At 65.1% G+C, this 57,671-nt stretch carries 45 protein-coding genes (1 of these 45 running past the window's edge); 20 read left to right on the plus strand and 25 right to left on the minus strand.

Annotated elements, in window-relative coordinates; all coding sequences use genetic code 11:
* Positions 1-20 carry the 3' portion of a M81 family metallopeptidase gene (locus tag ACE3UG_RS04745; RefSeq protein ID WP_374620330.1) on the plus strand. Its footprint begins 1,483 nt before the window's first position, so 20 of the gene's 1,503 nt are visible here — the last part of the coding sequence; its start codon lies beyond the left edge, outside the window; its stop codon occupies positions 18-20.
* 107 nt (positions 21-127) lie between these two features.
* On the opposite strand, the gene ACE3UG_RS04750 is transcribed toward ACE3UG_RS04745, so the two are convergent.
* Entirely contained in the window at positions 128-1,438 is a 1,311-nt protein-coding gene (locus ACE3UG_RS04750; RefSeq protein ID WP_374620332.1) for an MFS transporter, read from the minus strand.
* Positions 1,435-2,625 carry a M20 aminoacylase family protein gene (locus ACE3UG_RS04755; RefSeq protein WP_374620334.1) on the minus strand — a complete coding sequence of 397 codons (1,191 nt, stop codon included), beginning with the start codon at positions 2,623-2,625 and terminating at the stop codon, positions 1,435-1,437. The genes ACE3UG_RS04750 and ACE3UG_RS04755 overlap by 4 nt, the downstream gene beginning before the upstream one ends.
* 264 nt (positions 2,626-2,889) lie before the next feature.
* Between ACE3UG_RS04755 and ACE3UG_RS04760 the strand changes: the two genes are divergently transcribed.
* The 3 genes from ACE3UG_RS04760 to ACE3UG_RS04770 all read left to right on the plus strand — a co-directional run bounded on the left by ACE3UG_RS04760 (position 2,890) and on the right by ACE3UG_RS04770 (position 6,039).
* Entirely contained in the window at positions 2,890-3,810 is a 921-nt protein-coding gene (locus ACE3UG_RS04760; protein WP_374620336.1) for a LysR family transcriptional regulator, read from the plus strand.
* Positions 3,811-3,884: 74 nt separating this feature from the next.
* Complete coding sequence (locus ACE3UG_RS04765) at positions 3,885-5,312, plus strand: TAXI family TRAP transporter solute-binding subunit (RefSeq protein ID WP_374620339.1); 1,428 nt, start codon at positions 3,885-3,887, stop codon at positions 5,310-5,312.
* A 133-nt stretch (positions 5,313-5,445) separates the two neighbouring features.
* Positions 5,446-6,039 (plus strand): N-acetyltransferase family protein, encoded by a 594-nt coding sequence (locus ACE3UG_RS04770; protein ID WP_374620341.1) that lies wholly within the window; start codon positions 5,446-5,448, stop codon positions 6,037-6,039.
* 17 nt (positions 6,040-6,056) lie between these two features.
* On the opposite strand, the gene ACE3UG_RS04775 is transcribed toward ACE3UG_RS04770, so the two are convergent.
* The 10 genes from ACE3UG_RS04775 to ACE3UG_RS04820 form a co-directional block, all read right to left on the minus strand.
* Positions 6,057-6,806, minus strand: a complete 750-nt coding sequence (locus ACE3UG_RS04775; protein WP_374620343.1) for a glutathione S-transferase — start codon at positions 6,804-6,806, stop codon at positions 6,057-6,059.
* A 16-nt stretch (positions 6,807-6,822) separates the two neighbouring features.
* Positions 6,823-7,788 carry a diguanylate cyclase gene (locus tag ACE3UG_RS04780; protein ID WP_374620472.1) on the minus strand — a complete coding sequence of 322 codons (966 nt, stop codon included), beginning with the start codon at positions 7,786-7,788 and terminating at the stop codon, positions 6,823-6,825.
* A gap of 91 nt (positions 7,789-7,879) precedes the next feature.
* Positions 7,880-8,887, minus strand: a complete 1,008-nt coding sequence (locus tag ACE3UG_RS04785; RefSeq protein WP_374620345.1) for a chemotaxis response regulator protein-glutamate methylesterase — start codon at positions 8,885-8,887, stop codon at positions 7,880-7,882.
* On the minus strand, positions 8,884-11,310 hold the full coding sequence (locus ACE3UG_RS04790) for a hybrid sensor histidine kinase/response regulator (protein WP_374620347.1): 2,427 nt from the start codon (positions 11,308-11,310) through the stop codon (positions 8,884-8,886). The genes ACE3UG_RS04785 and ACE3UG_RS04790 overlap by 4 nt, the downstream gene beginning before the upstream one ends.
* Positions 11,307-11,966 carry a chemotaxis protein CheW gene (locus tag ACE3UG_RS04795; RefSeq protein WP_374620349.1) on the minus strand — a complete coding sequence of 220 codons (660 nt, stop codon included), beginning with the start codon at positions 11,964-11,966 and terminating at the stop codon, positions 11,307-11,309. Before ACE3UG_RS04795 ends, ACE3UG_RS04790 begins: the two co-directional genes overlap by 4 nt.
* Complete coding sequence (locus ACE3UG_RS04800) at positions 11,963-13,423, minus strand: CheR family methyltransferase (RefSeq protein ID WP_374620352.1); 1,461 nt, start codon at positions 13,421-13,423, stop codon at positions 11,963-11,965. Before ACE3UG_RS04800 ends, ACE3UG_RS04795 begins: the two co-directional genes overlap by 4 nt.
* Entirely contained in the window at positions 13,420-13,908 is a 489-nt protein-coding gene (locus ACE3UG_RS04805) for a chemotaxis protein CheW (protein WP_374620354.1), read from the minus strand. Before ACE3UG_RS04805 ends, ACE3UG_RS04800 begins: the two co-directional genes overlap by 4 nt.
* Positions 13,909-13,946: 38 nt before the next feature.
* Complete coding sequence (locus ACE3UG_RS04810) at positions 13,947-15,620, minus strand: methyl-accepting chemotaxis protein (RefSeq protein WP_374620357.1); 1,674 nt, start codon at positions 15,618-15,620, stop codon at positions 13,947-13,949.
* Between the two features lie 155 nt (positions 15,621-15,775).
* Positions 15,776-16,618, minus strand: a complete 843-nt coding sequence (locus tag ACE3UG_RS04815) for a 3-keto-5-aminohexanoate cleavage protein (protein WP_374620359.1) — start codon at positions 16,616-16,618, stop codon at positions 15,776-15,778.
* Positions 16,615-17,958, minus strand: a complete 1,344-nt coding sequence (locus tag ACE3UG_RS04820; protein WP_374620362.1) for an aspartate aminotransferase family protein — start codon at positions 17,956-17,958, stop codon at positions 16,615-16,617. The genes ACE3UG_RS04815 and ACE3UG_RS04820 overlap by 4 nt, the downstream gene beginning before the upstream one ends.
* Before the next feature lie 262 nt (positions 17,959-18,220).
* Between ACE3UG_RS04820 and ACE3UG_RS04825 the strand changes: the two genes are divergently transcribed.
* Entirely contained in the window at positions 18,221-19,153 is a 933-nt protein-coding gene (locus ACE3UG_RS04825; RefSeq protein WP_374620364.1) for a MurR/RpiR family transcriptional regulator, read from the plus strand.
* On the opposite strand, the gene ACE3UG_RS04830 is transcribed toward ACE3UG_RS04825, so the two are convergent.
* On the minus strand, positions 19,137-20,354 hold the full coding sequence (locus ACE3UG_RS04830; protein ID WP_374620367.1) for an MFS transporter: 1,218 nt from the start codon (positions 20,352-20,354) through the stop codon (positions 19,137-19,139). The two genes, ACE3UG_RS04825 and ACE3UG_RS04830, sit on opposite strands and share 17 nt — an antisense overlap.
* 130 nt (positions 20,355-20,484) lie before the next feature.
* Between ACE3UG_RS04830 and ACE3UG_RS04835 the strand changes: the two genes are divergently transcribed.
* Together ACE3UG_RS04835 and ACE3UG_RS04840 are read left to right on the plus strand one after the other, a co-directional pair.
* Entirely contained in the window at positions 20,485-21,849 is a 1,365-nt protein-coding gene (locus ACE3UG_RS04835; protein ID WP_374620369.1) for a PLP-dependent aminotransferase family protein, read from the plus strand.
* Positions 21,850-21,977: 128 nt separating this feature from the next.
* The gene (locus ACE3UG_RS04840; RefSeq protein WP_374620372.1) at positions 21,978-22,391 is read left to right on the plus strand and encodes a hypothetical protein; all 414 of its coding nucleotides are present in this window, start codon (positions 21,978-21,980) and stop codon (positions 22,389-22,391) included.
* A 116-nt stretch (positions 22,392-22,507) separates the two neighbouring features.
* On the opposite strand, the gene ACE3UG_RS04845 is transcribed toward ACE3UG_RS04840, so the two are convergent.
* Positions 22,508-23,743: an MFS transporter gene (locus ACE3UG_RS04845; RefSeq protein WP_374620374.1), complete on the minus strand. Its 1,236-nt coding sequence runs from the start codon at positions 23,741-23,743 to the stop codon at positions 22,508-22,510.
* Between the two features lie 409 nt (positions 23,744-24,152).
* On the opposite strand from ACE3UG_RS04845, the gene ACE3UG_RS04850 reads away from it, so the two are divergent.
* Together ACE3UG_RS04850 and ACE3UG_RS04855 are read left to right on the plus strand one after the other, a co-directional pair.
* Positions 24,153-25,766 carry an EAL domain-containing protein gene (locus ACE3UG_RS04850; protein WP_374620378.1) on the plus strand — a complete coding sequence of 538 codons (1,614 nt, stop codon included), beginning with the start codon at positions 24,153-24,155 and terminating at the stop codon, positions 25,764-25,766.
* Between the two features lie 622 nt (positions 25,767-26,388).
* Positions 26,389-27,240, plus strand: a complete 852-nt coding sequence (locus tag ACE3UG_RS04855) for a TOBE domain-containing protein (RefSeq protein ID WP_374620380.1) — start codon at positions 26,389-26,391, stop codon at positions 27,238-27,240.
* 27 nt (positions 27,241-27,267) lie between these two features.
* Here the strand turns inward: ACE3UG_RS04855 and ACE3UG_RS04860 are convergent, their stop codons facing one another.
* Positions 27,268-28,461, minus strand: a complete 1,194-nt coding sequence (locus ACE3UG_RS04860; protein ID WP_374620383.1) for an MFS transporter — start codon at positions 28,459-28,461, stop codon at positions 27,268-27,270.
* Between the two features lie 180 nt (positions 28,462-28,641).
* Between ACE3UG_RS04860 and ACE3UG_RS04865 the strand changes: the two genes are divergently transcribed.
* On the plus strand, positions 28,642-29,550 hold the full coding sequence (locus ACE3UG_RS04865; protein ID WP_374620385.1) for a LysR family transcriptional regulator: 909 nt from the start codon (positions 28,642-28,644) through the stop codon (positions 29,548-29,550).
* Between the two features lie 22 nt (positions 29,551-29,572).
* Here the strand turns inward: ACE3UG_RS04865 and ACE3UG_RS04870 are convergent, their stop codons facing one another.
* Positions 29,573-30,931: an MFS transporter gene (locus ACE3UG_RS04870; RefSeq protein WP_374620388.1), complete on the minus strand. Its 1,359-nt coding sequence runs from the start codon at positions 30,929-30,931 to the stop codon at positions 29,573-29,575.
* A gap of 231 nt (positions 30,932-31,162) precedes the next feature.
* Between ACE3UG_RS04870 and ACE3UG_RS04875 the strand changes: the two genes are divergently transcribed.
* Positions 31,163-32,056: a LysR family transcriptional regulator gene (locus ACE3UG_RS04875; protein WP_374620391.1), complete on the plus strand. Its 894-nt coding sequence runs from the start codon at positions 31,163-31,165 to the stop codon at positions 32,054-32,056.
* A 49-nt stretch (positions 32,057-32,105) separates the two neighbouring features.
* Positions 32,106-32,480, plus strand: a complete 375-nt coding sequence (locus ACE3UG_RS04880; protein WP_374620393.1) for a hypothetical protein — start codon at positions 32,106-32,108, stop codon at positions 32,478-32,480.
* Between the two features lie 25 nt (positions 32,481-32,505).
* Here the strand turns inward: ACE3UG_RS04880 and ACE3UG_RS04885 are convergent, their stop codons facing one another.
* A complete protein-coding gene (locus ACE3UG_RS04885) occupies positions 32,506-32,859 on the minus strand; it encodes a DUF2288 domain-containing protein (protein WP_374620397.1) in 354 nt (117 codons plus the stop codon).
* 190 nt (positions 32,860-33,049) lie between these two features.
* On the opposite strand from ACE3UG_RS04885, the gene ACE3UG_RS04890 reads away from it, so the two are divergent.
* Positions 33,050-33,472 carry a hypothetical protein gene (locus ACE3UG_RS04890; protein ID WP_374620400.1) on the plus strand — a complete coding sequence of 141 codons (423 nt, stop codon included), beginning with the start codon at positions 33,050-33,052 and terminating at the stop codon, positions 33,470-33,472.
* A gap of 429 nt (positions 33,473-33,901) precedes the next feature.
* On the opposite strand, the gene pepE is transcribed toward ACE3UG_RS04890, so the two are convergent.
* Positions 33,902-34,615, minus strand: a complete 714-nt coding sequence (gene pepE / locus ACE3UG_RS04895; protein ID WP_374620403.1) for a dipeptidase PepE — start codon at positions 34,613-34,615, stop codon at positions 33,902-33,904.
* 460 nt (positions 34,616-35,075) lie between these two features.
* Between pepE and ACE3UG_RS04900 the strand changes: the two genes are divergently transcribed.
* Both ACE3UG_RS04900 and ACE3UG_RS04905 read left to right on the plus strand, forming a co-directional pair.
* Positions 35,076-37,256, plus strand: coding sequence for a malate synthase G (locus ACE3UG_RS04900; RefSeq protein WP_374620405.1), 2,181 nt, complete (start codon positions 35,076-35,078; stop codon positions 37,254-37,256).
* A 97-nt stretch (positions 37,257-37,353) separates the two neighbouring features.
* On the plus strand, positions 37,354-38,631 hold the full coding sequence (locus ACE3UG_RS04905) for a DUF445 domain-containing protein (protein ID WP_374620408.1): 1,278 nt from the start codon (positions 37,354-37,356) through the stop codon (positions 38,629-38,631).
* Between the two features lie 99 nt (positions 38,632-38,730).
* On the opposite strand, the gene ACE3UG_RS04910 is transcribed toward ACE3UG_RS04905, so the two are convergent.
* Complete coding sequence (locus ACE3UG_RS04910; RefSeq protein ID WP_374620410.1) at positions 38,731-39,396, minus strand: chorismate mutase; 666 nt, start codon at positions 39,394-39,396, stop codon at positions 38,731-38,733.
* A 281-nt stretch (positions 39,397-39,677) separates the two neighbouring features.
* Between ACE3UG_RS04910 and ACE3UG_RS04915 the strand changes: the two genes are divergently transcribed.
* Positions 39,678-40,559 carry a LysR family transcriptional regulator gene (locus ACE3UG_RS04915; RefSeq protein WP_374620413.1) on the plus strand — a complete coding sequence of 294 codons (882 nt, stop codon included), beginning with the start codon at positions 39,678-39,680 and terminating at the stop codon, positions 40,557-40,559.
* A gap of 735 nt (positions 40,560-41,294) precedes the next feature.
* Positions 41,295-41,534 (plus strand): hypothetical protein, encoded by a 240-nt coding sequence (locus ACE3UG_RS04920; RefSeq protein ID WP_374620416.1) that lies wholly within the window; start codon positions 41,295-41,297, stop codon positions 41,532-41,534.
* A 96-nt stretch (positions 41,535-41,630) separates the two neighbouring features.
* On the opposite strand, the gene ACE3UG_RS04925 is transcribed toward ACE3UG_RS04920, so the two are convergent.
* Both ACE3UG_RS04925 and psrA read right to left on the minus strand, forming a co-directional pair.
* A complete protein-coding gene (locus ACE3UG_RS04925) occupies positions 41,631-42,938 on the minus strand; it encodes an MFS transporter (RefSeq protein WP_374620419.1) in 1,308 nt (435 codons plus the stop codon).
* Between the two features lie 226 nt (positions 42,939-43,164).
* The gene (psrA, locus tag ACE3UG_RS04930) at positions 43,165-44,262 is read right to left on the minus strand and encodes an iron-containing alcohol dehydrogenase PsrA (protein WP_374620422.1); all 1,098 of its coding nucleotides are present in this window, start codon (positions 44,260-44,262) and stop codon (positions 43,165-43,167) included.
* A gap of 149 nt (positions 44,263-44,411) precedes the next feature.
* Here psrA and ACE3UG_RS04935 point away from each other — a divergent pair, with 149 nt between their 5' ends.
* On the plus strand, positions 44,412-45,275 hold the full coding sequence (locus ACE3UG_RS04935) for a LysR substrate-binding domain-containing protein (RefSeq protein WP_374620424.1): 864 nt from the start codon (positions 44,412-44,414) through the stop codon (positions 45,273-45,275).
* Positions 45,276-45,332: 57 nt separating this feature from the next.
* On the opposite strand, the gene ACE3UG_RS04940 is transcribed toward ACE3UG_RS04935, so the two are convergent.
* Together ACE3UG_RS04940 and uvrA are read right to left on the minus strand one after the other, a co-directional pair.
* The gene (locus ACE3UG_RS04940; RefSeq protein ID WP_374620426.1) at positions 45,333-46,184 is read right to left on the minus strand and encodes an undecaprenyl-diphosphate phosphatase; all 852 of its coding nucleotides are present in this window, start codon (positions 46,182-46,184) and stop codon (positions 45,333-45,335) included.
* A gap of 592 nt (positions 46,185-46,776) precedes the next feature.
* Positions 46,777-52,713, minus strand: a complete 5,937-nt coding sequence (gene uvrA / locus ACE3UG_RS04945) for an excinuclease ABC subunit UvrA (RefSeq protein WP_374620430.1) — start codon at positions 52,711-52,713, stop codon at positions 46,777-46,779.
* A 357-nt stretch (positions 52,714-53,070) separates the two neighbouring features.
* Between uvrA and ACE3UG_RS04950 the strand changes: the two genes are divergently transcribed.
* Positions 53,071-54,723 carry an SH3 domain-containing protein gene (locus tag ACE3UG_RS04950; RefSeq protein WP_374620433.1) on the plus strand — a complete coding sequence of 551 codons (1,653 nt, stop codon included), beginning with the start codon at positions 53,071-53,073 and terminating at the stop codon, positions 54,721-54,723.
* A 206-nt stretch (positions 54,724-54,929) separates the two neighbouring features.
* Here ACE3UG_RS04950 and ACE3UG_RS04955 read toward each other — a convergent pair whose 3' ends face one another.
* Complete coding sequence (locus ACE3UG_RS04955; RefSeq protein WP_374620435.1) at positions 54,930-55,283, minus strand: RidA family protein; 354 nt, start codon at positions 55,281-55,283, stop codon at positions 54,930-54,932.
* A gap of 151 nt (positions 55,284-55,434) precedes the next feature.
* Entirely contained in the window at positions 55,435-56,001 is a 567-nt protein-coding gene (locus ACE3UG_RS04960) for a TetR/AcrR family transcriptional regulator (RefSeq protein WP_374620436.1), read from the minus strand.
* Between the two features lie 251 nt (positions 56,002-56,252).
* On the opposite strand from ACE3UG_RS04960, the gene ACE3UG_RS04965 reads away from it, so the two are divergent.
* Positions 56,253-57,545: an NAD(P)/FAD-dependent oxidoreductase gene (locus ACE3UG_RS04965; RefSeq protein WP_374620437.1), complete on the plus strand. Its 1,293-nt coding sequence runs from the start codon at positions 56,253-56,255 to the stop codon at positions 57,543-57,545.
* Positions 57,546-57,671 lie beyond the last annotated feature (126 nt).

The raw sequence follows: 57,671 nt of genomic DNA on the forward strand, positions 1-57,671 counted from the left end.
CAACGTTCCTGCATCCATAAGCACGAGGGCGAGGATAACGACGAGGGCGAAGAGACCAAAAGCGCAAGAGGGCGACGACGGAATACGTCATCGCCCTCTCGGGGTCTTGCGGAACGCCTGCGAGCGCTTACTCCTCGAGCACCTTGTTGCCGGTCTCTTCGAACATCGACACGGCGATGAGCGAGATGGCCACACAGACGATCATGTACCAGGCGGGCGCCATCTTGTTGCCGGTCACGCGAATGAGCCACGCCGCGACGAGCTGCGCCGTCCCGCCGAACACCGACACCGCAATCGCATATGCGCTCGACATATAGCCTGCCCGCAGATGCTTCGGGAAATTCTCGGGCATCAGCGCGTAAGCGGGGGCCGACCCCATCGTGTAGCAGAGCATCAGCACGATCAGCGCCGCGAGCACGACCGGCAGCGACGGGAAGTGCGTCATGATCCAGAACGCCGGATACAGCAGCACGATGAGCGCCACGCGGCCAGCGATGGTGAGTGGCTTGCGACGCCCCATCTTGTCCGACCACGCGCCGTAGATCGGGCACATCACGAGCGAGATCGTGCTGGCCGCCACCCCGGTGAGCATCGACATCTTCGGCGGCAGACCCAGGTACTGAATGCTGTACGTCGGCATGTAGTACATCATCACGTAGGTCGACACCGACATGCCCATGATCGAGAAGATCGTGAGGAACCAGTTGCGCACATAGACGCCACGCTTGGGATCGTCGCGACCGGTGACGACCTTCGCCTTCGGCGGCTCTTCCTGAATGTGGCGGCGCAGGTAGATCCCGACCGGAGCGATCAGCGTGCCCAGCAGGAACGGGATACGCCAGCCCCAGTTGTGCATGGTGTCGTCCGAGAGCAGGAAGCCGAGGCTCGCGGCGAGGCCCGAGCCGAGCAGCGCGGCTGCGCCCTGGCTCGCCAACTGCCAGCTCGCACGGAAGCCACGACGCTTCGCGCCGCCCATCTCCAACAGCGTGGCCGTCGCCGCACCGAACTCGCCGCCTTGCGCGAAGCCCTGCAGCAAACGTGCCGCGACGATCAGCAACGGCGCGGCCAAGCCGATCTGCGCATACGTCGGTGCGAGACCGATCGCCGCCGAACCCAGCGCCATCAAGCCGATGGTGAGGGTGAGCGCCGGCTTACGGCCGGCACGGTCGGCATACCGACCCAGCACGAAGCCGCCGAGCGGGCGCATCACGAAGCCCACCGCGAACACGGCAAACGCGAGCAGCGACGACGTGATCGGATCTTCCGCCGGGAAAAACTGCCGGCCGATGGTCAGCGCGAAATAGCTGTAGACCGTGAAATCGAAGAACTCCAGCAGGTTGCCGATGACAGCCGCGAAAACAATCTTGCGCTGTTGCGCAGCGGTCATTTGCGACGGCTGTGCGCCGTCAATCGAAAGCGATTGCGTTGCGATGCTCATGCGCGCTCCTTGGTAAGAAAGCGTTCGACCAAACGTGTCCAGAAGGCGGCGCCGATGGTCAGATTGTCGTCGTTGAAATCGTATTTGGCGTTGTGCAGCATCGGCTGGCCTTCACCGTTGCCCAATCGAATGAAGCAACCCGGCACCTTCTGCAGGTAGTACGCGAAGTCCTCGCTGCCCGCGATCGGCGGGAACGGCGAAATGACGTGTTCGGCCCCCACCAGCGCCTCGGCCACGCTGCGCGCGAATTCCGTTTCCGCCTCGGTGTTCACGAGCACCGGATACCCTCGGATGTACTCGATGTCGGCGCTCGCGCCGTACCCTTCGGTGTGCGAACTCACCAGCGCGCGAATGCGCGCCTCGAGCGTGGCGCGCACCGTCGCCGAGAACGAACGCACACTCAACTCCAGCACGGCCTCTTCGGGAATCACGTTCGGCGCGAAACCGGCGTGGAACACACCAACGGTGACCACTGCGGCTTCGGTCGGGTCGATGCTGCGAGCAACCACGGTTTGCAGCGCCATCACGAGACTGCTGCCGATCATCACCGGGTCGATGGCCAGATGCGGGCGCGCCGCATGACCGCCACGGCCGTGAATGCGAATCTTGACGGTGTCGCACGCGGCCATCAGCGGACCGGCACGGAAGCCGAACGTGCCCGTGGCCACCCCCGGGTGATTGTGCAAACCGAAAATCGCGTCGCACGGGAAACGCTCGAACAAGCCGTCGGCAATCATCTGCTCGGCGCCGCTGTTCGATCCGGCCTCTTCCGCCGGCTGGAAGATCAGATGGACGGTGCCGTCGAAATTGCGCGTCTTCGCGAGTTGCTGCGCGGCGCCGAGCAGCACGGTCGTGTGGCCGTCGTGACCGCAAGCGTGCATCTTGCCGTCGTGCACGCTGGCGTATGCCAGGCCGGTCTGCTCGCGAATCGGCAGTGCATCCATGTCGGCGCGCACGCCCACGCTCCGAGTGCTCGTGCCGAGCGTGAGCGAGGCCACCACGCCGTGACCGCCCACGTTGCGTGTGACCCGATATCCCCAATGCTCGAGCTTTTGCGCCACGTAGCGCGACGTATCGACTTCCTCGAAGGACAATTCGGGATGCTGGTGAATGTGGTGACGCATCTCGGCCAGCGGCTCGCGCGCATCCAGCAGATCGCTGACTTCGCAATAGCGAATCTCGCTCATCGGGGGCTCCTCTCGTTTTGAATTACGCGGAGTATTGCACCGACGAAAATTCCCACCCATGACGCAAACCACGTCAAACTGTTGCCTTTCAGTCAACAATTGACGGAACCCACGCGCCGCGAGAACATGGGTGCCGATCAGGCAAACCCACGCCGATTCGAAGCTTTGGCGACTTCCTCCGGCGCGTTCGGTGCGCCGACGCCGGCCATCGGACCCGCGTCGGGTCGGACGCCCCCTTCGTTCGAGCGCAACACTGAGACCCGCATGACAAACGCGTCGTGGATGGACGACATTGGCGAGCGTCCGCTCAAATATCTTGCCGAAATTGCTGCGACCGGCGGCGTGCGCATGGCGGCCGAAGCGCTCGGCGTGAATCCGTCCGTGGTCAGCCGGCAGATCGCGGCGCTCGAGCGGCGGCTGCGCTTCTCGCTGATCGAGCGGCGCGGACGCAACGTGAGCGTCACCGAGATCGGTCAGGTGCTCATCGACTACTACCGCGACGGCCAGCGCCGCCATCGCGACCTGTCGGCACGGCTGGAGGAATACCGGCATTTGAAGCGAGGCAGGGTGGCGATCGGCGTGGGCGAAGGCTTCATCGGCCGCCTCATTGCGCAGGCGTTGCAGCGCTTCTCGATGAGCTATCCGGACATCCTCGTCGAAATTCGCTCGGGCCCCACGCCCGTGGTGCTCTCGCTCGTGCGCGACGACATCGTGGACATCGGGCTGTGCGCCCGCTCGGCCGACGACCCGGCCATGCGCATTCATCCGTTTGCCGCGAAGGCACTGTGCGCCGTGGTCGCGCCCACGCACCGCTTCGCGAAGATGACGAGCGTGCCGCCGTCCGCGCTGGCGCACGAACGTCTCATCTTCATGACCGAGGCCCATGGCGTGCAGCAATTCGTGCACTCGGTGCTCGACACCGCGCGCCTGAACGTGACGCCCGCTTACCGCGTCGATCTGTTCAACACCGCACAGACACTCGCGGCGGCCGGCCTCGGTGTCGCCTTCATGTCGGCGATTACGGCGCGGCGCGGCATCGAACTCGGCGAGTTGGTGGCCGTGCCCATCGACCATCCGATTGCGACCGGTTTTTCCAGTCAGATGATGACACGCGTGGGACGGCGGCTGTCACCCGCCGCCGATCACCTCTGGAAGCAACTCGCACAGAGTCTCGCGCATCGCTGAGGAGACCGCGCAGCGAAATCGCTCGCTGCGGATGGCGTATGATCGGCCGGGTATTGGATACTCCTGCCCGCTCGATGCCGACCGACTCGAACCCGCCCGCCCACCGGCGACTCCGCGCGCGCTTCGTCGCGATTTCCTGGCGCGATCTCGCCGTGTCCTTCGGCCCGGTCGTCCTTGTCTCGATCGCGGCCATCTGGCTCGCCGTATGGCTCGTGCAACCGGCGCCGCCGCGCACCGTCACGCTCAGCGCCGGCCCCGAGGGCAGCTCGTTCTGGAACGCCGCGCAACGCTACAAGACGATCCTTGCGCGCGACGGCATCACCTTGAACGTGCTCACTTCCGAAGGCTCGCGCCAGAACGTGGAGCGGCTTGCCGACGCGCATCAGCAGGTCGATCTGGGGCTCGTGCAAGGTGGCGTATCGCAGGGCCTCGATGTCGATGGCCTCGTCTCGCTGGGCAGCATGTTCTATGCACCGATCTCCGTGTTCTATCGAGGTCCGCGTGTCACCAAGCTATCGGACCTCACGGGCAAGCGCATCGCCATCGGCCGCGAAGGCAGCGGCGCGCGCGCCCTCGCGCTCACGCTGCTCAAGGCGAATGGCATCGCGCCGGGTGGAGCGACCCGGCTCACGGCGTACGATGGACAGGACGCCGCCCAAGCGCTGATCGACGGCCGCGTCGACGCCGCCATGCTCACCGGCGACACCGCCACCGGCCCGACGATGGGCAAGTTGATCCGTACCCCCGGCGTGCGGCTGATGGACTTCGCGCAAGCCGATGCGTACACGCGCCGCTTCCCCTATTTGAATGTACTCACGCTGCCGCGCGGCGTTTTCGACCTCGGACGCAATCTCCCGTCGCAACCCGTCCATGTCATCAGCCCGACGGTCGAGCTCGTCGCGCGCGACAGTCTGCACCCGGCGCTGTCCGACCTCCTGATCGAAGCCGCGCGTGAGGTCCATGGCAAGGCCAACCTGCTGCAACGCGCCGGAACGTTCCCGTCGGCCCAGGTCCACGAATTCCCGATCTCCGACGACGCCGCCCGCTACTACCAGTCCGGCAAAGGCTTCCTCTACCGGCATCTGCCCTTCTGGATCGCGAGTCTCGCCGATCGCATCGTCGTGTTGCTCGTGCCGATCATCGTCGTGCTGATTCCGGCGTTCCGGCTGGTGCCGTCGCTGTATAGCTGGCGAGTGAAATCGCGCTTGTACCGCTGGTACGGTGCGCTCATCGCCCTGGAGCGTGAAGCGCTGGCCGACGACGCTCACACCGACTACCGCAACCTTCGCCATCGGCTCGATGCCATCGAAGCCGCCGTCAACCGTCTGAAGATCCCACTCGCCTATGCCGACCAGTTCTACGTGCTGCGCGAACACATCGGCTTCGTGCGCCAGCGGCTCGACGCCATGAACGCAGGGTCGTGGGATGTTGGCAGAGACACCGTCCGACCCACGGGCGACACGCCTCCCATGCCGGGCGGGCAGGGCGCGCGAGGTGCCTGAGCCGCTCAAAGGAAGGCTTATGCAATTCATAAGCAACACCAGCTTTTCTTATGAGCAATCGAGGCGCACACTGCTGACTGTCTTGAACCGGGAAGCCGGTCCCTCGTGAAACCCAACACATTGGCGCGTTCGTATGTCGTCGTTTCCCTCTGACTCCTGCGTGACCGGCGCGACACAGCGCGTTGGCGCAGAAGCGCCGCGTCGCGCGTGCACCGTGCGGCCTGTGCGCGGTGACGACCTGCCGGTCATCGCGTCCATTTACGCCCATCACGTCCGCACGGGCACGGCCTCGTTCGAGGAAGTGCCGCCGGATGAGACCGAGATGCGCGTGCGTTGCAATAAGGTGCTCGACGCCGGGCTGCCGTACCTCGTTGCCGAGCGCGACGGGCGGGTGCTCGGTTACGCGTACGCCACGCATTACCGGCCACGCTCGGCCTACCGCTTCACGCTTGAAGACTCCGTCTACATCGCCCCCGATGCGACGGGCCAGGGCGTGGGCCGCGCGCTGCTGCTCGCCCTCATCGCACGCTGCGAAGGCGGTCCGTGGCGGCAATTGATTGCGAACGTCGGCGACAGCGGCAACGCGGCATCACTGGCGCTGCATACGGCATGCGGCTTCGTCCAGACCGGCGTGCTCAAGTCCGTCGGCTTCAAATTCGGCCGCTGGATCGACACCGTGCTGATGCAACGTCCGCTCAACGCCGGCGACGCGACGCTGCCGGAGTGAGTGAGCCGGCTGCCGCGTCAAAACGGCGAGGCGCGATCCAGCGCCTTGTAGTGGCGAAAGATGCCGGTGGTATTGAACGGGATGCGGCGTGACGATTTCAGATACGACGCGACGCGCGGTGCGTGCGCGACAGCATCATGCACCGCGCGGCAGCGCGGGAATGCCTCGGCAAAGCCCGACATCGCACGCGGAAACGCGTAGTACAAACCGGCGACGACCTGAAACAGCGAGAGGTCGGCGTACGACATCGCCCCTTCGGAAAGCCAGCCACCCGCCTGCGGATTATTCGCCAGCACACGCTCGAAGTAGCCGAAGTATTTCGGCAAGCGGTACTCGATCAAATCCGCCGTACGCTTGCGCGCCTCCGCCCGTTGCTGACTGTAGTACAGCCGGCCCGCGATGGGATGGTGGCCGTCGTGCACCTCGGCAACCAGATCGGCAAGCGTGAGCTGCAACTGATTGACCCAGCGGCGCGCGCGCGGCGACTCGCCCACGAGCCCGAGCAGGGGACCGAGAAACGCCAGAATGTTCGCCGTCTGCCCAATCAGCTCGTCGCCCACGCGCAGGAAAGGCGGCGCAAAGGGCGGGGCCATGCCGGCAGGCGCGTCCATCGTCTGCATCAGGCCGTCGATGCCCTGGCCGGGCCCGTCGCCCTGTACGACCTCGACATACGGCGTGCCGGTCGCCTCGAAGGCGAGGCGGACAAATTCGCCGCGCCCTTGCAGGCCAGGCCAATAGAACAGCTCGAACGTCACGTCCGCCGCCATGTCTGCCTCCTCAGGCTCAGAAAGCGCCTTGCTGCATCTCTACACGGTTCTTTCCCTGTTGCTTGGCGCGATACAACGCCAGATCGGCCGACTCGATCAACGAGGTCGACGCCATGTGCGTTCGAGGCACCCACGCCGCGCCACCAAGGCTGATCGTGACGTGCTGGCCGTTGGCCGAGCCCACGTGCGGAATCGCCATCGCGTCGATCTGTGCACGCACCTTCTCCGCGATCGTCGCCGCACCGCTCGCCGACGTGTTGGGCAGCACCATCACGAACTCTTCGCCGCCGAAGCGCGCGGCGAGATCGGCCGGCCGCGCCGCAGCATCGGCAATCGTGCGGGCGACGCGGCGCAGCACATCGTCGCCCGCAATGTGGCCGTACGTATCGTTATAGATCTTGAAGTTGTCGACGTCGATCATCAGCAACGCCATCTCGCGCTGCTCGCGCAGCGCACGACGCCATTCCGCGCTGAAATACTCGTCGAAGTAACGACGGTTCGCCAGTCCGGTGAGACCATCGGAATGCGTGAGCCGCTGCAGCTCCAGATTCGTCTCCAGCAACTGCTGCTGGCTCTCACGCAACGCACGGTAGGCCTCGTCGCGCTGGAGCAGATTCATATACGAGCGCGAGTGATAGCGAATGCGCGCGACCAGCTCGATGGTATCGGGCAGCTTGACCAGATAGTCGTTCGCACCGGCAGCAAAGGCCTCGCGCTTGATCGTCGGCTCTTCCTTCGTCGAGAGCACGATGATCGGAATGTCGCGCGTGAGCGGACTGGCGCGATACTGCCGCACCAATGACAAGCCGTCAGTGCCAGGCATCACGAGATCCTGCAAAATGACGGTCGGGCGCGTCTGCTCCGCCACGCGCAACGCGTCTTCTGGATCCAGGCAGTAGTGGAAGTCGATATTCGGTTCACCCGCCAGGGCGCGGCGGATCGCCTCGCCAACCATCGCCTGATCGTCGACGAGCAACACCATCGCCGACGATTCGTTCAGGCTGCTCTCGGTGCCGGCCGGTTGCGCCGCCGGTTTGGGCAGGCGTGGGGTTGTCGTCATGATGTGCGTCCTGTCATACCGTTCCAAACATCGCCGCCAATTGGGGGGCGATGGCCGCCAGCGGCAGAATCTGCGACGCCGCACCGGCCTCGGCCGCCGCTTTGGGCATGCCGTACACCGCACTCGTCGCACGATCCTGCGCAATTGTGATGAAGCCCTGCGTGCGCATGGCGCCAAGTCCGGCCGCGCCGTCGCGCCCCATGCCGGTGAGCAGCACGCCTACGGCGCGTGCGCGCCAGTTCTCGGCCACGCTCTGCAGGAAAACGTCGACGGACGGACGATACACCGCCTCTTTCGGCTCGTCCGTCAACACGCAACGCCCGCTCGCGTCCACGCGCAGATGGCGATTGCCGCCCGCGAGCAGCACGACCCCCGCCGACGGCCGCTCGCCCGGTTGCGCCAGCCGCACGGTAAGCGGCGTCTGTTGATCGAGCCATTCCACCATGCCCGAAACGAACGCGTCATCCACGTGCTGTACCACGACCACGCCCGCACCGAAGTTCGCGGGCAAGCGCCCCAGCAGCGTGGCGAGCGCCGCCGGTCCGCCGGCAGACGCCCCGATGGCCACCAACGCGTCGGTCCTTGTGGCGGCAGGCGGTGCAGCGGCCATCTGTGGCACACCCGCATCGGCCTGCAGGGCCGCAATGGCGTCGATCTTCGCGAGCAGCGCCGACGCCGGGCGCGCCAGATCCGACGCCCCCAACACCGGCGTGTCGACCGCATCCACCGCGCCGGCACCCATCGCGTCGAACACCAGGCTCGCGTGATGGCCGACATCCGACGTCACGATGAGAATCGGGCAGGGCGTGCGCCGCATGATCTCGCGCGTGGCCGCCACCCCATCCATGACCGGCATGACGAGATCCATCAACACGAGGTCCGGGGGAACGGGGGCGCACATCGACACCGCCTGTGCGCCGTCGTGCGCGACCCATGCGACTTCGAACCCCGGGCGCTGCGCGAGCGTGCGGCGCAGCGCTTCGATAGCGATGATCGAATCGTTGACGAGCCCGATTCTCATGACCCCGACTCCCCGATGAGGTCCACCACGGCGCGCAGCAGCGCGTCGTCGTGGAAACTGCCTTTCGCGAGATAGTAATCCGCGCCCGCGTCGAGCCCGCGCTGGCGATCCTCCTCACGGTCCTTGTACGAAACGATCATGACCGGCAACGCAGCCGTATGGACGTCGCGCTTGATGAGCGTTACCAGTTCGATGCCGTCCATGCGCGGCATATCGACGTCGGTGATGACCATGTCGAACGTCTCGCTGCGCACGGCATTCCAGCCATCCATGCCGTCGACGGCAACGCTCACGTCGTAACCTCGCGCGGCAAGCAGTTTGCGTTCGAGCTCGCGCACGGTCAAGGAATCGTCGACGACGAGCACACGCTTGCGTGCGCGACCGCTCGCCTGCGCGGCGCGCATCGGCAAGCGGTCGAGCGATCCCAACGCCACCGCCTTGGCGATCGAGCGCACCAGATCGGCGGTGTCGATGATGAGTAGCGGCGAGCCGTCTTCCGTGAGTGCGCCCGCAGCAATGTTGGGCACCTTGCCGAGCCGCGCGTCGAGCGGCTGCACGACGAGCATGCGCTCGCCCAGAAATTTGTCGACCGCCAGCCCGTAACGCGCCTCGCCGTCACCGAACACGACCACCGGTTGGTCGCCCGAGACCCCCACGGGCTCACTGCCGCACAACACCTGCTGCGCGCTCACGAGTCCGATCTGCTTGCCGTCCAGCGTAAAGTGCGGACGCCCTTCGAGCGTGTCGATATGGGCTTGCGCGAGCGCCAGGGTACGAGACAGGTTCGCGAGCGGCAGCGCGTAAGGCTCGCCCGCGATCTCGACGAGCAAGCTGCGCACCACCGACAGCGTGAGCGGCAGTTGCAGGATGACCTTCGTGCCGCGCCCAGGCGCATGCTCGATGCGTATCGTGCCTCGCACCGACGCCACCATCGCCCGCACGGCGTCGAGCCCGACGCCGCGCCCGGAGACGTCCGTCACCGTATCGCGCAGCGTGAAACCGGGCAGCATCAGAAACTCGACCAGTTCGTTGTCGTCGAGCCGTTGTGCCGTGTCCGGTGTCACCAGCCCGCGTGCGACCACCGCCCGCCGCACACGTTCGAGATCGATGCCGGCGCCGTCGTCGGCCACGCTCACGAGCAGCAGACCCGCGCTGTGCCGCGCGCTGAGCGTGATGACACCCTCTGCCGGCTTGCCCGCCGCAGCCCGCGCGGCCGGGCCCTCCAAACCATGATCGACCGCATTGCGCAGCAAATGCCCGAGCGGCGCTTCGAGGTGATCGAGAATGTCGCGGTCGACCTGCGTATGCGCGCCGCGAATCTCCAGCCGCGCTGGCTTGCCAAGCGAGCGACCCAAATCCCGCACCATGCGTGCGAACCCGCCCAGCCGGTCGTCGAGCGGACGCATACGGCACGCGAGCGCTTCGTCGTACAACCGCTGCGAGAGTTGTGTCGAGCGCCGGTCGAACTGGTCCAGTTCGTGGATCTGCTCGGCGAGTAACTGAGCGCCCACGCCGAGAGCGCGCCGCAGATCGGCCAGCGCCGAGAGCAACACCTGCCGGTCTTCGTCGGAACGCTCCGCCGCCTGCGTGAGCGCCGAGCCTACCCGGTCGAGCGCGTCGTCTGCATCGTGTTGATGACGTTTGAGCCGCTGCAACGATTGGGCGAACGGCTGCGACCAGCGCGACGCCACCAACGCCTCACTGGATAACCGCAGCAACCGGTCAAGACTGTCGGCCGACACACGCAACGCACGCGAGGCGTGGTCCGAACCGTCGCCGCCGTCACGCATCTCGTGTCTGTCGATCGCGTCATGCGAAGGGAGCGTGGCGGGTGTGGCGGGTGTGGCGGGATTGGCGGGAGTGGCGGGATTGGCGGGATTGGCGGACGATTCGCGCGCCGCCGAAGGCACCGGCTCGGGCACGGCGGGCGCCTCCGGCGTCTCCATGCCATAGCTCGCATAGTCGAAAGCCGCGGGCGCGTCCGGCCCGGAGGCGTCCGGCGCGGCACCGCCTGTCAAGCTCGCGAGCTGTTCGGCGAACGAGGTGACGAAGGCGTCGATTTCGCCTTTGCCCGAGCCCTGCGCCCAGCCGGGGTCCCGGCCCGGCGGGTGCGCCAGGCGCATGAGCAGATCGACACCCTGCAGAAGACGGTCGATGATCGCCACGTCGAGCACGAGGGTGCCGCGCTGCGCCGCAACGAAGGCGTCTTCGAGCACGTGGGCGAGCGCGACGCCGGCATCGACGCCCACGATACGTGCCGCCCCCTTGAGCGAATGCGCGGCCCGCATGCACGCTTCAAGATGCGACGCGTCGGTCGGCGCACGCTCAAGCGCGAGCAACCCGTCGCCAAGCACTTGCGCCTGCGTTTCCGTTTCCATGCGAAACAGGTCGAGCAACGTGGCGCTCTGCAGATCGTCGCTCATGCGAGACTCCGGTCGAACGCCGCGCCGACGCGCAGCGGATCGAGCACACCGACGACATGCTCGCGCCAGTGGAACACGGCCACGGCGAAGCCGTCCGCCGCCCCCGCCCCCGTTGCCGTCGCGGGCACCGAGCCGAGCGCATGGCGTGCAGCCGTGACCGTGCCGTGAACTTCGGTCACGGGAAATGCGCTCAGATGGTGGCCGTGGCGCAGCGCCACGAGGCGCGATGTACTTGAGCGCAGCGTGCCCTGGGGGGCGGTCTGGACCGGCGAGGCCGCCTGAACGCCGAGCAACTCGCCCAACGACAGGCACGGCACCAGCGCGCCGCGCAGATTGATCAGTCCGAGCAACGCCCGCTGACGGTGGCCCGGCACCGAATGCCAGCCACGCATCGGCGCCACTTCCTCGATGGTGGACGCCGGTAACGCAAGCCATTCGTCGCCCAACCGGAAAAGCAGCAGCGACGTACCGCGCGCAGATTCCTCCGCGCCAGGCACTGCACGCCATGGCGTCGGATCGAGGGGGACGACCGGCAACCGATCGAGCAGCTCCGCCGCCTGCCGGCGCAACGTGCGGGCAGGCGCGTTCGCGCCGGATGCCGCGTTGCACTCACCGGACACCGGAACGGCCTCACGCGCGATTTCGCGATTTGTCATCGATGTCGGGTCCCGTGACGGTGGGCGTGGTCAGGCGATGCGTCAGACGTCGTCTCGGCCGTGCGCTCGGCACGCTCGAGCAACCGTCGTGCGCCTGCGGCGTCGCCGCGCGCGTCGAGTTGCGCCGCGCAATGCACGAGCGCTTCGTAATGTCCCGGATCGAGATACAGGGCGCGACGATAATGCACGAGCGCCCCCTGTGCGTCGCCTCGCGCGTCTTCGACGAGCCCGAGCAGATATTCCGCCTGCGCGTTGGCGCGATCGGCAGCAAGCACGCTGCGACACAATGCGACGGCACGTACAAAATCGCCCGCGTCGGCGGCGACCCGCGCCTGGTCGAGTTGCGCACCGACGCCAGCCACTGCGTCGTGACGCGGCGCGACAGGCAGCTTCGCCGAGGCGTCTGGCGTCGCACTTGCGCTTGCACTTGCACTCGCACTCGCACTCGCACTCGCACTCAGCGACGCAAACGTCCGCGCAGGCCCCGCATGCGCCACCTGCGCGCCGTGGGTGCGCCGCTGCGCAATGGCGCCGACGGAACTCACCGGCGTAGCGGTGCTGAACGAATCGAGCGTGCCCGCAACGCGCGACGCGCTGGCGGGCACCGGCGCCGTATCACGCACCGGCCCGGCTACGCGAAACGAGAAGGCCTGTATATGCCCGGTCGACGTCAGGCCATTGCTGGTCAGGGTGCCGCCTTCGGCCGGTCCGGCAAAAAGCGTCGCCCCCATGCGCATGAGACGTTCGAGCGCGGCAATCGCCCGGCGTTGCCCGTCGCGGTCGAAGTAGATCAGGACGTTGCGGAAGAATACAAAGTCGAACGTGCCCAACCGGTCGACGAGCGATGCATCGAACAGGTTGCCGGCATGCCAGCGCACCTGCGTGCTCACCGCCCCGATCACGCGGTAGTGATCGGCGTCTTCCCGGGTGAAATAGCGCTCGCGAAACAGCAGCGATTCGGGCGGGCCGCGAAACGAGTTGCGGCCATACCGCCCCGCTCGGGCGACCGCGAGCGCATGTTCGCTGATATCGAGCGCGTCAATGGTGAAATCGCCAGCGCCGAATCCCGCATCGAACATCGTCATGGCCATCGAGTAGGGCTCCTCACCGGTGGCACACGGCAGGCTCAACAGGCGCAATGGCGGCCGCTCGCGCACCGTGCCGCGTCGCGCAGCGCGTTCGTCGAGCGCCATTTGCGCCAGCGCCTTGAACGCCTCGCGATGCCGGAAGAACCAGGTCTCGGGCACCACGACCGCTTCGATCAGCGCCTGAAGTTCCTGCGGCGACTGCTGCAATCGTTGCCAGTAGAGTGAATACACGGGCGCGTCCTGCATCTCGGGGGCGAGCGTGGCAAGCCGCGCGCGCACGGCACGCTCGATGGCGTTCGCGCCGAGCGTTTCCGCGTCGAGGCCCATCGTGTCGCGCAGCAGTCGTTCTATGTCCTGCACATGGCTCATGACAACGCCTCCGGAGCCTCTGCCAGCGCGTCGCGGGCGGCGTCGAAGAGCAACGCACGCGCCTCGTCGGTGAGCAATTGGTCGACGCGCACCCACTGCACGAGTCCGTCGTCGGTGTCGAGCACCGGGCCGAGATAGCGCCCTTCGGGAAGGTCCACGCCGCTTGCCTGGAACGCCGAAACGTCGGCGCGCAGTGTGTCCGTCGCGCGCTCGACGAGTACCCCAAGAAGGCGCGCGCCGGGGCCAGGCGCCGGATAGTGCACGAGCACCAGACGCGTGGAACGGCGCTCGGGCGCACCCGCCCCGGTCGCCAGGCGCGTCAGATCGATGACGGGCACGGCTTCACCACGATAGCTGAACGCCCCCGCCACCCACGCCGGGGCGGCGGGCAGGCGCTTGAGCGCGAGCCACGGCAGCACCTCAGCCACGTGCGTGGCATCGATAACATAGTGATCGGTCGCGATGGCGAAACGCAGGAACAACATGGCGATGTCCGCGAATGACGAAGAATGCGTTCGTTACTTCACACCAGCCCCAAGGGCGGGAGCGCCGGAACCTTGAAGCGCGATACGCCGCTCTTGAGTCCGTTGGCAACGTGGTTGAGCTCCTCAATGGCCTGACTCGATTGTTGCAGCGACTCTGCCGTCTGCTGCGCCGCTTCCGAGAGTTGCACCAGCGCCTGATTGATCTGCTCGGCCCCCGTGGCCTGCGCCTGCATGCCCTCGTTGACGACCTGGAAGCGCGGCGACAGGGTCTGCACCTGCGCGATGATTTGCGCGAGCTGGTCGCCGACCTGACGCATCTCGTCCATGCCGCGCCGTACTTCCTCGGCGAACTTGTCCATGCCCATCACGCCAGCCGACACCGCCGACTGAATCTCCTTGATCATCTGTTCAATGTCGTAGGTCGCCACGGCCGTCTGATCCGCCAGACGCCGGATCTCGGTCGCCACCACGGCAAAGCCTCGCCCGTACTCACCCGCCTTCTCGGCTTCGATGGCCGCATTGAGCGAGAGCAGGTTCGTCTGGTCGGCCACCTTCGTGATGGTGGTGACGACCTGATTGATATTGCCCGCCTTCTCATTGAGGATGCCCAGCTTGCCATTGACCGAGCCCGCCGCGTCCACCACGTGCCGCATGGCGTCTTCCATGCGCGTGAGGCCGACGTGCCCAGTGCCCGCAAGCGTTGCCGCGTGTTCGGCCACGCCTGCGACTTCCGTCATGGTGCGCGCCAGATCGCGCGACGTGGCGAAAATTTCGCGCGAGGTCGCGCCGATTTCCGTAGTGGTCGCCGCCGTCTCCGAGGCCGTCGCCTGCTGCTGGCGCGACGTCGCGGCAATCTCGGTCACCGACGTCGTCACCTGCAGCGCAGACTTCTGCGCCTGTCCGACCAGGCCCGTGAGTTCGTCCGTCATTCGATTGAAGCCCGATTCCAGTGCTCCGAATTCGTCTCGGCGCGCCAGATCGAGCCGCTTGGTGAGATCGCCCGAACGCATGATCTCCAGAATTTGCATGATGCTCGCGAGCGGCACACTGATCGCCCGGAACAGCAGCCAGCCGCACAGCACGGCGCTCGCGAGCGCCACGGCCAGCGTAATGAGCAGCGTCGCCTTGGCGGCCATCACGGCCTGCCCGATGTTGTGCGAGGCCTCTTCGGCATAGGCCTTGTTCGCGTCGACCAAACGTTGCGTCGCCGCCCGCCCGCGCCCCCATTCGGGGTAAAGCTGGTCCGTGAGCATCGCGCGCGCAGCGGGCATCTGCCCGTCGGCAACCAGCTTGAGTACCTGATTGCTGACGCGCCCGTATTGCTGGCGCACGTCGCGCACTTCCTCGTACTGAATACGGTCGTGGGAACGGTTCACGGTCGTACCGTAGCTCTTGATCCACTCGTCGATCTTGGTATCGGCCGTACGAAGCGCATCGAGATCGACGGCGCGGGCCTTGTCGTTGTCGTCGACCGCCACGACCTGCTGGAGCAACTGATAGCTCTCGAACCACGCGCCGCGCAGCATCGTACTGTAGTAAAGGCCCGGTGTGGAATCGGCTTCCACGCTGTAGGCCTCCTGCGCGATGGCATTGAGCCGCGTGTAGGCGATACCGGCCATGAGGGCCATCAAGGCGAGGATCAGGCCAAAACTGGCCAGAATGCGATGTCGGATCGACCAGTGTTTCACGCGACGCTCCCGTTCGTGGTTCACGCCCGGCGCCTGGGGATGGGCGACGCGAGCTTGTTTGAGGTTACGCCGATTCTATTACAGCGGCCCGGCCGGGCAACGCCGGTCAGGCCGTGTATTTGGGTTTATTTCTGATTTGAAGTGGTCCGATCGGCGCGATCATCGCCCCGGACGCCCACTCAGCGGGTGAGTTCGCGCAAGGCGTCGGCCGTCATGGGTGCGAGCGCGAGCGGGGCGGCCGCCGCCGTAAGCGCGCCGAGTGACGCCGCGTTGTCTGGAGAAACGCTGCCATCGGGCAGGTGAAGATTGTTTTCGAAGCCGATCCGGGCGTGGCCGCCATGCAGCACGGCCGCCAATGCGCACTCGGCCTCGCGCGGGCCGAAGGCGCACATCGCCCACGGCGTGGCGCTCTGCGCGTCGCCCACCGCTTGCGCCCCGGCCTGCCAGGCCCAGAGGAACGGCAGCAGATCCGACGGCGACGACAATTGCCCCTTGCTATAGCGGCCCAGCACGAACAATACCCAGTGACGGCCCGGGCGGATCGCGCCGCTCGCGCGCAACCGCCAGTAGTGCGCCACGTCCTGCGCGTCGTAGAGGATGTACTGCGTAACGATGTTCGCCTGCCAGAGCCAGGCGAAGAACGCTTCGGCAGCCGGGGCGTGCGCAGCGGCAGGCAACACCTCGCGCAACGCCACCGAGATCGCCTCGGGATGCAAAGCCCGCACCGTCGCGATCTGCTGCGCCGGCGTATAGATGCCAACCGCTTCGGTCGTGACTTGCAGTACGAGTTCGCGGCCCACGGCTCGCTGCACCGCATCAATTCCGGCGGCGTAATCCGGTACTTCAAGACTGTGCGTGCCGTCCGCTTTGCGAACGTGCAGGTGGATCATCGCCGCGCCAGCGTCCAGGCACGCCTTGGCACACGCGCCGAGTTCCGACGGCGTCATGGGCAACGCGCGATGATCGGCGTGCGTGCGTCGTGCACCGTTGGGCGCGACGGCCAGGGCGAAGGTGCGCGTCATGCTGTGCGTCCGGCCCTGACGCCAGTGACGTCGGCCACGGCCAACGCGAGCCGCTCGACAATGCGATCGATGTCCGACGGCTGGCAGATGAACGGTGGCGCGATCAGCGCATGATCGCCATGTACGCCGTCGACCGTTCCGCCCATCGGATAGATCAGCAGGCCACGCGCCATGGCCGCCGCTTTCAGACGCGCGTGCGTCCTGTCGGCCGTCGGGAGCGTCTGCTTGGTCGCACGGTCGGCCACCAGTTCGACGCCAACGAAAAGCCCTCGGCCGCGCACGTCGCCCACGTTGGGGTGATCGGCGAAGACCTCGCGCAAACGCGCGCGCAATTGTTCGCCACGCGCCTTCACGTTTTCCAGCAGACGTTCTTCGGCTATCGTGCGCTGCACGGCCAGCGCCGCCGCGCAGGCCATGGCGTGCCCGACATACGTGTGACCATGCTGGAAGAAGCCCGAGCCGCCCACCACCGCATCGAAAATCCGGTCGGTGCACAGCATCGCCCCGATCGGCTGATAGCCTGCGCCCAGCCCCTTGGCGACGACCAGAATGTCGGGCACCACCCCCTCTTCCTCACAGGCGTACAGATAGCCCGTGCGGCCCATGCCCGACATCACCTCGTCGAGCAGCAACAGCACGCCGTACTTGTCGCACACGGCGCGCACCCGCTCAAAGTAGTCGCCCACCGGCGGCACCGCGCCGGCCGTCGCGCCGACCACGGTTTCCGCCACAAACGCGATCACCTTGTCGCTGCCGAGTTCGAGGATCTTCGCTTCGAGTTCGTCGGCCAGACGCTGGACGTAGGCGGCATCGGTCTCGCCCTCGAGACGCTCGCGATAAGCGAAGCACGGCGAGACGTGATGCGCCGGTACGAGCAACGGCAGGAACGGTTCGCGCCGCCAGGCGTTGCCGCCGATGGCCAGCGCACCAAGCGTGTTGCCGTGGTAGCTCTGGCGGCGCGCAATGAAGTACTCGCGCTGCGGCTGGCCGATCTCGACGAAGTATTGCCGCGCGAGCTTCAGCGCCGCCTCGACCCCCTCGGACCCCCCGCTCACGAAATACACATGATTCAGATCGCCGGGCGCACTCGCCGCCAACGTGTCGGCCAGATCCTCCGCGACTTCGGTCGTGAAGAACGACGTATGCGCGTATGCCAGTTGCGCGGCCTGTTGCTGCATCGCCTCGATCACGCGCGGGTGACCGTGCCCCAGACATGAAACGGCCGCGCCGCCGCAAGCGTCGAGATAGCGTTTGCCGCTGCTGTCGATGAGCTCGATGCCCTGACCGCCAACCGCAATAGGCAATGTCTGGCGTGGGTTGCGATGAAACACGTGGGTCATGCCGGAACCTCTGACGAAATGATGACGCGTCGCGCGATGGGCCTGCGGCGATCGTCGCGCGAGCAATGCCGCCCAGTGTAAGCGTGTCGCCTCCAATTTGCAACATGTGTTGCATTCATTTCTTCATCGCAACATTTCGCGCAATGCCCTTGTCCCATTTGATGTCGACGCGCAGACCCAAGGCCTTTGGGAAAGCCCGTGCGCGGCCGGGGCATTTCATGCAACAATCGTTACAATATTACGTCGCCGTGTTGCCATCCCCATGACAGAAGCCCTTGCGCTGCCGCAGACGCTCGAACAACTCAACACCTTGCTGCGCGAGCGTTATCCCCAGTTCAGCCCGCAATTTCAGGCGGGGGCGCGTTTCCTGCTCGACCATCCGCAACGCGTGCCCATCAGTTCCATGCGGGCGATTGCTGCCGAGGCGGGCGTGCAACCGGCCACTTTCGTGCGGCTAGCGCAGCATCTCGGCTTCGGTGGCTGGCATGGTCTGCGCGAGCTATTTCTGGAATCGATCCGGCTCGGCCCGCAGCCGTATGCGAGCCGCGCACGTCAGGTCATTCGCGAGGGCGACGCCGCCCGCATGGTCCCCGAGATGTTCCGGGTACAACACAACAACCTCGACCTGACCGAAGCAGGTGCGAACCTGTCGCTGGGCGCTGCCGTCGATTTGCTCGCCAATGCGGGCACCGTTCATGTCGCGGGCTTCCGGGCGTGCTTTCCGATCGCGTTCACGTTCCAGTATGTCTATCGGCTGTTCCGGCCGACGGTGCACCTGATTCGCGGCGAAGCCGGCACGCTGGAGATGGAGTTGCGAGCGCTCTCGGCACGCGATGTGGTCGTCGTCATCAGCTTTGCGCCGTATTCGAACGAAGCGCTGATCGTCGCGCGGGCGGCGCGGGCCGCGGGTGCCCGTGTGCTCGCGCTCACGGACTCGACCGTCTCGCCGCTCGCCCTCGACGCCGATGTGACGGTGCTGTTCTCGCACGAGAGTCCGTCGTTCTTCCCGTCGATCACCGCCGGCATTGCCGTTGTCGAAACGCTGGTGGAAATGCTGCTCGCGCGCAAGGGGCGCGGGGCGGTACGCGCGTTGGCACTGGCCGAAGACCAGTTGCACGGCACCGGCGCGTATGTCAGCCTGGGGGGAAGCGAGGCAAGCGAGGGAAGCGGCGCCCGCGTCAAACCGGACGCCTGAGCGAAGCGACCTCGCGGCGCAGCGTCAATGCAAGCGCGGCGCTGCCCGCGATCAACGCCGCAGCCAACAGGGCCAAGGCGACGGGCATGCCAAAGCGGTCGGCAAGCCAGCCAATCGTGACCACCGGCACCGAAAAGCCGAAGTACGCGAACAGAAAATACCCCGCCACCGCCCGCGCGCGCATGGCCGGCGCGACCGCCGCGTTGACCGCCGCCAACCCGCCCAGATAAGTGAAGCCGTAACATGCCGAACTGGCGATCGCCGCGCCGGCAAGCAATACGGGCAAGTTCGCGTAACTCACCCCCAATGCCAGCACGACGAAGCCGAGCGGCACGAGCACGAGTCCCGCGCGCACCGCCTGCACAGGCGCCATGCGTCGCGCAGCCGGTTGAAACAACAGCCCCGTCGAGATCACGAAAAACGTGGCAAATCCCGCCCACGCCGCGTGCCCACGCGCGGCCAGCGCCGCCGGCACCACCCCGATGACGACACCCACCGCGGCCCAAGCAAGCAGTATCGCCATGCCCAGCGGGCTGGTGCCAGGCGCAAGCACCGGCCAGCGCAACCACGATGCGCTCGGATGACGCTCCGGCGCGGGCAGCGCCGCCACCGCACAGGCCGCCACAAAAGCGAACGGTAGATACGCCCATAGACTTACGGGCGGCAGCGTCGTCGGCGCGGCCACGAGGCACACGCCGGTGAAGAGCGCGCCAGCGCCAAAGCCCAGCGACGTGGCCGCCGCGACAAGCGCGGCCCCGCGCGTGGCCGCGTCTTCGCGTGCGCCATATAACTCGGTCATGTACGCGGTGCCGCTACCCGCCACGAGTCCCGTCGCGAGGCCGTAACACGCTCTTGCGCCGCCAAGTGCAACGAGTGTCGGCCAGCGCAGCGTCAGCGCCGTGCCCGCCAGACCAAGCAGCAACGCGATGGCCAACGGCGCACGGCGCCCCACACGATCGGACAATCCCGCGAGGAGCAACAATGTCGGCACGAGTGCGCCGACGTAGCACGCGAAGGCGAGCGCCTGCGCCCCCGCGCCGCGCCCACTGGCTGCGGCATAGTGCGGCACCAGCGGCGCTTGCAGATTCACGGCGAACGTGACGACGAATAGCTGTAGCGCCAGCAGCGGAATCGCCCAGCGCGGCGTTGTCCGGGGCGAGTGACGATTGCCTGTGTCGATTGGGATCGAGGGATGAGACATGCAGTGAACCCGTAATGAAGCGACTGTGAATGACCGAGGAGGACGCGGTATGACGTCAAGTATTGCCAGCTCGTCAATCCAGTGCAATTATTGAATTGTCCTGATATCAATTACCGTCGTCGCTCCCCGCATGGCAGCCCCCGCCCGCTATCTCGAACACGTCGAACGTCTCGTCGAAGCCATTGCGTGCGGCGATCTCGCGTCGGGCGCCCGGCTGCCACCGCAGCGCGATTACGCCGACACGCACGGACTTGCGATCTCCACCGTCACACGGATCTACGCCGAACTCGCGCGTCGCGGCCTCGCCGTGGGCGAAGTGGGGCGCGGCACCTTCGTGCGCTCGCCTGCGGTGGGCGCGGCGGCGGCGTTCGCGCAATGGGCGCCCGCGCCGGGTGCGATCGGCGGCGTCGATCTCGCGTTCAACTATCCAGTCCTGCCCGAGCAGACCGACGCGCTGCGTCAAGCCCTGCGAGAGACGGCCGCCGCCGGCGATCTGAGTGCCTTGCTCGCCCACACGCCGCACGACGGGCATCCGTCCGATCGGCGAGCGGCCGCGCAATGGCTGTCCCGGCGCGACGGCAGCCTCGTCTCGCCCGATGCGATCGTCATCTGCGCCGGGGGCCAGCATGCGCTCGATGTTCTGCAGTTGGCGCTGTGTCGCGCGGGAGAGCCGGTGGCCGTCGAAGCCCTGACCTATCCCGGCTGGAAAGCGCTCGCGGCGTTGCGCGACATTCCACTCGTTGCCATGCCGATGGCACCCGACGGGCTCGATCCATCCGCACTCGATACGGCGTGTCGTGCGCTGGCAGGACGTTTGCGCGTCGTCTACACGATGCCCACGCTGCATAACCCGCTGGGCAGCGTGATGCCACTCGCACAGCGGCGCGCGCTAGTGGAGGTGGCGCGGCGTCACGATCTGCTGCTGGTTGACGACAGCGCCTACGGCTTTCTCGTCGCCGACGCCCCGCCCCCGCTTCGTCTGCTCGCGCCCGAGCGCACCGTCGAAGTGTGCAGTCTGTCCAAGCCGGGCGCGCCGGGCCTGCGCATCGCTTATTTGGTCGCACCGCCCGCCTTGCTGCCACGCGTGCATGCGGCAATGCGGGCGAGCGTCTGGAGCGCTGCGCCGTTGATGGCGCAATTGGCGTCGCGTTGGCTCGACGACGGCACGATCGATCGCTGGACGACGCGCAAGCGCGCGTTGGCGGCGAGACGTCAGGCCATCGCGCAGACCTGCTTCGCGGGCCTTGGCGCGACCGGGTATGCCGGGGCGTTTCACCAGTTGCTACCGGTGCCTGCGCCGATGCGCTGCGACGACGCCGTCGCGGCCCTGCAAAAGCGAGGAATTGCGGTGACGCCCGTCGACGCGTTCGCGGCCCCGGGGCAAACGGCGCCCGCCGCTATTCGCATCGCCCTGGGTACGCCACAGAGCGACGCCGTGCTTCAGGCCGCGCTCGAGCAGGTCGCCGATGTCGTGAAAGCGTTTGCGCGCCGATGACGCGCCAGATGACGCCGCTCCCGGTTTCTTTTATGATCGTCGTGCTCCCTGCGGCCGAATCGTCGAGGTAAGACCCGACGCGGCATCGCGCAGGATCCGTCTCCTGTCGACAATCTCAAGGACTCCGAATGTCGCACCTCCACCTGTCGCGCGTCCGCGCAATCGTGTTCGGCACCGCGCTCGTCGTCGGCGCAAGCGCGGCCGCACCGGCGTTTGCCGCCTCCAATCTCGCCTTCATGAGCGACTCACCGCTCGCCTATTTGCGCAAGGCCGACAACGATTCGCTCGCCAAAGCCGCTGGCGACGTTCTGTCCCACAAGCAGGACAACGAGACGGTCGACTGGTCCAACAAGGGCAGCCGCAACCCCGTGGCAATCAAGGCACAGCTCACGCCGACCAACACCCAGAAGGACGCCACCCATACCTGTCGCGACCTGATCGTGGTGCTCGGCGCGAAAGGGCAGGAAGTCACGCTCAAGCTGGCAGCCTGCAAGAAGGGCGAGAACGGCCTCAGGGAACTGCAAAAGCGCGCCACACCGTGATCGCGCGGTTGTATCGGTGACGAAAAAACGCCGGTCCCGAACTATCGGACCGGCGTTTTTTCATGGTGCCGCCGAAACGCAAGCGCCTGCGAATCGTGGCGAGCGCAAGCGCAAGCTCAGGCCACCGCCCGCTTCTTGTGTCCTTCGACGTCCGGCAACAGGATCGTCACGATACCGAGCAGCGGCAAATAAGCGCATATGTGGTAGACGAAGTCGATGCTCGTCGAGTCGGCCAGTTGCCCCAACACTGCCGCGCCGACGCCCCCCATCCCAAACGCAAAGCCAAAGAACAACCCGGACACGGTACCGACCTTGCCTGGAATCAGCTCTTGCGCATAGACAAGAATCGCCGAGAACGCCGAGGCGAGAATCAGCCCGATCACAACCGTCAGAATGCCGGTCCAGAAGAGATTCGCATACGGCAGCATCAGCGTGAAGGGCGCGGCACCGAGGATCGAACCCCAGATCACATATTTGCGGCCAATCTTGTCGCCCAGCGGACCGCCGATCATCGTGCCCGCCGCCACGGCGAACAGGAACACGAAGAGATGCACCTGCGCACTTTGCACCGAGACATGGAACTTGCTGATGAGATAGAACGTGAAATAGCTGCTGATACTTGCGAGATAGAAGTATTTCGAGAAGATCAGCACCAGCAAAATGCCGATGGCGAACATCACTTTGCCGCGCGAGAGATGAGCGGTCCCGCCCCGGCGAGCGGCCGGCTTGCCCTGGCTGGCGGCGCGCTGCCCCGCGTACCAGCGACTGACGTGGAACAGCACGAAGATCGCCACGAGCGCCGCCACCGAAAACCACGCCACACTGCCACGGCCGTGCGGGGCAATGATGAGCGCGGCGAGTAACGGGCCGAGCGACGAGCCAACGTTGCCGCCGACCTGGAAGAACGATTGCGCCATGCCGTGGCGTCCGCCCGACGCCATGCGCGCCACGCGCGACGACTCAGGATGGAACACGGACGAGCCCATGCCGACGAGCGCCGCGGCCACGAGCAGCATGCCGAAGTTCGGCGCGACGGCCAGCAGCAACAGGCCCGCCAACGTGAAGCCCATGCCGACCGGCAGCGAATACGGCTTCGGGTGCTTGTCGGTGTATAGGCCGACCACCGGCTGCAAGAGCGACGCAGTGACCTGATAGGTCAGCGTAATCAGACCGACCTGCGCGAAGCTCAAGGCAAAACTCGCCTTGAGCAACGGATAGATGGCCAGGATCAACGACTGAATCATGTCGTTGAGCAAATGGGAAAAGCTGATCGCGGACAGCACGCGGAACGCTGCGCCCCGCGCGGCCGGCGACGAAGCGCCGGGAAGAGACGTTGCTGGTTGGCTCGACATGGGTGGGAGGATTTACGCCAAAGGCTTCAGGAATTCACAACCTTCCGGCGACTTTCACGCAGATATGCATGAATGTTGGGATTTAACCTATTTTTCGCCAGAAATTTCATAAATGAAGTGTAGAGCATGCGTAAATCGCAGTTGCGCCAACTTTTGTCGCGATTCCGCCATTCCAGTCCACCGTTGTCTGCGTCGTGGAAGTCGACAGATCCGGCTTTGTGGACAGCCCCGAAACGGCCCTTCGGGCATTCCACCGCTGCCGCTCGTTCGCCGCGCGACGCCAAAAGCGTCTGCGGGTTTATCGGGCGTTGGACGCCGTCGGGGATTCGTGTAGAGTCGACTGACGAGTTGTGCCGTGCAACACAAAACATACGCAAGGGCCCACTCTTTCTATGGTTGGCAGCAGAACATGATTCAACACTCCAGAGTCGTGCAGTGGCTGGTGACCGGGCTTGTCGTGACGGCCACGCTCCTTGTCGTCCTGCTCCTGGGCTGGCTGCGCGTGCATCAGATGTCGCAGGCGTTTCTCGAACAAGAAGCGCAACGGCAGCGCGCATCGCTCGAACGCATTGTCAACACGGCCGAGGAAACCCTCAAGGGCGCCGCGCCCTGGGTCGGCCGTACATGCAGCGAGGTCAACAGCTCGCTTCAGGCCACCGGCACACTCAGCCCCTACTTCCGTTCCATCTGGCTCGTGTCCCACGGGAAGATGTACTGCTCGTCGGTGATTCGGTCGGACGAAGCGATCGACATGCCCCTGCCGGCCGAACTGGTGCCACTGCTCACCGGCTCGCGCGCGCTGTTTGTCGCCCGTACCCCTTACGTGCAGGGCGTTCCCGCGTTGGCACTGTATTTACCGACGTCGGCCACGGGGGGGGTACTGGGCTTCATCGACGGCGTATACCTCACCGAGTCGCTGCACAGCGTCAAGAACAGCCAGCTCGCCTGGACAGCGATGACCATCGGAAGGGTATCGCTGACCTCCGAAGGGCCGAGGCTCGAACCCGTCGGCATCGCGACCCGCGGGGCTCAGTTGACGCTCGAATCGGAACATTTCTCGACGTCGCTTGCCGGGAGTTCTGCGCTCACGCGTTCGTTGATCGCCGCTCAGGCACCGATCTTTCTGTCGTTCGGCGTGACGATCGCCCTTCTGCTGGGCATTCTGACGTTCCGTCATCTTGGGCCGGCGCAGTTCATGCGCAGGCAAATTGCCCTGGGCATCCGGCGCAATGAGTTCAAGGTCTACTATCAGCCCGTGATGGAGCTGGCGACGGGCCGCTGCGTCGGCGCCGAGGCATTGATGCGCTGGCACCACCCGGTCGCCGGCCTCGTGCGCCCGGACGCCTTCATTCCCATCGCGGAAGGCAACGGCCTGATTATCGAACTCACCCGTGCGTTGCTCAAACAGATTCGCAACGACGTCGCCCGAGGCGCCTTGCCGCAGGGCTTTCACGTGGCCATCAATCTCGCGGAACGGCACTTGCGTGACACCACCATCGTGCACGATATCGAGCGTTACTACGGTTCGTTGAACGATATGTATCCACTCATCGCCGAGATCACCGAGCGCTATGTCATCCGCGACACGGCGGCCGCGCGTCATGTCATGGCGGAACTTCAACGGCGTGGCATCGAAACGTCGCTGGACGACTTCGGCGCGGAGAACAACTCCATCGGCTACCTGAAGCGCTACGAGTTCAACTATCTGAAAATCGACAAGGAATTCCTGCCCGTCACCGAGGAAGACGAGGTCACGCGCAATATCTGCGATTCCATCATCCATCTGGCCGAGCGCATGGGGATGACGATTGTGGCAGAGGGGGTCGAGAGCGAGGCGCAGGCAAATTACCTGCGCAAGCGCGACGTCACCTATGCACAGGGGTATCTGTTCGCTCGCCCGATCGCGTTCGACGAGCTGGTGCAATTTGCGATCGCCCACCCGGGCACGGGGCTGAGCGAAGTCAAACCAACGTCTGCGACAGTCGCACCGATCACGCCTCTGACACCTCGCAAGGCAATCTGAGCGCGTCGATCATGGGGGGTGCCGAAAGCGCCCGGCCGGTAACGCATATCGGCCCGGCGTTCGGTGCAGTGGCGCGGCTTGCGCCGCCATTACATCAAAAGACCAATTGCGGCATATTGCTGCGCGGCGTGGGCGCAGTGGCCGCGCGCGTGCTGTCTCGCATTTCGGCGCGCAGCAACCACAATCGCTGCGCAACGAAACGTCTGAAGCGCATTTCACCCGCGGAGAAAGAGATTTGCATCTGATGTCGCTTGCCATTGGGCAGCATGCGAACCAGACGATAGTGTCGAGCCCCGTCAACCGTTTCCTTGATATTCCTGACGCGCATCATTTCACCCCCGTTTCTGTTGTGTCAGGTGAGTCGGCACTTCGGCAAACGTCGCGTTCCCGGTCGAGCCACACCAGCGCAGAATTTCAGCCTGACGCGATACTGACCGTCACTGGGGGGGCGTGCGGCGAAAATCAATGTAGAGGAGAAACGTCCCCCATTCGTCCCCCAAAGAACCGTCCGAAGCGCACTTCGTTGGTGTACCGCAACACTTCTTCGTTCGGCGTAGGCTTGCGTTAGCTCACCCGCCCTCTACAATGCGGCCACACGCTGAGTTTGATCGAAAAAATAATTATGGTTTCCGAACTTTCTTCCACGCCGGGCAATTTTCCACGCAAAGAGACGGACGACGCGCTGCAGGTGAGTGGGTCGCTATGGCTACATCGCGGCAACGCGTCGCTGGGCGGTCAGGCGCGCATCGCGCTGCTCGAACACATTGCCGCACACGGGTCGATCACTGCGGCCGCGAAGGCAGCGGGCATGAGTTACAAGGCCGCGTGGGATGCCGTGGATGCGATGAATCAACTCGCTGGCGAGCCACTGGTGGCGCGCAGCACGGGCGGCCGCGGCGGTGGCGGCACCCGCCTCACCGCACGCGGCGCCAGGCTCGTGGCAGCGTTCCGGGCGGTGGAAGTGGCCCAGCAGCAGTTCCTCGCACGCGTGGCCAACGATCTGGAACACTTCGACGAGCAGTGGCCCATCATTGCGCGGCTCGGTCTGCAGACCAGTGCGCGCAACCAGTTGCACGGCACCGTCGCCGGCATTCGGCGCTGTGGCGTGAATGACGAAGTGACACTCGCGTTGCCGGGCGGTGAAGCGATCACCGCGTCGCTCACGCATCGCAGCACGCAGACGCTGGGACTGACCATGGGCAGCGATGCGTTCGCGCTCATCAAGGCACCGTGGATCGACATTGCACGCGGCGCAGATCTGGCCGGCTTGGCCACCGCCAACCGCCTTTCGGGCACCGTCGACGCCATCGCCGACGAGGCCGGACAAGCGGAAGTCATTCTGGCGCTGCCCGGCGGCAGCCGGCTCGCTGCCATCATGCCGCACGACACGCTGACGGCGCGCGGGCTGACGGTCGGCGTTGGCGCGACGGCCGCTTTCGCGGCCACCAGCGTAATTCTCGGGGTGCTGGCCTGACGCACTCGCGTCGGGCCATCGAACGGATTACAGCGCGGGCGTCTCGCAGACAGGCGCGACTTGCCGCTGCGCGTCGCGGCGATCCAGACGCAAGCTCAGCAGCGCCACGCCTACCCCGGCGAGCGGCACGAGTGCTGCCACCCAGGGCACGGCAGGCAGACCCGGGCCGTGTTCGATCACGAAGCCGCCGAGCCACGCGCCGATGGCATTGCCGAGGTTGAACGCGGCGATATTGAAGCTCGAGGCCAGGCTCTCACCGGCCCCCGAGGCCTTTTCCATCACCCACAGTTGCAACGGCGCCACCGTCGCGAACGCAGCCGCGCCGAGCAGGGCCACGAACACGATGGCCAGCCAATGCGAATGCAGCGCGAACGTCATCAGCCCCAACACGACGGAGAGCGCCACCAGGCTACCCAGCACGGTCGGCACGACGCGGCGATCCGCAAGCTTGCCACCCAGCAGGTTGCCGACCACCAGCCCCCCGCCGAAGATCAGCAGAATCGGCGACACGGCACCTTCGGCAAAACCCGCCACTTCGGTGAGCAGCGGCGCAATGTAGGTGAACACGCCGAACACCCCCACCCAGCCAAGCACCGTCGTGAGCAAGCCGAGCAGTACCGGACGACGTGCCAGCGCCCGCAGATCCGCACGCCAGTCGCCCGCATCTGCCGGTGCGGCGATCTTCGGCACGAACCAGGCGATCACAAGGAACGCCACCGCGCCAATGGCCGTCACGGCCCAAAAGCTGGCGCGCCAGCCATAGTGCTGACCCAGCCATGTGCCGAACGGCACACCAAGAATATTGGCGACGGTCAGCCCCGTAAACATGACGGCGATGGCCGACGCGCGGCGCTCGCGCGGTACGAGGCCGGTCGCGACCACCGAGCCGACACCGAAGAACGTGCCATGCGCGAACGACGTCAGCACGCGGGCCGCCATCAGCGCCCCATAGCTCGGCGCCAGCGCACAGGCAGCGTTACCGATGGTGAAGATCGCCATGAGTACCAGCAGCACCGTCTTGCGCGGCCAGCGTGCGGTGGCGGTCGTCATGAGCGGGGCGCCGACCACGACACCCAGGGCGTAACCGGAGATAAGCAGGCCTGCGGCGGCGATCGAGACGCCGAAATCGGCACCGACGTTGAGCAGCAGCCCCATGATGACAAACTCCGTCACGCCAATGCCGAAGGCACCGGCGGTCAGGGCGTAAAGGGCGATGGGCACGGAAAACTCCTGTCTGAATTGAGGGAAAGGTCGCGCCACCAAGGTCGTAGCGACGAACCGATGTGCGGAATATAGACGCCCTCTCATTCATGAAATAGACTGCGCGAAGGAAAATGATTTGTGACTTGGCGTCACAAAATCTCGCGAAGCCAATGACCGCAAGGGTCGAGGACACATCCCATGGGTCGACAGGACGTCAATCGCTCGGGCGATATGGAAGTTTTCGCGCGCGTTGTCGAGCAAGGCGGCTTTTCGGCGGCGGCACGCGCGCTGCATATGACGCCGTCTGCCGTGAGCAAATTGATTGCGCGGCTCGAGGCGCGGTTGGGCGCGCGATTGTTCAACCGCTCGACTCGCCGTCTGCAACTCACCCCCGAAGGCACCGCCTTTCACGAGCGCGCGGTGCGCGTGCTGGCCAGCATCGAAGCGGCCGAGCGAGAAGCGGCGGTGGGCGCCGTGCCGCGGGGACTGCTGCGGGTGAATTCAAGCGTGCCGATCGGCACACATTATCTGCTGCCGGTCATTCCGGCGTTTTTGGCGCAGTATCCCGAGATTCGACTCGATCTCACACTTACCGATACCGTCGTCGATCTGCTGGAGCAACGCGCGGACGTCGCCGTTCGGGCGGGCCCGCTGCGCGACTCGCGCCTGGTGGCCCGCAAGCTTGGCGAGAGCCGGATGCACGTGGTGGCGTCGCCCGACTATCTCGCACGCAACGGCCCGCTGCGCACGCCGGCCGACCTGATCCACCACAACGTCATGGCGTTCAATTTCGACCGGCAGGTGCAAGGCTGGCCGTTTCTCGACGGCGCGGGCGGCATCACACACTATCCGCAGGTCGGCAACATGGCCGTGAGCGACGGCGAGATCATGCGCAAGCTCGCAATTCAGGGGCTCGGGCTCGCACGCCACTCGCGCTATCACGTCGACGCCGATTTGCGCGACGCTCGGCTCGTTACCGTCCTTGAGGACTACAACCCGGGCGATCTCGAACCGGTGCATGCGGTGTATGTCGGGCAGGGCGGCCACTTGCCCGCGCGCGTGCGCGCGTTTCTCGACTTTCTCGTGGCCAACGTTCGTCTGCCCTGAATCTGCGCGCCGGCACCGACGTTCATGCGCGCGGACGCTCGCGATGCGACCAGACGAAGAGCGGCCACGCCAGCGCCGCGCACAGCAGACCGCCCGCCCAGACCAGCCCCCAGCCGCCGATCGACAGCAGCCACGGAATCGTCAGCGGCGTGAGGAACATCGTCAGGAACACGCCGGTATTGCCGATGCCCAGCGCCGTGCCGGCGCGAGACGCGCCGGCACGCGTTGCGAGCTCCGTGAACGCAATACCGTGCCATGCCGACGCCACCACGCCCCCCGCGATCAATAGCGCAATCATCCACGGCGTGCCATGCGCCAGCCATTCAGGGCGATGCGCGAGCGCCGCCACCAACAGCGCCAGCAACGCGAAGACCCCGCCAACGACGATCGTGCATGTGCGCAGATACGCCGGACGATTGCGGCGCTTGTCGGTGTAGCGTCCGCTCCACACGCGTGTGATCGCAGCGCCCGCCTGAACAGCGCCGAGCGTGAGCGAGATCGTCACCACACCCACGTGAGCAAAGTCATGCAAAAAGACCGTGCCGAACGTCACCACGGCGATCTGCGGCATGGCGAGGACCGCCATACCCAGCGCCGTGCTCAGCAGACGCGCGTCGCGCAACGGAGAATAGCTCGCCACCGGACGCCCACCTGCGGCATTCGCCGCGCGCGCGGCCGTGCTCGTCGTTTCATGCGGTTCCTCCGGCGGCTCGACCAGCCATCCCCACGCCATGACGGCCGCAGCGATGCACGCCGCCCCCAACCCGAAAAACACCGCGCCGAAGCCGAAATGCACCGCCGCGCCCGGCAACAGCAACGCGCCAATACCACCGCCCAGGGGCACGGCGCATTGCCGCACGCTCATCGCCAGACCGCGCTCGCTGTCGTGAAACCACCGCATGACGGCGCGCCCGCTCGAACCGTTCACGCTGCCACCGAGCACGCCGATGGTCAGCATTCCGGCCGCAAGCATCGGCATGGACGGAACGAAATTCGGCGTCGGCACGCCCCATACGCCCAGAGCAACGAGCGCTGCGGCCGTCACCATCAGCCCGACGAGCAGCACCCGCCGGTCGCCCCAGCGGTCGGTAAGCAAGCCCCACGGTAATTCGGAAATGGCGATGCCCAGGCCGATCATGCCGAGCACGATGCCCAGATCGCCGTTGGCCAACGCGTAGGCGCTTCGCATCTGCACGGCCGTGGCGGGAATGCCGCCCATCGCGGCAGCGAAGCTGACATTGGCCGCAACGCCCACACCCAGCACCTTCCAGCGATGGTTGCGGCCGGGGCCACGGGTGATGGGTGCCCGGTCCGGCGCAGACGACGCCTCACGCGCGGGAACCGAGGCAGGGGCAGGGGCGGTACACAGACGTTCATTCATGTGTGACACAGTGCGCGGCCCGAAGGCACGCGGCTCAGAGAGGAGAATTAGCGGCGTCCCATCTCGCGTCATCACACGGTTCCGGGGCACCATGCACCGTATCGTACGGATAGACAATGCATCGGAAAAGCGGGAAAATTCGATGACTTGTATCGTATTTTCCGGATTAACTTCGGCATTGGCGCGATGCACCGCCCTGAGCGCCGTCGCCATGACATCCCGAGAGCCTCCATGAACGCCCGTGCCTTCGATCTCACGCAGCTGCGTACCTTCATCGCCATTCACGACGCCGGGAGCATTTCGGCGGCGGCGGAGCACATCTTTCTGTCGCAATCGACGGTCAGCGAGCAACTCAAAAAGCTCGAAGGGCGTGCCGGTCAGGCGTTGCTCGTACGCTCGCGCAAAGGCATGCGGCCGACCCCGGCGGGCACGCGACTGCTCGCGTATGCGCGACAGATCTCGGCACTGTCCGAGGCGGCGTTCGACGATCTGCAAGGCGTGCTGCTCGATGGCGAGTTGCGCATTGCCATTACGGACTATTACCGTCCGCACGACGTGGGCCGCGTCCTCAAACGATTCACGAGTCTTTACCCGCGCCTCCGGCTGCATGTGAGCGCCATGCAAAGCGCGCAGATCGAGCGCACCGCATTGACCGGCGAGCACTTCGACGTAGGGCTGGCGTTACGCTTGATGAATGAAGACGTCGGACGCGGCGCGAAAGCGCTCGGCTATCGAACGCCGGGCACGCTGGTGCGCCGTGAGCGTCTCGTGTGGGCGATGTCGTCGACGCTGGCCGAGCCGCTCGATGAGCCGCTGCCGCTGGTGACGCTGCCGCCGACGTGCGCGCTGCAAAGCCTCGTGCTGGGTCTGCTGGAGCGGCACAAAGTGCCGTATCGCGTCTCCCATTCGGCCGCGGGCGTCGCCGGTATGCAATTGGCCCTGGGCGCGGGGCTGGGGATTTCGTGCCTGAACGAGTCGGCGCTCACATCCGACCTGATCGTGTGCCCGCCGTCGCTCGGTCTGCCCGCGCTGCCGCGCGCGGAATTCCACCTGTTGCCCGGGCGCGCCGATGAAACTGACCTGATGCGTCACGCGCGCAATGCGCTGTTGCGGCTCTTCGCGTGATACCTTTGCCCCCTGATCCCGATTTGGTCCGCATATTGCGGTTGCCGTCATGCCGGAAGCCACCCCGATTCGTCTGAATTTCAACACTCGCCGCGCGCTGCTGTTCGCGCTGACGGCGGAGCGTCTATCGGCGTACTACGAGCATGGGCAATGGATGACGGACAAGCAGGGTGCAACGCTCGCGCAACTGTGGTTATCGCGCTCGAAGTTGCAACTGCCGCTGGAGGAGCGACGCCTGCTTTCCACGTTGAGCGACGATTTTGCGCGCGAACTCGCTGGCGCGCTCTCGCGCGAGGCGGGCCTGTACACGGCGCACGAAATGACGGAGTCGCTCGATGCGGACTACGCATATGCGTCGGCGGTGGCGCAGGATTTGTTGGAAGACTGCACGCGCCGCCTCATCGAGGCGGGCATCACGGAATAACCCGGCCAGTGGCGACGCGTTGCCGTCAGGCGACCATGCCGCGCGCCTGCACGAGTACCCAGGGAGCGACGACGACGGCCCACAGTTCCGGCGTGCGCGTGGAGAAATCGGCGGCTTGATCGGCTTGCATGCGCTGCACCATTCCCGACGATAGCCATTGAGATACGGTGGCCTTGTCGTCGTTGGCGACGGCCTCGGCGACCGATACGAGATCGACGCCGGGTGCGACGTACAGCAGCACACCGCGTGCGAAAAACGATTCCAGGTCCTTCCAGTCGATCTTGGCGGTTTCACCGAGCAAGCGCAGGTAGACATCGCTCGCCCCCGAGGGGGCGAGTTGAGGAATTTGATCCGATGGGTCGGGCTTGGACGAATCCATGACAACGGGCTCCGGTCAGCGCTGGCCGAAGAACGACCGCACCTCGGATAGCGTGAATGATGAAAACCCGCATTGTAATGCGCCCCAGCATGCGTGACGGTGGTAGCATCGGAACCCCGCGTATCGCGCCGGTGTCGCAGTGATGCGGCACGGCCGTCGCGTGGTGGTTAACGTTTTTCCGAGGAACCGCATGTCCAAACAAAAAACCGATCCCAAGCTGGAACAAGCCCTGACGCGCGGCGATCTTGCCATGCGCCAGATCAACTCCGCCCGTGCGACCGCGCTGTTGCGCGCGCTGGGCGAGATGATCGTGGCAGCGTCGGCAACGATCGGCGTCGAAGCGGTGGTAGACGTGCCCAACGGCGACAAGGTCTACGATCCGGAAGACGGCGTGTGGCCGCAGGCGCTCGTGTTGTCGTTCGACGGCCCCATCGAGGAAGCCGACGAAGAAGAACTGCGCACCGTGCAGTTGATCGCCGACAGGTATCCGGAAACATTCCGGGTGGAGTGGCATCGCGCCGATGGCAAGATGGGCCGCCATGAAGCGCGTCCGCTCGCGATGGTCGCCTTCCTGACCGACGTCGAAGTGCCGTGGCTCGACGACGACGCCTGATGCGGCATCGACACTGACAGCATGCGGGGCGGCGAGCAGCGCACTGGCCTCGGGGCCCGTAGGTCGAGCGAAGTAATAAGCGCATTTCCGATATCGGAAACGATGGAAACAACCCCGCGATAGTTGTTTCGCTCACACAGTGCTTTGATGCTGCGCTTCTGGTCTGCCGTAAGCGCGAAATTCGTGGACTTCCGTACCATGTCCCCTCCGTCGGCGTTCCGGTGACGGAAGTGGGACAGGCCTATGTCCCGTCATCCCATCGCACGTACCGAGGGGAAAGCGCGCACGCAAATTGACCTCGCCTTCCGCCAGCGGAAATCCGCCAGCAGAACGCAATCCGGTGCGAAAAGTCAGATTTCAGAATTTGCGGACGACGACTCGTTCACACAATCGTCCATTGAATGCGTTGCGACACGGCGTGCGCACGGCTCAGATCGACGCCAGCGCAAACGTGCTGCCCGTCGCGAGCTTGTCGACAGCGCCCCCCTGCCTGAAGTGCAACGCATCGAACTCGCCGAGCACCGTGGCGTTCTCGCCCTGCACATGAAGCGCCGTCCCTTCGGGGATGCCCACGACGCTCTCGTCCGGATTGATCGCCAGATACTCCGCCAGACGCTCCTCGCGCGACTCCCCGTTATGCCCCATCGGCTTCCCGCTGATGAAGTGCGGATTCACCTGGAACGGGATCAGGTTGAGCGCCTTGAGCGTCGGCGGCTCGACGATGGGCATGTCGTTGGTCGTGCGAATGGTCGGGCAAACGACGTTCGCCCCCGCGCTCCACCCGACATACGGCATGCCGGCATTCACGCGCTCGCGCAGCAGGCCCACGATGCCCGCGTTGTACATGCGATCGAGCAGCGCGAATGTGTTGCCGCCACCCACGACAACGGCTTGCGCCTGTTCGACGGCGGCGCGGGCGTCCTGATGGTGGTGAATCGATTCGAGCGTATAGCCCAGCCGATCGAACGTCGGCTTCACGCGCGCTTCGTACTCGTCGAAACTGAAGGTGATGCCCCCGGCGTAGGGCACGAACAAGACGCTTGTCACGCGATCCCTGAGCACCGCGTGCACCTGATCGTCGGCGTGCGCCAGAAAGCCCAGGTTGCCCTTGCGGGAACTGCTCATCATCAAGATCTGTTTCACGACTCATGCCTCCTGGGCAGATGTTTTCGGGGGAACGCCCGGTTCCAGCGCACGACGCGCATTCGGTGCAGACGACGAGTGTACCCGTCACCTCGGCCGGCGCATCCCCCCCGTCAATGGCCGGCGTCGCACTTTCCCATTGCAACGTGCCCATTTCTCATGAAGTGAAACGCCATATCGAATGCTGCAATCGTGGCCCAATCATTCGACATCAGGCGCAAAGCCTTATACCGCCAGCGTCATACGCCAATCCTTATGCCGCCTATAAGCTACGGGCGTGTCACGACTCGAAATCCCGGGTTTCCGAGTGACCGGAGAAGGATTACACTCAGGGTCTTATATAAGACTGCCCCTTATTGTCGACCCTTGTGTCGCGGCCCCAATGCGAGCGCTACGGGTGTCTCGGCAAGATCGTCGACGAAATCGCGTCAACCTGGTTTTCAAACTCGAGTACAGCATCATGACTTCCACTTCCCAGCGTGGCGGCCTGACGGTCGCAGACAATCTGATCGCGTTCATCGAAAAGGAAGCCCTGCCGGGCACCGGCGTCGATGGCGATGCGTTCTGGAAAGGTTTCGACGCCATCGTCCATGACCTCGCCCCGAAGAATCGCGCGCTGCTCGCCGAGCGCGACCGCCTGCAAAGCGAACTCGACAACTGGCATCGCACCCACCCCGGTCCCATTGCCGACGCAGCGGCCTATCGTGCGTTCCTCGAAAAAATCGGTTATCTGCTGCCCGCGCCGGCCGGCGTGAAGGCCACCACGGCCAACGTCGACCGTGAAATCGCCGAGCAGGCAGGCCCGCAGCTCGTGGTGCCGCTCTCCAATGCCCGCTATGCCCTGAACGCCGCCAACGCGCGCTGGGGCAGCCTGTACGACGCCCTCTACGGCACCGACGCCATCCCCGAGTCGGGCGGCGCAGAAAAAGGCACCGGCTACAACCCGAAGCGCGGCGAGCGCGTGATCGCGTTTGCACGCGGCTTCCTCGATCAGGCCGCCCCGCTGGCAGACGGCTCGCACAAGGACGCCACCGGCTACACGGTCGAGAACGGCAAGCTCGCGGTCACGACCAAGCAAGGCAAGACCGCCCTGGCGACGCCCGCACAGTTCGTCGGCCATCAGGGCGACGCAGGCGCACCGACGGCCGTGCTGCTCAAGCACAACGGCCTGCACTTCGAGATTCAGTTCGACGCCAGCCACCCGATCGGCAAGACCGACGCCGCCCATATCAAGGACGTGCTCGTCGAGGCGGCTGTCACGACCATCATCGACTGCGAAGACTCGGTCGCCGCCGTGGACGCCGACGACAAGGTCGAGCTGTATCGCAACTGGCTCGGCCTGATGCAAGGCACGCTCACGGAAGAAGTGGCGAAGGGCGGCAAGACATTTACGCGTCGTCTGAATGCCGACCGCGAATACACGGGTGCCGACGGCCAGCCCGTGAAGCTGCACGGCCGCTCGCTGCTGTTCATCCGTAACGTCGGCCATCTGATGACCAACCCGGCGATCACCGATCGCGAGGGCCGTGAGATCCCCGAAGGCATTCTCGACGGCGTGGTGACCGTGCTCGCCTCGCTGCATGACCGCAAGCATCGGCTGAACTCGCGCACCGGCTCGATCTATATCGTCAAGCCGAAGATGCACGGCCCGGCCGAAGTGGCCTTCGCCGACGAACTGTTCGGACGCATCGAAGACTTGTACGGCCTGCCGCGCAACACGCTCAAGATGGGCATCATGGACGAGGAGCGTCGCACGAGCGTGAACCTCCTCGCGTGCATCGGTGCCGCCGCGTCGCGCGTCGCGTTCATCAACACGGGCTTCCTCGATCGCACGGGCGACGAAATGCACACCGCGATGGAAGCCGGGCCAATGATGCGCAAGGGCGACATGAAGTCGTCGGCGTGGATCACGGCGTACGAAAAGAGCAACGTGCTCGTGGGTCTGGCCGCCGGCCTGCGTGGCCGCGCGCAGATCGGCAAAGGCATGTGGGCCATGCCCGATCTGATGCACGCCATGCTCGAGCAGAAGATCGCGCATCCGAAGGCCGGCGCAAACACCGCGTGGGTCCCGTCGCCGACCGCTGCCACGCTGCACGCCCTGCACTACCACATGGTCGACGTGCAAGCCGTTCAGCAGGAGCTCGAGAAGATCGACTACGCGAAAGAACGCGATGCGCTGCTCACGGGTCTGCTGACGGTGCCGGTGGTGGCCAAGCCCGAGTGGAGCGACGACGAGATCCGCAAGGAAATCGAGAACAACGCGCAGGGCATTCTGGGCTACGTCGTTCGCTGGATCGATCAGGGCGTGGGCTGCTCGAAGGTGCCGGACATCAACGATGTCGGCCTGATGGAAGACCGGGCCACGCTGCGCATTTCGAGCCAGCATCTGGCGAATTGGCTGCGTCATGGCGTCATCACGCGCGAGCAGGTCGAAGAGACGCTCAAGCGCATGGCCGCCGTCGTCGACAAGCAGAACGCGGGCGACAGGCAGTATCGTCCGATGGCGCCGAACTTCGACGATTCGCTGGCGTTCCGGGCCGCAAGCGCCCTGGTGTTCGAAGGTCTGACGCAGCCCAGCGGCTACACCGAACCGCTGCTGCACAAGTACCGTCTCGAACTGAAGGCGAAGCAACAGGGGTAATGGCTCGACGATAAGTCGACAAGGCCGGGACTTACCATCAGACGCCCGACGGGGTACCCTGTCGGGCGTCTTTGCATTTTTCAGGAACCGGCTGCGCATGGACCCCGCCATCGCCCTGCAACGCGCCGAGCGGCGCGCGCTGTACTTCCTTCTGGCTGCGCTGGCGATCTTCATCGCCACGCTCTTCATGCCGGTGCACTTCGTCACGGGCTGGATTCGCGCGGCCGCCGAAGCCGCGATGGTTGGCGGACTCGCCGACTGGTTCGCCGTTGAAGCCCTGTTCCGGCGCATTCCGATTCCGGGGCTCGCACGTCACACGAACATCCTGATTCGCAAGAAGGACGCCCTCGGTGACGGTCTCGCCCGCTTCGTGCGCGAGAAGTTTCTCGATACGCCATCGGTGGTGCGGCTCATCCGGCAGCAAAATCCGGCGGATGCCGTCACGCACTGGCTCGGCTCGTACGAAAACACGCGTCAGTTGAGTGCGGTGCTCGTGAAGGTGGCCAGCGGTGTGCTCGATGTGATGGACGAGCGCAACGTGCAGGCGTTCATCCGCCGCGCGCTCGACACGATGATCGATCGTCTGGATCTGTCGCAATCGGCGGCGGCCGTTCTGGACACGCTCACGCGCGATGGCCGTCATCAGGCCCTGCTCGACGAAACGCTCGACTATCTCGTCGAACTGCTGAACGAGCCGCAAACGCGCGAATTCATCTCGGCGCGCATCGTCGACTGGCTCAAGACCGATCATCCGAAGAAGGAAAAGATACTGCCGTCGGAATGGCTCGGCAACAAGGGCTCGGACATGATCGCGGCCGCCGTCACGCGCCTGCTCGCGCAAATGGAGGCGGACGAGTCGCATCAACTGCGTCAGGCGTTCGATCGGGCGGTGGCGCGACTGATCGAGCGACTCAAGCACGACGCCGAACTCCACACGAAGCTCGACGCCTTCAAAGCGCAGCTCAAAGGCGATACGGCGCTCAATGCCTATGTGGGCGGGCTGTGGAACGAATGGCGAAGCTGGGTTAAGCGCGATCTGGCACGCGACGACTCCGCGATCGGCGCCAGGATTACCGGTGCGGCGGCGTGGATCGGTCAGGAGCTGGCGCGCAGCGAGTCGTTGCGAAAAGCGCTCGACGCGCAATTGCTGGATGCGGCGGAGCGCATGGCACCGGGTTTTGCCGATTTCGTGACGGAGCACATCCGTGCCACGGTGCACGGTTGGAATGCGGAGCACCTGTCACAACAAATCCGCCTGAGTGTGGGTCAGGATCTGCAATATATCCGCATCAACGGCACCCTCGTCGGTGGGCTGATCGGCGCCGTGCTGTATTTGATTGCCCAGGCGCCGGAACTGCTCGCGCGAGCACCGTGACGAATCTGGAATCTGTGCCGTTGACGGCGGCGGCCTCGGTCTGCCCCAAGGCTCTGCATGCATCGCCGACACCGCAGCCTCCCCGTATCGCAGGGCCGGCTACGAACGCGTGCAAATGTTTGCGGTACTGCGGTCCAACGCGGCACGGGCGAGCGCGTCGAGCGATTTTTCCTGCGCCACTTGCCCAACGGCCAGGGCGACCTGCGCCTGACAATCGGGGGACTGGCGCAGCCGACCCAGCGCCTGAAGGTTTCGGAAGATCGCCTTCTGAAGTTCGTCCAGTTTGGGACGCACGGTTTCCGACAAGTCGTCGCGCCGTGTCAGCGGCGCTGCGCCCTCGCGTCGCCAACCGTTGAGCAGCGCGTATTGAATTTCCTTGTTGGCTTCGATCTGGTCGGCAAAGATGGACGTTGCGTCCTTGGCCGTGAGTCCATAGCTGGGCGCCATTGCCGCCGCCTTCTCCAGCACTTGCGTCTCGCGCGTGGGATCGCACACTGCGTGGCCGCTATCCCACTTGCTCAAGGCCACCTGCATGGCCGTGTCGAGACGATCACTCAGACTGCGCACGAGCGGCAGGAATGCATTGGAATCGGCACGCGTGCCCCCTGGAGGGATCTCGTTGGAGGAATCGTTCACGCCGTGCGTCAGTGGCCGATAGGCCATCGTCTGCGCTTCGACATCACCCGCGTACGGCGCAAGGAAGCCCAGGGTGCAAGCGAGCGCCACCGCGCTTCGTGGACAAGCCGGGTTGAATTTTTTATTCATTTCGAATCTCCAATCATTCGATGCGACGCCCATGAAAGGTCACATTGTTCAGCAGGATTCATAGCAAAATAATGAAAACATTCACTGCATTGATGCAATAATTCATATGAATGAAGCGAGGTGAAATGAGCGACCCCAAACATTCCGATGGCAAGCCGAGGTCGTCGCGAACGACACAACGCAGTGCGGGGCACGGCGACGATCCGCCGGGGACGCGCGAAGCATCGGTTCGCGCACTTTTGAAGTTGCCGCAGGCGCTGAGGAAGTTGCGGATACGGGATTTGGAAATCTTGTGTTTGCTGGCACGCACGCGCAGCTTTGCGCGCACCGCCGAAGCGAGTGCGGTCACGCAGCCGGCGTTATCGAAATGGCTTCGCGACGTGGAGCAATCGCTTGATGTGCCGCTGTTTGCGCGCACCACCCGGCGAGTCGCCCCAACGGTGTTCGGCGAAGCTCTGGTGGCGTGCGCCGAGCGCATGCTGACCGATCTGGCCGGCGTGACGCCCGCCATGCAGGCGTTGCGCGACGGGCGTAGTCAGCCGGTGAACGTCGGTGTTCTCCACGGCATGGGCAGCGTGCTGATACCTCGCGTGCTTGCCTCCATGCATCGCGACGGTTCATCGCCGCGCATCAATCTCTACCACGACACGCTCGATCGTTTGCTGCCGCGCTTACGGTGGCGTGAGATCGATCTACTGGTGTGCCGACTCGATGCGGGCGCAATGAATGCGGGATTCGACGCTGTGCCGCTGTATGAAGACGATGTGTGTGTTTTTGGGGGAGCGCGACATCCGCTCGCCCGAAAGGCGCGCCCGACGTGGCATGACGCCGCGTGCTACCCGTGGATAGTGGCGCCGCAAGGTGCGCCGATGCGCAGCACCATCGAGGCGGAATTCGCACATCACGGCCTCGCAATGCCGCAGATCGTCATGGAATCCACTTCACTGATGACCAACGCCGCCGCTGCACAACAGTTGCCGTGCCTATTCTTGAGTTCCGCGCGCGTTGTGCAGCCTTCGCCATACGCGCACACGCTGCACAATTTCGGGCTACGTTGCAATCATTTCGCGCCGGGTGTCGGCGTGCTTCAAGGTGACAGCCCAAGCACCGCAGCGCTCGCGCTGATCGAGGTCATGCGCGAGGTCGCAAGCACGCCCCTGTGATGCTCGCCGCTGCCATCACGACCCGCTAACGAAGCGCCGCCGGCCTGCGTGCCGGCAGGTACTTCGTTTTGCTGCGTTGCGGTGTGCGTCGCGCTGCCATGAGCAAATCCTAGGGAAAACCCGTGGTTTTTCTGCAACTAAGCGTCGACAACGCGCGATCGGTGGTCCGAGCCGAGAAAACCATTGAAAATCAGTCTCTTAGCATCTTTGAAACGGATGAATGGTGCGCCATTGGCGCCGACCGGGCAGCGATTTGACGGGAAATGCCGCCATGCGCAACACAATGTTTGATCTAACGGGGTTTCTTGCGAAGTGCGTCAGCAGTAAAGTGACACTATGAAGTCAGTCGGCATCGTATCTCGGAGGTGCGCCGCACCACGGACGATGCCGGTTCGTACAGGAGCAATACCATGGCTGCCCTCGGTTCTTTCCTTCTGCTGGCGTGTGCGTCGCTGCTCACGGCCTTGTATCTGCGCAGCCGTACCGCGCGTGCGCGCGGTCAGCAAGCACGCGTGACGCGTCGTTGAGCCAGAGAGATATTCCTTTCGGCCGGATGGCTCAATGCGTCGAGCCTCGTCGTCTTTCACGGCGAATCTCGTCGTTCGTCGTTTGATTATTTCGATTTTTGCAATTGATCCTTCGCTTGGAACGCATTTTTCTCCTGACGCTGCCGGCGTAGATTGGCAGCAATGACGGCGCCCGTGGTGGACGCCTCGCCAGACGGGAGAATGGAAAATGAAACAAGCGCTGATCGCTTCGGCTTTGATGGCTGCGCTGTTAAGCGCAGGTACCGCAAGCGCCGCTGAGGGTTCTCAACCGGTTGCCCAGCCGCAGCAGGCCCGGCAGCAAGTGCAGGTGCAAACACAAGCCCAGCCAGGCCCGGTGGCCGCCGCACCGCAAGCGGTGAGCGTCGCCCCAGTGTATGAGGTTCCGGGCCGCGTGAATCGCGCCGGGTCGATCTACTTCGGCCAGTAAGTCCGGGGAAAAAAGTGGCAAGCCGGGGAGCGATCCGCCGGCCTGCCGAGGTCCCGACGCACGGGACACCCCACACTCCCACTCCGCTTCGCGCCCTCAATAAGTTCGCTTCATCGCTGCCGCACATGCAGCGGACAGGCATCCCACCGTCAGCACATACGCCGCGATCCACCATGGCTTGTGGCCGCCGTATTCGAGCAGCGTCGCGGCCACCAACGGCGTGATGGAGCTCGAAACGATTCCCGAGACCTGATACACGACTGAAATGCCCGTGTAGCGCACGCGCGTATCGAACAGTTCGCAGAACATCGACGCCTCGGGGCCGTAGACGAACGCATACACAACCCCCAGCGGCAGAATCACCGCGAGCGACACCCACCAGACACTCGTCGAGAAGTGCATCACAGCCAGCGCCGGTATCGACGACACACCGCAAGCGAGCGCCCCCCAGCCGAACACGCGGCGGCGCCCCACGCGATCCGAGAGCTTCGACGCATACGGAATCGTGACGATCAACACCAATGCAGCGAGCGTGATCGCCAGCAGAATCGGCGTCTTCGGAAAGTGCAGCGTGCCGACGAGGTATGAGATCGCGAACACCGCATAGACGTTGAACACCACGCCGTCGATGTAACGCGCGCCCCAGCCCAGCAGCACATTGCGCCGGTAATCGCGCGCAATCTCCGAGAGCGGCACATGGGCGACGTGCTGACTATCCTTGATGCGAGCGAACTCCGGTGTCTCGAGCACGCGCAGCCGGATGAACATGCCGACGGCGACCAGCACCAGGCTGAGCATGAACGCGAGACGCCACCCCCACGCCATGAACTGCGCGTCGGTCAGCGTGGAGGAGAGCAGTGCGACGACCCCGGTGGACAGACACAGTCCCACGGCGAGCCCGATCTGCGGATACGCGGCAAATTGCCCGCGCTTGTCGCGCGGTGCGTACTCGAATGCCATGAGGACCGCACCGCCCCATTCGCCCCCAAGCCCGATGCCTTGCAACAGCCGCAGGAACAGCAGCATCAGCGGTGCGGCCATGCCGATGCTGTCGTAGGTCGGCACCAGTCCGATCAGGAACGTCGACACGCCCATGATGGTGAGTGTGACGATGAGCAATGGCTTGCGTCCGAGTCGGTCGCCGAAGTGGCCGAAGAGGATGCCGCCAAGCGGACGCGTGGCAAAGCCGACAGCGTAGACGGTATAAGCGAGTGCGGTGGCAACGAAGGCGTCGCCGCTGGGGAAGAAGAGTTTGTTGAAGACGAGTCCTGTGAGCGTACCGTACAGGAAAAAGTCATACCATTCGACGGTCGTGCCGATCAGGCTGGCCAGCGCGACCGTGCGCACCGCTTTTTCGGCGGAGACGGCATCGCTGCCGCCAACGCCCGAGAGAACTTGTTCCATTGCGCCTCCTGTTGATGCGCCGCGCCACGGCGGCGCGCAGCGACGCGCCGGTCTGCGCCGGGCGTCTATCTCCTGAGTGTCTCGATGCCGCGCGTCCTGTCACGCGACTATTTTTTTGATGATGCGGGTTGCAGCAACTGCGGGTAAGACTCGGAAACACGCACATACACGCACACGCACGCACACACACGCTCGATCGTGCGCGCGAGTGGCGGTGGCCCCTCGATCAGGCCACGGCGCCAATGAAGTTGCGTCCACGCGGGCCGTCGAGGGCGCCGGCGATCATCGCGCTGGCTTCGGGCTCGGTCACCCCGTACGCCGAGAATTCGGTCGCCACGCCCAGACCGTTAAGGAACGCCGTGAGCTTGTCCGGCGCGCCGACAATATCGCCATCGAACACCTGCGCGAGCACGGCGTCGCGATCGGCGCGGCGGCCGATGGCCAAGCGCATCACAGCGGGCAACGTGAACGAGCACGCGATCCCGTGCGGCAGCCCATGGCGAATCGTCATGTCGTATGAGATCGAATGCGCCAGCGCCGTCTTCGTGTTCGAGAACGCCATGCCCGCTTGCAGCGCGGCAAGCGCCGCCTGACTGCGCAGCGCCGGGTCGTCCAGCGATGTCATGAGCAACGGAAGCACGCGCATCATGTCGCGTGCCGCGGTCACGGCGAAGGTGTCGGAAATCGGATTCGCATTGACGTTCCAGATCGCCTCCAGCGCGTGCGAGAGGGCGTCGAGACCGCTTTGCAGCGTGATGGCGCGCGGCAGCGAGTGGGTCAGGCGCGGATCGACGATCGCCGCCTCCGGCCAGGTCTCGGGCAGATGCAGCGAGTACTTCTTGCGCTTCACATGACGGTCCCACAGCGTGGCCCATGGCGTGACTTCGCTGCCGGTGCCTGCCGTCGTGGGCACGGTGATAAGACGCTTGGTCCGCGTTGGCCGGAAGAGACCCCCTGCGTCGAGGGCATCGACGAGGGTGGCGAAGCGATCGTCGTCGCCCGCAACCATCAACAGCTTGGCCGTGTCGAGCGCGCTGCCGCCACCCAGCGCCACGATCACTTCGCACGGGCCATACCGCCGCCAGAAGTCGCCGTAGATCGGAGCGAGTTCGCGAACATCCGGATTCGGACTGACCCGATCGATCACCCCGGCGAGGCGTTGTCCGAGCAGCGCTTCGATCTGCCCCGTCATGCCGAGCGCCCGCGCTTCGGGCATGGTCACGAGCACCGCGCGACGGTCGCCGACCAGCGCGGGCAGATGCGAGAGGGCGCCGGCACCGAAGTGTACGTCGACCGGATTGTGAAAACGCGAACGTGCAGTCATGGTGAGGACGGTGTCGCCGCGCCTGCTGGCGTTGCGATCGATGGATGAAGATTGAGCTGGATTATGGTGAGCATCGTCCTATACTTCCAATTCACATTTTTTCGTCAATGTATTGATAAAACCTATACCTCGTCACAGGAGTGTCATCGATGCGGATTACCCAATTGCGCTCGTTCCACGCGGTGGCGCATCACGGCAGCGTGACACGCGCCGCGCAGGCGCTGCATGTGAGCCAGCCCACGATGACCACGCAGATTCGCGCGCTCGAGGAGACCTATGGCGTTGAGCTTTTCTACCGGCATGGTCGAGGCCTGACGCTCACGCCGACAGGGAAATCGCTGTATGCCGTGAGTCTGCGCATCTTCTCCGACGAGGCCGAGGCGCTCGGCCTGCTCAAGGAGCATGGCGGGCTGCGCACGGGCGAGTTGCGTCTTGGCGCGGTGGGACCGCATCACGCGATGGAGATCGTGGCGGCGTTCCAGCCGCGTTACCCAGGCATTCGCATCTCGATGCGGCCGGGCAATTCGGAAGAGATGATCGAGAGCCTGCTGGCCTATCGCACGGACGTGGCCGTGCTGGCCCGCTATCACGACGACACGCGCCTGCACGCCGTGCCCTATCGTACGCATCCCGTCGTGCTGCTGGTGCCGCGTGCGCACCCGTTCGCGCGGCGTCGCAGCGTAAAGCTCGCGGCGCTGGCCAACGAGCCGATACTCATGCGCGAGCCGGGTTCGACCACGCGTCACGCACTCGAAGCCGCGTTGCACGCGGCCGGGGTAACGCCGAACGTGACGATGGAAATCGGCAGCCGCGAAGCGATTCGCGAAGCCGTCATTCTGGGGTTGGGAATTGCAGCAGTGTCGGCGCGTGAGCACACGCCCGACGCACGGCTGGCGACGGTCTCGATCAGCGACGCGCGGGTGGAAACCACGACCGCCGTCGTGTGCCTGGAAGCGCGGCGCGAGTCGCGGGCGATTGCCGCTTTTCTGGACGTCGTCGCACGAATGGTGTGACGCGTCGGGGACATGACGAGGGCCGCGCCTGAGCGGCGGCCCTCCGACGTGACCGTCTTACATGAACTGGCTCGACGCCAACACGACGCCCGACGCCACGAGGCAGTAGATGCCGAACAGATACCAACGGCCATGTTCGAGCCAGCGCGACAACCAGCGCAGCGCAACCAGCCCGGCGAGGAAGCTGAATACCATGCCGACGAGGCTCGGCGTGAGCACCGTCATGAACTGACCCGATAGCGTTTGCGCGCCCCCCGACTTGTACAGGCGGTAAGCCTCCTTGGCGATCACTGGCGGGGTGAGTACCACGGCCAGCGCGAAGCTGAATTCTTCGACGCGGACTTTATCGAGCCCGCGCAGCATGCCGGTGGAGATGGTCGAGCCCGAGCGCGAGAAGCCACGGAAGGGCAGACACAGACCCTGTACGGCACCGATCCATGCGGAGTCGCCGCCGCGCATCGGGCGATCGCCCATGGGCGGGCGCTTGCTGCCCGAGATCAGAATCAGGATGCCCGCCATCGCGAGGCCCGCCGAGATGATGTACAAATTGCCGAACAGATGTTCGATCTCGGCATGCGCGGAGCCACGCATCAGGACCTTTTCGATGAACAGCATCAGCGCGACGCCGATCACGCCCGTGAAAGCCGTCGCGATGACGACTTGCTTGGCGTTATGAACGAAATCGTACTTCGACGAGAAGTAGCGCTCGCGCCACGACTTCCAGAAATAGACGATGACGGCGAGCATCGTGCCGGTGTGCAGCATGACGAGCAACAACGTCATGGCGGGCGCCGACGGATCGAGCCCCATCAGCTTCTCGGCCATGATGACGTGTGCCGAACTCGACACGGGGAGCAATTCCGCCACGCCCTGCACAATCGCGAGCACCAGCACTTGCAGATAATCCATGCGCAATCCTTGTGAAATGGGCGAAGACGTTACGCCGCATGTATGACATTTTCATGACCATCATGCTCGCGGTGCCGGTCGCCTGCCCTCAACCGGCTGCCGCGCATGATACTCCGTCAGAATGGACAAGCAATGGGGCGTGAAGGAATCGCGTCCATCCGACGGGCATCCGCAGTCATCCATGGTCGGGGCACCGAGACTTGCCCACAGGAAATCCACAGCTTAATCACCGCAAAAGGCCAGGATATCCACAGGTCACCCACAGGTCATCCACCGGCTTTTGCCGGGTTATCCACCGGATATTCACGGCTTATTCACGACTTACCCCCCGCCGATCCACAGGGTTGCCCACAGCGTTATCGACAGACTTGTCCACACCCTGCGCACGCGTGCCGCCCTGCACTGAAGTCATCATGGAAAGCTGTTGTGAGTACCCACTTAGCCTGTATGCGGCCTGGACCAGCCCAAGCTGAAAGGAGCGAGCCATGCGGGCGATCTCGGCGTCCCGATAAAAAACGGGACACCCGAGGGTGTCCCGCGCCTTGCCCCGCGAACGGTGCGACCCCGTGGCCGGGGGTTCAACGTCGACGGGCTACTTCGCCGTGGCGGCTTCGGCTGGCTTCGCTGCGACCGATCCCGAACCCACCGTCGAAGTCGATGCCAGCACCGGCTTGAGCGCAATGCCGGTGTGGCTCGCGGCAACCTTCGTGAGCGCGTCCGGAGAGGTAGCGGCAACGACTGTCCCGCCCGCCTTGCCGCCTTCCGGGCCCATGTCGACGATCCAGTCGGCTTCGGCAATCACATCGAGGTTGTGTTCGATGACGACTACGGTATGCCCGCCATTCACCAGCCGGTGCAACACATTGATCAGTCGCGCCACATCCGCCATGTGAAGACCGACCGTAGGCTCGTCGAGCACATACAGCGTGTGCGGCGACTTCTGACCTCGGCGCGTGATGTCGTCACGTACTTTGGTCAACTCCGTCACGAGTTTGATGCGCTGCGCCTCGCCCCCCGACAACGTCGGCGACGGCTGTCCCAGCGTGAGATAACCGAGGCCAACGTCCTGCATCAATTGCAGCGGATGCGCAATGCTCGGCATCGACCCAAAGAACTCGACGGCTTCGTCCACTTCCATCGTCAACACGTCGCCGATGCTCTTGCCGCGCCACGTAACCGCCAACGTCTCGGCATTGAACCGCTGACCATGGCAGACGTCGCACAGGACCTTCACGTCGGCGAGGAAGCTCATGCCGATGGTGCGCACGCCTTGCCCTTCGCACGCAGGGCAGCGGCCTTCACCCGTGTTGAACGAGAAACGCGACGGCGCATAGCCGCGCGCGCGCGCTTCGAGCGTGTCGGCAAACAGGCGTCGAATCGTGTCCCAGAAGCCGATGTATGTGGCCGGGCACGAGCGGGGGGTCTTGCCGATGGGCGTCTGATCGACTTCGAGAACACGATCGATCGTCTCCCAACCGGTCACCGACGCGCAGCCGTGCCACGCGTGCACTACGGCCCGGCGCGGCGCGGCGAGCGCTGCCGACTTCGCACGCGGCTTGCCGTCCGCCTTCACGGCGTGACGCACCGTGTCCTTGCGCGCGCGGCGCTCGGCCGGCGACGACATCACGGAGCGCCCCACGGCATCGAGCAGGTTTGTCATCAGCACATCGCGTGCGAGCGTCGATTTGCCCGAGCCCGAGACGCCGGTAATTGCCGTGAGCCGCGACAATGGCAACGACACCGTTGCGTTCTTCAGGTTGTGGAGCGTCGCGCCATGCACCGTCAGCCAATTCGGCGGCACCGCTTCGACCCCCTTGGCCGACGCGACGACCGCGCGGCGCGGTTGAATCGGATGCTGCAACGGATGCGCGAGGAACTTGCCGGTCAACGACTCGGGATGCGCCGCCAGATCGGCCACGCTGCCCTGCGCGACGAGCGTGCCGCCGCGCTTGCCCGCGCCGGGGCCGATATCGATGATGTGATCGGCGCGACGAATCGTGTCCTCGTCATGCTCGACCACGACGAGCGTGTTGCCCTGGTCGCCCAATTTGCGCAGCGCACCGAGCAGAATGCCGTTGTCGCGCGGGTGCAAGCCGATGGTCGGCTCATCGAGCACATAGCAAACGCCCTGCAGATTGCTGCCGAGCTGCGCGGCCAGACGAATTCGCTGCGACTCGCCGCCCGAGAGCGTCGGTGCCGCGCGATCGAGCGCGAGGTAGCCAAGCCCGACTTCCTCCAGGAACGCCAGACGCCCCTGAATCTCGCTGATCAGATCTCGCGCGATGCTCGCATCGCGACCGTGCAGCGCGAGCCCCTGAATCCACTCGCGCACATCGGTCACGGTCCACTGCGCGACGCTGGAAATCGCCTGCGCGTCGAAGGTCACGGCGCGCGCGACCGCATTGAGCCGCGCACCGTGACAATCCGGACAGGGCTGATCGCCCACGCCTTCCGGCTCCTGTTCCTGCGACGGCAGCGAGTGCTCGCGCCCCCGGTTGTCCTGGTTGAGCACGGTGTCGTCAAACGCTTCACGCTGCTCGCGTGTGAGCGCGACCCCTGTGCCTACGCACGTCGAGCACCAGCCATGCTTGCTATTGAAAGAGAACATGCGCGGGTCGAGATCCGGATAACTCGTGCCGCACACCGGGCACGCGCGCTTGACCGAGAACACCTCGATCTCGCCGACCCCTTCGCCCGGTTGTTCGTTATCCATGGTGTCGCCGAGACCGTCGAGCGGCGCGAGCAGATGCATCACGCCCTTGCCCAATTCGAGCGCCGCCGCCAGCAGCGTGCGCAGCAAGCCTTCGTTCTCGGGCGTAATCACCACGTCGCCCACCGGCAGTTCGATGGTGTGCTCACGGAAACGGTCGAGCTTGGGCCACGGGTCGACCGGCAGGAAAACGCCATCGACGCGCAGATGCGAATGCCCGCGCGCCTTGGCCCATTTCGCCAGATCGGTATAGATCCCCTTGCGGCCCACCACCAGCGGCGCGAGCAGACCGACATGCTGGCCGCGACGATCGCGCATCAACTGCGCGACGATGGAATCCGGACTTTGCGCCATGACGGGCGCGCCGTCATGAATGCAATGCTGAATGCCAAGCTTGACGTACAGCAGCCGCAGGAAGTGCCAGACTTCGGTCGTGGTCGCAACGGTACTCTTGCGCCCGCCGCGCGACAGACGCTGCTCGATGGCAACCGTTGGCGGAATGCCATACACGGCGTCCACCTCCGGACGCCCCGCCGGTTGCACGATGGACCGGGCATAGGCGTTGAGCGATTCGAGATAACGGCGCTGTCCCTCGTTGAAGAGAATGTCGAACGCCAGCGTCGACTTGCCCGATCCCGAGACGCCCGTAATCACGCTGAACTTGCCGCGCGGAATGGCGACGTCGAGCGACTTCAGATTGTGCTCGCGGGCATTGACGATGCGAATTTCATCGCCACCGGCGGGCGTGCGTCGCGCGCGCGCTGCGCGCAACGCCGTTTGCAATGGCACCCCCGGATCGCTGCCGGGCGTGCCCATCGCCACGGCTCGCGTGGGCGCGACCACGTTGCGCTCGTAGTCGGCCAGAGCGCGTCCGGTGTGCGATGCCTCGCACGCCACCACCTGCGCGAGCGTACCCGAACACAGCACTTCACCGCCGCCCTCGCCCCCTTCCGGTCCCAGATCGATGATCCAGTCAGCCGCGCGCACCACGTCGAGATTGTGCTCGATGACGAGCAACGAATTGCCACCGTCGAGCAACTTGCCGAACGCACGCATGAGCTTGGCAATGTCGTCAAAGTGGAGCCCGGTCGTCGGTTCGTCGAAAATGAAGAGCCGGCCGCGATGTGCGACCTTCTGCCCGCTCGCCGTCTTCTTCTGCGCCGCGTCCGCGAGGAACCCTGCGAGCTTCAGACGCTGGGCTTCGCCGCCCGAGAGCGTTGGCACCGGCTGACCGAGCTTCACGTATTCGAGACCGACATCCACGATCGGCTGCAATACGCGCAGCACATCGCGATCCGACGAGAACAGCCTGACCGCCTCGTTGACGGTCAGATCGAGCACGTCCGACACGCTCAACTCGCGCATCGCCTCGCCCGGCACGGCGCGATGAATCTTCACGTCGAGCACTTCGGCGCGGTAGCGCTTGCCGTCGCAGTCGGGGCAGCGCAGATATACATCGCTCAGGAACTGCATCTCCACGTGTTCGAAGCCCGAGCCGCCGCACGTCGGACAGCGTCCGTTGCCCGAGTTGAAACTGAACGTACTCGCGGTGTAGCCGCGTTGCAGCGCCAACGGCTCGCCCGCAAACAATTTGCGGATCTCGTCGAACGCACCGACGTAGCTCGCAGGGTTCGAGCGCGCCGTCTTGCCGATAGGCGACTGGTCGACGAAGACCACGCCTGACAGTTGCTCTGCGCCGATGAGTTCGTCATGGGCGCCGGGCGCTTCGGTCGGGTCGCCAAAGTGCCGCGCCAGTGCCGGATTGAGAACGTCCTGAACCAGCGTGGACTTGCCGGACCCGGATACACCGGTCACGCACACGAGCCGGCCGAGCGGAATCTCGACGCTGACGTGCTTGAGGTTATGTTCGCGGGCGCCAGCCAACGTCAGACGCGGCGTAGCGGCATCGACCGGACGCGCGCGCCAGTTCGACGCGTTCGCCACATGCTTGCGCCCGCCGAGATAGCTGCCGGTCAGCGTGTCGGCATGTCGCACTTCCTCGGGCGTGCCGTCGAAGACGATCTGGCCGCCGCGCTCGCCCGGCCCCGGGCCCATGTCGATCACACGATCGGCCGCGAGCATGACGGCCGGATCGTGTTCGACCACCACCAGCGTGTTGCCCGCGTCGCGCAGACGGTGCATCGCCGCGACGATTCGGTCCATGTCGCGCGGATGCAGACCGATGCTCGGCTCGTCGAGCACGAAGAGCGTGTTCACGAGCGAGGTGCCCAGCGCGGTCGTCAGATTGATACGCTGGACTTCGCCGCCCGAGAGCGTACGGCTCTGACGGTCGAGCGTGAGGTAGCCGATGCCGACGTCACACAAATACTTCAGGCGCGTGCAGACTTCTTCCTGCAACAGCTTGAGGGCGTCGTCGAGCAGGCTTGACGGCAAGGTGAGCGAATCGAAGAACTGACGCACGCGCGAGATCGGCATGAGCATCAGGTCGTGCATGGTGAGGCCGGGCAGCGCTTCGAGCTGATCGCGCGACCACGCCACACCGCGCGGCATGAAGCGCTGGGCGGGGGGCAGGACCGCGTCGGCGTTCTCCTTGGAGCCGAGTCGCCACAGCAGGCCCTCCGTCTTGAGACGCGCACCGCCGCAGGTCTCGCACGTGGTATAGCTGCGGTACTTGGAGAGCAGCACGCGGATGTGCATCTTGTACGCCTTCGACTCCAGATAGCCGAAGAAGCGGCGAATGCCGTACCACTGTTTGTTCCACTCGCCTTTCCAGTCAGGATCGCCTTCGATGACCCACTCGCGATGTTCAGGCGAGAGCTTCGACCAGGGCGTGTCGCGCGGAATACCCGCCTTGCCCGCGTATTCGAGCAGATCGTCCTGAATCTCTTTCCACGCCGGCGTCTGGATGGTCTTGATCGCCCCGCCGCGCAGCGTCTTACGCTCATCCGGGATCACCAGACCGAGGTCGACGCCGATCACGCGTCCGAAACCGCGGCAGGCTTCGCACGCGCCGTAGGCCGAATTGAACGAGAAGAGCGCCGGTTGCGGATCGGCGTAATGCAGATCGCTGTCAGGGCAATGCAGATCCTGCGAATAGCGCCAGATGTCGGGCTCGCCGGCGTCGGCCAGCACGTAGACGTTCACCCGTGAGCGTCCGCGCTTGAGCGACGACTCGATGGCTTCCATCGCGCGCGCCTTCTCGGTGTTCTGCAAACGGAACCGATCGGCAACGACGTCGAGCACCTTGCGGGTGCCGTCTGCCGACGTGACTTCGCGCTCGGCCTGAACGCGCGTGTAGCCGGATGCCGAGAGCCATTGCTCGACCTCGTCGGGCGTGACGCTGGCGGGCAATTCGACCGGGAACGTCACGACCAGACGCGGATCGTCTTGCGCGGTCCGCGCCATCAAGTCGGCATAGATCGTCTCGGGGGTGTCGTGGCGCACCGGCTGTGCCGTGGTGCGATCGAACAGCGCCGCCGCGCGCGCGAACAACAGCTTGAGGTGGTCGTTAAGCTCGGTCATCGTGCCGACCGTCGAGCGCGAGCTGCGCACGGGGTTGGTCTGATCGATGGCGATGGCCGGCGGCACCCCTTCCACGTGGTCGACCTGCGGACGATCCATGCGATCGAGGAACTGTCGGGCGTAGGCGCTGAATGTTTCGACGTAGCGGCGCTGGCCTTCTGCGAACAGTGTGTCGAAGACCAGGCTCGACTTGCCGGAACCGGACGGACCGGTCACAACGGTCATCTCACCGATCTGGAGATCGACGTCGAGGTTCTTGAGGTTGTGCTGGCGAGCGCCACGAATGCGAATGGCGTGGCTGGCCGACGGGTCGGGTTTCGAGGATGACTTATCCACTTGGTCTCAGGGCCGCTTGATTGAGGATGAACCGCGTGACGATTAACCGCGTGACGTTTGATAGCGCGCGAGCGCGCCTCGGGGAACCTACTGTATCAGGCCGTTACGACAGCCGCTGGCAGCATCGGCGCGACGCTCGGCACGTCGCAATTGTACTGTATGTTTGTACAGCATTCACCGATTCCCACGTTGCCAGTGTTGCTACCCGTGCAGGGTGTGCGCGTTCGCACGGCATGCCCCCGGTCGACCGTTACGTCGCGTCAATGCGCGGCAAGGCGCTCGCTGGGTTTGGACGCCGGGAATCGTGCGCGTGTCGATGGAGTAGCATGGCGGCTTCAGGGTTCACTATCGCTCAACATGGGTGCAAATCTCGCGGCGCGCAACGTCATTCTGCCCGCCACCTCGAACGTCGCGCGGCGCAACGCTTCGGGTGGCTCACGCCGCCGCGTCGTCTGGCTCGCGCGGGTCCTGCCGCTCGCGGTGCTCGCGGGCTGCGCAGGCGCGCCGCAGGAACCCACGGCATCGGCGCCGCCGGTCACGGTGACCGCCCAGCGCTTCAACGTCGATCGCTTCCCCATCGAGCATTACGATCAGGACGTCGATCACTGGATTCGGCCGGATGCACCCGGCTACGATCAGCCGTTGCTCTCGGCGCAGGAGCAAACCCACCGCTTCGAGGCGTTTCGAGCGCGCTACTTCGGCACCGCGCCACGCGATCCGTCGCCGTGGAACGGCGTATGGCTATCGACGTCGCTCCTCAATGCGGCCAGCGCGCAGCAAATCGCCGATTCGCAAGGTCGGCGCGTGCGTGCTTTCGATAATGGCGCGCCAGGCGTGCGCAAGACCTACGGAGAGAACTTCCAGCCGCACACGACGGCGTGGATCCGCGCCATCGAAGCCAACATGGCGCTGGCACAACTCGACGCAGACCACGCCGACTGGCCGTACGATCCGCGCCGACGCGGCATCACCGTCGACAACGCGCTGGTCCGGCAGCTCCCGACCAACGATCCGGCGTTCTACAATTTTCGTCAGGCGGGCGAGGGCTATCCGTTCGATGCCTTGCAAGACTCCGCGCTTCGCCCCGGCACGCCGGTATACACCCTCGCCCGCAGCGCCGATGGCGCGTGGCTGCTCGTCTATTCGCCCGATCTGATCGGTTGGGTGGACGCGCGCACGGTGGCCTCGGTCGACGACCATTTCGTTGCGACGTGGCGCGACGCGGCGCAGCACAGCCTCGGCGCCATCGTGCATGCCGACACGGCGCTGGCCGATACGTCACACGGCACGGCGGCCCTCGCCGCGCCGCTCTACAGAACGTTCGCGCCGATCGGGACGGTGTTGCCGAGGATTCGGTTGCCGGACGGACGTCAGGCAGCGATGTTTCCCGTGGCCGACGTTCAGCGGCGAGCCCAGATCCGCACGGCAGCGCTCGACGCGTCGAGCCTCGTGCCGATGCCATGGACGCTCACACCGCGTCACATGGCGCAGGTGATGAAGCAGCAGATCGGGCGTCCGTATGGCTGGGGCAACACGCTGTTCTACAACGATTGCTCGGCCGAGACGCGCAGTCTCTTCGCCCCGTTCGGCGTGTGGCTGCCACGGCATTCGTCGGATCAGTTGCGCGCCGGAAAGCGCACCGATCTGCGCGCTGCCGATATCGACACACGACTGCGCACGCTGGCTGAACGCGGCCGCCCGCTGATGACGTTGATTCACATCAACGGTCACATCATGTTGTATCTGGGCAATGCGCAGCGCGACGGCGAAAGCGTGCCGATGACCTATCAGAACGTGTGGGGCTTGTCGCCGGCGGACAACAGCCGTCGCAACGTGATCGGTGGTTCGGTGATCCTGCCGCTGCTCAAAACGTATCCGGAAGACCCTGAGGCGCGCTCGCTCGCGGGCAAGCCACTGTTCGAGATCAGTGTGATCGGCAGCGAGACGCCGGCCAACCGGGACGCCGCGCGCGCACCGGGTGTCGATGCGCCGGAAGAAATGCCGCAATGAGCGCGCGGCCGCCGCTCGGAAGCGCCGGGCGCTGAGCGGCCCGCCGCCCTCGCGCCCTCGCTGTACTCGCCGTACTCGCCATCCTCGCCATCCTCGCCATCCTCGCGGTGCGAATGCGCGGCGTCGCGCTGGGGCGAGGCGCGTTCCCCGCGACCGGACTCACGCGCCATGCCTTCGGCAGTGAGTCCAGGGTCACGCCGCAGCGCTTAGACCAGCGCGGTGACTGCGATTTCGACTTCGAGACCGGCGCGCATGAGCGGCGATTGCACGCACGCCCGCGTCGGCGCGTGACCTTCGGGCACCCAGGCGTCCCACACGGCGTTGAATTCGGCGAAGTGTTTGGCATCGGACAGCCAGATGTTGGCCGTGAGCAGACGCGTCCTGTCGACACCCGCTTGTGCGAGCAGCGAATCGATACGCGTGAGAATCTCGGTGGTCTGCTGCGTGACCGACACGTTGGCCGTGTCCGGAACCTGACCGGCCAGATACACGACGCCATTGGCGATCACGATCTGGCTCATGCGAGCGTTGGTGTGCAGACGTTTGATTTCGTTCGACATAGGGGGGCACCGTCAAAATTGCGGGCCGGGAGTCGGCCCGGGTGCCGCCATCTTATACGACGCTCGGGCGCCGCCTTCATCGGCGGGTCACGACCGGATCTACCGGGTCGCTACCGGGTCGCTACCGGATCACTGCCGGATCATTGTCGGATCACTGCCGGATCAGGGCCATTGCACAATCGAGCACGGTGCGTTTGAGATCGGCCATGCCTTCGGGTGGCAGGAACGGCCCCATCATGTGGCGATACGACACCGTCTTGCTGATGGCCGACGTGAGCATGAAGAACATGACGTCGGCGTCTTGCACGGGACGCTGGTTCGCCTGGAGCCAATCGGCCACGAGGGGCACCATGGCATCGCGATACGGACGTACCAGTCGCTGCGTGATGATATCCAGTCGCTCGCCTTCTTCGGTTGCGGCGGTCGAGAAGAACATGCCGACGTCCGGATTCTCGAACACCATTTCCACGAATGTCCGTACCGCCTGTTCGATACGCTCGCCGGGTTCGAGCGGCGCGTGCTGGAGCGCGAGCGTCTGCTCGATGAGCCCGCGCGTGAGCGTCGCGATCTGATCGACCACCGCGACCCACAGCGCCTCCTTCGAGCCGAAGTGGTGCGAGATCAGGGCCGCGTCGACCCCGGACGCCTCCGCGATTTGCCGCACGCTGCTCGCATAGAAACCTCGCTGCGCGAAGATGCGACGAGCGTTGAGCAACAACGCGTCGGCACCATGCGCGCAGTCGCACGTGGGGCGCCCACGCGGGCGTTTGCGGGGAGTATCGGCTGGCAAAACAACTTTGTCTGGAGTCATCGAGATGGGTGGATGGAATTCGCAACAGCAATGCGCCAAGTCTACCCGACCCCAACGCACCTGCCTGCCCAGACATTTGCCATTTGACATGCCGAGGCCACGCTCGCTATTATGCGCTTATTCATCACCTGTTGAATTTGACGTCACTCCCCCCCAAAATGTCTCGCGCGAACCGAATCGTGATTGTCGGTGGCGGTATTGCCGGCCTGAAGCTGGCGACTCGTCTGGGCCGCACGCTTGGCCGTGCGGGCGCGGCGCGCGTGACCCTTGTCGACAGTCATCCGTCTCATCTTTGGAAGCCGATGCTGCCCACGGTGGCGGCCGGCACGCGTGACGGCACGCCCACACGGGTGACGTATCTTGCCCATGCGTGCCGCAACGGCTTCGAGTATCAGGCGGGCCGCATGTGCGGGCTGGACCGCGCACGCCGGGAGATTGTGCTGGGGGAGATGGAAGCGCCTGACGGCTCGCGTCTGCTGGGCGAGCGTCGCGTACCTTATGGCGCGCTCGTGCTCGCGCTCGGTTCACAGGCCGACGATGCGTGTCTACCCGGCGTGCGCGACGTGTGTCATTTCATCGACAGCGAGCCACAGGCGGAGGCGTTCAACGCGGCAATGCGCGGCGAGGCACTACGCAGTGTCGTGAACGACGATGCGTTGCGTGTCGTGATTGTCGGTGGCGGCACCACGGGCGTGGAACTTGCCGCCGAGTTGAGCCGCACGTTTGCGTTGGCCGCCGGTTATGGCGATCCGAAGATTTGCGAGCGTCTGAAGCTCACGCTCGTCGAGCGCGGCCCGCGTGTGCTCGGCGCGTTTCCGTCCGACGTGTCGGCATCGACGCAGGCGCAGCTTGAGCGCCTGGGCTTTCGCGTGCTGACGGACACGCGCATCGTGTGCGCCGACCGCGACGGCTTTTATCGTGACGACGGACAGTTGATTCCGGGCGATCTTCTGGTGTGGGCGGCGGGCGTGAAGGCGCCTGACTTCCTGCAGGGCATCGGCGGACTGGCGACCAACGGCGCCAATCAAATCGTGGTGCGTGCGACGTTACAGACGGCGCAAGACGAGCGAATCTTTGCGCTGGGCGACTGCGCGTCGATGACGCCTGCTCAGGGTGGGCGCCCGTTGCCGCCGACGGCTCAGGTGGCGACGCAACAGGCGGCGCATCTGGGTCGCCATCTCGGCGCGTGGCTCGAGGGCCGGGCCATCCCGCCGTTCGTCTATCGCGATCCTGGCGCGCGGGTATCGCTGTCCGGCTACAACGCGTTTGGCGCGCTCGGACGATTCGGTTTTTTCAAAGGTGGCATCGTGCGCGGACAGTTTGCGCAGTGGAGCCACGCCATGTTGTACCGTCGTCATCAGCACGCGCTGCACGGGTTTGCCCGCGCGACCGTGCTGTTGGGCGCGGAGAAACTCGGCGGCCTTCGCGGGCCGCGCACCTGGCTGGCCTGACCATGCGAAGCGACCAAACTCATTGTCCGAAGCGAAGCGGCGGCGTCTGCACCCTCGGGACTGCCCCGACCTCCCGTGCCTCGCGCACGTCACGCGCCGCCCGTGGCGCCCAGACCGCCAAGGGCG

It is taken from the genome of Pandoraea sp. (genome assembly GCF_041919235.1).
Taxonomy (GTDB): Bacteria; Pseudomonadota; Gammaproteobacteria; order Burkholderiales; family Burkholderiaceae; genus Pandoraea.

Bases quoted from the DNA above. Each gene is read 5' to 3' on its own strand.
- ACE3UG_RS04750 (WP_374620332.1), bottom strand. From the start codon at position 1,438: ATGAGCATCGCAACGCAATCGCTTTCGATTGACGGCGCACAGCCGTCG.
- ACE3UG_RS04755 (WP_374620334.1), bottom strand. From the start codon at position 2,625: ATGAGCGAGATTCGCTATTGCGAAGTCAGCGATCTGCTGGATGCGCGC.
- ACE3UG_RS04760 (WP_374620336.1), top strand. From the start codon at position 2,890: ATGACAAACGCGTCGTGGATGGACGACATTGGCGAGCGTCCGCTCAAA.
- ACE3UG_RS04765 (WP_374620339.1), top strand. From the start codon at position 3,885: ATGCCGACCGACTCGAACCCGCCCGCCCACCGGCGACTCCGCGCGCGC.
- ACE3UG_RS04770 (WP_374620341.1), top strand. From the start codon at position 5,446: ATGTCGTCGTTTCCCTCTGACTCCTGCGTGACCGGCGCGACACAGCGC.
- ACE3UG_RS04775 (WP_374620343.1), bottom strand. From the start codon at position 6,806: ATGGCGGCGGACGTGACGTTCGAGCTGTTCTATTGGCCTGGCCTGCAA.
- ACE3UG_RS04780 (WP_374620472.1), bottom strand. From the start codon at position 7,788: ATGGTGTTGCTCGTCGACGATCAGGCGATGGTTGGCGAGGCGATCCGC.
- ACE3UG_RS04785 (WP_374620345.1), bottom strand. From the start codon at position 8,887: ATGAGAATCGGGCTCGTCAACGATTCGATCATCGCTATCGAAGCGCTG.
- ACE3UG_RS04790 (WP_374620347.1), bottom strand. From the start codon at position 11,310: ATGAGCGACGATCTGCAGAGCGCCACGTTGCTCGACCTGTTTCGCATG.
- ACE3UG_RS04795 (WP_374620349.1), bottom strand. From the start codon at position 11,966: ATGACAAATCGCGAAATCGCGCGTGAGGCCGTTCCGGTGTCCGGTGAG.
- ACE3UG_RS04800 (WP_374620352.1), bottom strand. From the start codon at position 13,423: ATGAGCCATGTGCAGGACATAGAACGACTGCTGCGCGACACGATGGGC.
- ACE3UG_RS04805 (WP_374620354.1), bottom strand. From the start codon at position 13,908: ATGTTGTTCCTGCGTTTCGCCATCGCGACCGATCACTATGTTATCGAT.
- ACE3UG_RS04815 (WP_374620359.1), bottom strand. From the start codon at position 16,618: ATGACGCGCACCTTCGCCCTGGCCGTCGCGCCCAACGGTGCACGACGC.
- ACE3UG_RS04820 (WP_374620362.1), bottom strand. From the start codon at position 17,958: ATGACCCACGTGTTTCATCGCAACCCACGCCAGACATTGCCTATTGCG.
- ACE3UG_RS04825 (WP_374620364.1), top strand. From the start codon at position 18,221: ATGACAGAAGCCCTTGCGCTGCCGCAGACGCTCGAACAACTCAACACC.
- ACE3UG_RS04830 (WP_374620367.1), bottom strand. From the start codon at position 20,354: ATGTCTCATCCCTCGATCCCAATCGACACAGGCAATCGTCACTCGCCC.
- ACE3UG_RS04835 (WP_374620369.1), top strand. From the start codon at position 20,485: ATGGCAGCCCCCGCCCGCTATCTCGAACACGTCGAACGTCTCGTCGAA.
- ACE3UG_RS04840 (WP_374620372.1), top strand. From the start codon at position 21,978: ATGTCGCACCTCCACCTGTCGCGCGTCCGCGCAATCGTGTTCGGCACC.
- ACE3UG_RS04845 (WP_374620374.1), bottom strand. From the start codon at position 23,743: ATGTCGAGCCAACCAGCAACGTCTCTTCCCGGCGCTTCGTCGCCGGCC.
- ACE3UG_RS04850 (WP_374620378.1), top strand. From the start codon at position 24,153: ATGATTCAACACTCCAGAGTCGTGCAGTGGCTGGTGACCGGGCTTGTC.
- ACE3UG_RS04855 (WP_374620380.1), top strand. From the start codon at position 26,389: ATGGTTTCCGAACTTTCTTCCACGCCGGGCAATTTTCCACGCAAAGAG.
- ACE3UG_RS04865 (WP_374620385.1), top strand. From the start codon at position 28,642: ATGGGTCGACAGGACGTCAATCGCTCGGGCGATATGGAAGTTTTCGCG.
- ACE3UG_RS04870 (WP_374620388.1), bottom strand. From the start codon at position 30,931: ATGAATGAACGTCTGTGTACCGCCCCTGCCCCTGCCTCGGTTCCCGCG.
- ACE3UG_RS04875 (WP_374620391.1), top strand. From the start codon at position 31,163: ATGAACGCCCGTGCCTTCGATCTCACGCAGCTGCGTACCTTCATCGCC.
- ACE3UG_RS04880 (WP_374620393.1), top strand. From the start codon at position 32,106: ATGCCGGAAGCCACCCCGATTCGTCTGAATTTCAACACTCGCCGCGCG.
- ACE3UG_RS04885 (WP_374620397.1), bottom strand. From the start codon at position 32,859: ATGGATTCGTCCAAGCCCGACCCATCGGATCAAATTCCTCAACTCGCC.
- ACE3UG_RS04890 (WP_374620400.1), top strand. From the start codon at position 33,050: ATGTCCAAACAAAAAACCGATCCCAAGCTGGAACAAGCCCTGACGCGC.
- ACE3UG_RS04900 (WP_374620405.1), top strand. From the start codon at position 35,076: ATGACTTCCACTTCCCAGCGTGGCGGCCTGACGGTCGCAGACAATCTG.
- ACE3UG_RS04905 (WP_374620408.1), top strand. From the start codon at position 37,354: ATGGACCCCGCCATCGCCCTGCAACGCGCCGAGCGGCGCGCGCTGTAC.
- ACE3UG_RS04910 (WP_374620410.1), bottom strand. From the start codon at position 39,396: ATGAATAAAAAATTCAACCCGGCTTGTCCACGAAGCGCGGTGGCGCTC.
- ACE3UG_RS04920 (WP_374620416.1), top strand. From the start codon at position 41,295: ATGAAACAAGCGCTGATCGCTTCGGCTTTGATGGCTGCGCTGTTAAGC.
- ACE3UG_RS04925 (WP_374620419.1), bottom strand. From the start codon at position 42,938: ATGGAACAAGTTCTCTCGGGCGTTGGCGGCAGCGATGCCGTCTCCGCC.
- psrA (WP_374620422.1), bottom strand. From the start codon at position 44,262: ATGACTGCACGTTCGCGTTTTCACAATCCGGTCGACGTACACTTCGGT.
- ACE3UG_RS04935 (WP_374620424.1), top strand. From the start codon at position 44,412: ATGCGGATTACCCAATTGCGCTCGTTCCACGCGGTGGCGCATCACGGC.
- ACE3UG_RS04940 (WP_374620426.1), bottom strand. From the start codon at position 46,184: ATGGATTATCTGCAAGTGCTGGTGCTCGCGATTGTGCAGGGCGTGGCG.
- ACE3UG_RS04950 (WP_374620433.1), top strand. From the start codon at position 53,071: ATGGGTGCAAATCTCGCGGCGCGCAACGTCATTCTGCCCGCCACCTCG.
- ACE3UG_RS04955 (WP_374620435.1), bottom strand. From the start codon at position 55,283: ATGTCGAACGAAATCAAACGTCTGCACACCAACGCTCGCATGAGCCAG.
- ACE3UG_RS04965 (WP_374620437.1), top strand. From the start codon at position 56,253: ATGTCTCGCGCGAACCGAATCGTGATTGTCGGTGGCGGTATTGCCGGC.